A 57,671-nucleotide genomic window follows, 5' to 3' on the forward strand; every position below is an offset into this window, starting at 1 on the left:
GGGAAGAGGAGGTAGGATGAAGCGGCTTCCGGTCATCGCGGAAGCAGGGTCATCTTCCCCCGGCGCTGTCACGGTGGGATAAGCGTGCCGTTAAATCGGTGTAAATTTCCGAAATGGGGAGAGGGGAAGCGGGACGAAGCGTATTATTTGTCGTTTCAAAAGATAATTTTCGTTTTTTAGGAAAAGTAGAGGCTGTTCTTCGGTGTTTTCATACTCCGGATCTTCACACGGTTTCTATATCGCTTCACTTATGCTGAGTTCAAAAGTGGACCGATTAAAAACATAGCCGGATGAAGTCTATTGAGCGATGATTAGAGGTCACACTGTGTGATGAAAGAAGGATGTTACAAATTCCTCGTTTAAGGATTAATTCACCCCACCGATCACCGTGACGGCACGGGTCTGCTGCCCCGCATCGAACCAGCCCAACGGGACAAGCTGCCCGCTCTTGGAATCGATTTGATAGGCCGAGAGATTGTTGGAGTCCACATTGGCAATATAGACAAATTGCCCGGTGGGATCTACAGTGACCGAGCGCGGCCCCCACTGCTTCGTCCAGTCGGGGCTGGCGGCAATCGCCCCCAGGCCGGTGAGCGCCCCGCTTTTCGAATCGATGCGATACATCGAGACATCATTGCTGCCGGAATTGGCGGTATATGCATACCGGCCCATCGGATCTATGGCAATCGCGAAGGGCACGGTCCCGGCTGCAATCACCCCACTCTTCTTTAGCGATCCGGTACTGCCGTCGATCTGATACCACCAGACATCATTCGATCTTGAATTGGCGACATAGGCGAACTGCCCCGCCGGATCCACCGCCACGGAGTTGGCGCCCAAGCCGGCCGTGGCCTCCTCTACATGACTTAAGAGGCCGGTGGCCGGGTCGACCCGAAAGACCGAGATCGTATTACTGCTCGTATTCGCCACATAGACAAAGCGCCCGAGGGGATCGACGGTGATTGAGATGGAACTGGTTCCCGCTTCGATCTGTCCGATCGAAGAGAGGGTGCCGCTCACAGGATTGATTCGATAGATCCAGACCTGGGGCCGGGAGTCTTCATTGGCCACATAGACAAACTTACCGGCCGGATCCACGGCAACCGAGTAGGGCCCCATCCCGGTGTTGACCTCCCCCGTTGCGGTCAGCAACCCCGTCGCCGGATCGATCGTATACATCGAGACCGTGCTGGCCTGACTGGGAGATCCGAAATTCACCGCATAGAGGAATCGGCCGGAGGGATCGGCGGCAAGTCCATAGGGATGGTCGCCCGCGGGAGCCGATCCAAGCTTCGTTAAGACCCCTCGGTCCGAATCGATTCGAAAGACCGATACATCATTGCTGATCGAATTCACCGCATAGGCAAACCGGGGAAGAATGACTTTCGGTATCACCGTGACGGTGGCGGAGGCCGTTGCGCTGGGATCCACTGAGGAGGTGGCGACCACATGATAGGTCCCGGCCGCCGCCGGCGCCGTATAAGTGCCATCGGATTGAATCACTCCTCCGCTTGCCCCTTCCTGTATGCGCCATGTCACCTCCGACGCCGCACTTCCGGTGATCTGCGCGACAAAAAGCTGGCTCTCTGCTGGATGAAGGGTGATCTCAGCGGGAGAGACCGAGAGGGCGATTGCCGTATGAAGAGGCGGTGTCATAACAGTAATCTCGCTGCTGCCTGCGGTCGCATTACTCCCCGGATCGGTGGCGATCACATGGTAGATGCCCGGCTGGTTGGGGGCGGTATAAATCCCCTCTGAAGTGATCACCCCTCCCCGCTCACCTTCTTCAATGCTCCAGAGCAAGTGAAGGTGAGGATCTCCGGCCACCTCCGCTTGAAAGGCGGCGGTCCCTCCGATCGGCAGTTGCAGGTGATCGGGTGTCACGTGAATGGAGGTGGCAGGAGGCGCTGTTCCTGGCTCCGCGTGTGTGGGTGCCACCGGAAGGGCCGCCGGAAGGGCCGCCGGAGGGGGAGAGGGGCTGTGATCCCCGCCACAGGCGGAGATCCAACAGAGTAGCAGAATCAGAAATGAAAGCGACGGCCGGGGCCTCACGCGCGGGTGTGCTCCTGATAGAAACGCCTGTGTCTTTTCACTCGACGGCGCAGGCGTTTAAGAGAATTGCTAAGACCAAGAAAGTGACTGCTCGCCTGGTTTCTTCCCGGGAGGAAGGCTGGGGCCTGTAAAGAAGCCCCTCCAGGGATTTCTGCACAAAGGCGGTTTAAAGCTTGATACAAAAAAGAAGTCCTTGTCAAGCGAAATTTTAAATTTACCACTAAGGTGTGTGCAATAGCGGTATAGACCTCTCTCCTAAAGAGAGATTGATTAACTTTACATCCTGCCGGGATGCAGGCAAAGGAGAGGAATAAAAAAGGATTGACGCAAAGCAATCCGCGCGCATTAAATCAATTCCAGGCGCTTTTCACTTCCGTACTTTTCTGGAAATCGCATGCATGGAGGGTGTAGGGCGTATGCCCCGAACAGGAGGAGGCGGTTTGGACCGAGACCTCTCTCTTCCCCGACGCAGCCGATCTGGCCCCCTCGGTGTTTCCAGCATCGGGGAAGAGGAGGTAGGATGAAGCGGCTTCCGGTCATCGCGGAAGCAGGGTCATCTTCCCCCGGCGCTGTCACGGTGGGATAAGCGTGCCGTTAAATCGGTGTAAATTTCCGAAATGGGGCAGAGGAAGCGGGACGCGGCGTATTATGGGCGTATTATGAAGGAATGCCTTGAGACTTTGGAAGGGTTTCGTTCGTCGGGAGACCCTGGATCTCTTTTTTAATCCGTTCCATCTCCTCTCGGGAGATCCGTCGGGCCGGCACCCCGCCCCAGGTCTCCCCCTCGCCGACGCGCGATCCGGGGAGAAGAACCGAGTGCGCCAGGATCGTCGCGCCGGCGCCGACCGAGACATCTCCCATGACCGTCGCGTTGAGGCCGATGGTTGCCCTGTTGCCGATGAAGACCGGTGCGATGACCAGCTTTCCTCCGCCGCCGTAGTGGGCGAAGATCCGAACGCTCCCCCCGACCACGACATCGTCGCCGAGGGTCAACATCCGCGGATCGGAGATCAGGTCGGTGTTGATAAACGCCCGCTCGCCGATCGTCATCCCCATCGCCCTCAAAAACCCGATGCCGAGCGGGGTGAGGGTGACATATTTAAGGAAGGTATATCGGACGAGATAAAAGAGGCCGTTGTGGACAAACCAGGGGACGGCGGCGAGGGTAAAGTAGGTTCCTTTAAACGGCTTGATTCGCGTCGGTAGGAGCCAGTTATAAATCGGAATGACGACGAGGAGGGTCATCCCGGAGATGAAAAACGAGAAGCCGAGCCCGGTGCCGAGAAGCGGCCAGCGAAGCCAACCGGGAAAGGAAGCGCTCCAGGGGGCCCAATGGCTGAGAAACCAAAGGGCGGGGGAGAGCGCCAGGCCGATCGCGGTCGAGGCGATTGCATAAAGCAGGGTCAGCGCAATAAAATAGGCCGGATATCGAAATTGCCGAATAAACCGATCGATTCGGTTGCGCGGCGGCGGATTGCGGGATTCATCAAACATTATTCAGGCTCAAATCATTGCTCTCTTATTATCATACCATCATTGCTTCTCTTGTGCAGGTTGAGACCGGTCTCGCCCTCCCCTTGTATCGGGTTGACCTTTCCCGATACAGTAAAAGATTCAATCCGTCGGAGCGCTCACATTTAGGAGGAAGGGCAGCCTTTCGGGCAACCGATCGCGCCCATCTGGAAGCGTCATCTAAGCAAGAGGAGGAAGACCCATGGCCAGCGCGATAAAAGTAAATCGACAAAAAATCGCCTTCCTTTTGATATTCATCCCCCTGATCGGAATGTCGGTCGTCCACGCGGAGCAGACCCCACCCGCGCCGCTGGATCAGAAAAAGATCGAAGCGATTTTCGATCGTTCCGGGCAGATGAATCAGGAGGTGCTGAAGATCGGCTTTCCCCGCACCGACCTCCAGGTGACCCTCGACGGCATTCCGCTCCAACCGGCCTTGGCGCTCACCTCCTGGGCCGCTTTCAAACCGGTCGGAGTGGAAGCGATTGCCCTGGGCGATCTCGCCCTGAAAGAAGAAGAGGTGAAAGGGGTGGAATCGAAATTGAAAGAGCGGGGATTTGAAATCACCGCCTTTCACAATCATCTGGTCGGCGAGAAACCGAAGGTGATGTATCTTCACTTTCTGGGAAGGGGAAAGGCCGAACAGCTCGCCACAAACCTGAAAGAGGTCCTTCAGTTGACGAGCACCCCTCTGAAGCCGCCTCCGCCCACCGACAAAGGGTCTGCCGCCCCTGTAAGCGAAGAGGTGAAGAAACTGGATGCGACCCTCGGCCGTGAGGGAAAGGTGAAAGGGACCGTGATCCAGTATGGTTTTCCGCGCAAGGAGGCGATTAGGGTGAAGGGGGTGGAGATCCCGCCCTTTATGGGGCTGGCAACGGCCATCCATTTTCAGCTCGGGAAAGAGAAGGCGGCGACGACCGGCGATTTCGTCCTGATTGAAAAAGAGGTCAGCCCGGTGACGCAAGCGTTGCGGGAGGGGGGGATCGAGGTGACCGCCCTTCACAACCACCTTCTCGGCGAAGAGCCCCGGCTCTTCTTCATGCACTTCTGGGCGGTCGGTTCCTCGACAGCCTTGGCGGAGGGTTTAAAAAAGGCGCTGGCCCAGATGTCGCCCCAAGGGTAATCGATTTGAACAAATCGCGAGCAGAATGCGCGAAAGGAATGCGCGAACGGAATGAATGATGGGAAGATCGGTTGGAATGGAGGGGTAAGATGAAGTGGGTGACCCGTCGAGATATCCGGGTCAACCGGACCGCCACAGGCTGGCTCATCCACCGGTTCATCGATCCGGATGCGATGTTTCTCTTTGTGGAACCGGGCGAAGTGGAAGCGATTCAACAGCAACAGGGCGCCAAGGGGTTCGATGCCCCGGGTGCGCTTTATCCGCACCAAGATGCCCAGGGGCGCTGCTCTTTTGAGGCGTTGGTGGAGGAGTATTGCTCGGGTGATCCGATCTTGCGCGAACTTGCCCGCATCGTCCGCGGCGCCGACTTTCCCGAACAGAGCGATCTCACACCCGAATCGACCGGCCTGAGGGTGATCTCACAGGGGTTCCCATCGGTTGCAAAGAACGATCAAGAGATCCTGGGAAAGGCGATGTTCCTTTACGACGCCCTTTATGCCTCTTTAAAAATGCGACAAGAAGGGTAGACAGGGTTTCTGAATCATCCAAATTTTGGAGAGGGCCGTCGGTCCATCGATCCTACAGTCCGATCGGTTACCCGCCGGCCGTTTTCGGAAAGACCAAGACAAATCGCGACCCCTTTCCGATCTCGCTTTCTACGAACACCTTTCCGCCGTGGGCTTCCATGATATGTTTCACGATCGAGAGGCCCAGGCCGGTCCCGCCGAGCTCCCGAGAGCGGGTCCGGTCGACTCGATAGAAGCGCTCAAAGATCCGGTCGAGGTCTTCCCGGGGGATGCCGATTCCGGCATCTTGGACCTCGATCCAAATCGCATCGGTCCGCTCAGAGGCGCTCACGGTGATTTTTCCCCGCTCCGGCGTATATTTAATGGCATTGTCGAGGAGATTGATCAAGACGTGGCTCAGTTTTTCAGGGTCTGCCTGAATCGAGAGCTCCGGGGCGATTGAGACATCGAGTGTCTGCCCGCGCTTCTCTGAGAGCGGCTTTAGCAGAATCAGATTTCGTTGGACCGCCTCGCGGAGATTGATCGGCGCCGGACGGATTGGATCGAGTCCCGATTCAATCCGTGAGAGCTGCAGCAGGTCTCGGACGAGGTTGGCCATCCGGTCGGTATGCTTCTGGAGGATGGTGAGAAACTCTTTGGCTTCCTCCCGATTCTCCAGGCCGCCGTCGACTAACGTCTCCAGATATCCTTTGATCGCCGCCAGCGGCGTCCGCAGCTCATGCGAGACGTTGGCGACAAAATCTTTCCGCATTCGCTCCAGCCGTTTGATCTCGCTGATGTCGTGGAAGACCAACACCACCGAGGCGGGGGTCTGGTCGGTCACGGAAGCCTGAACATGAAGATGAGGACGCGGGGCGATTCCCAGCTGAAGTTCGCGGGAGAGCGGCTTTCCGCTCTGAATGACCTCCTCGATCAAGGTGTTGAGCGGATGATGCCGAAGCCGTTCATAGTGATACCGGCCGATCCAAGCATCCCCCGAGAGGGCAAATATTCGCTCGAATGAAGCATTGGTCAGGAGGATCCTCCCCCGGCTATCGAGAACCAAAACCCCTTCAAGCATTCCGGAGAGGAGCGCGAGGGTCTTGGCCCGATCGTCAGAGAGGTCCTGAATTTTCCGCTGCAGACCGTCCGCCATCTGGTTCAAGGCCTCTCCAAGCGCCTCCATTTCATCTTCCGACCGGATCCGAACGCGATGCCGGAAACTTCCTTGTGCGATCGATTGTGCCGCCTCGGCCATTTGTAAGAGGGGGGCGGTCAGCCGTTTGGAGAGAAAATAGCCGATAAAAATCGACCCGAGAAATACCGCTCCGAGGACGATCCATAAAACGCGGCGGATCTCTGCCATTTCAGAAAAAACGTCGGAGAGGGGGAACGCCAAATGAATAATGCCGATTAATTTGCCCTCGGCCTGAATCGGTTGGGCCAGATAAAAGAGCTCTGTCCCGGCGGTCTCGGAAAATCGAATCGCCGTCGCTGTGTGGCCGGCCAGCGCCGCCTCCACCTCCGGTTGATGTAAGGGATTCTCCTCCGTCCGCCGCGCCCCGCCGCGTTTGCTCGAGTCGCCGGCCACGCTCCCATCCGGCCGGATGACCGTGAGCTGGCTGGGGCGTGCCGGTCCGGGCAGATCGGTCACCCGGTCGATGATTTCAGGATCCTCCGAGAGGAGCGGCTGTACAAAGAGGGGGGCTGCCAGCGCCGCCTGCGCGGAGAGGTTCTGTTCAATTTGGCGCAGGGCATAGCGCTTGAATGACCAGAGCATCAGTCCGCCGACGAGGAGGATCAAGGCCATCGAGAGGAGCAGGGCGGCGGCGGTCCATTTCCAATGGATCGGCAAGGATCGCAGCGGCATTTTCTCCATGCCGCGCGGCGGATTTGTTTTCGAAAGAGGGTTCTTCATGAATCTGTGCATTGTATCACAGCACTTTCTCGAAATAAAAGTCACGCTCCTTCAATGCAGAGAAGGTGCGATTCCATATTGGGATGATCATTTGAGAGCGGCATCCCGTAGAATATTTAACCCTTTCGGAGAGGAACCCTAAACACTTTGGAGGATTGCACTCTTGGGAGGGAACGGCCTATCCTAAATGGAAGAAGATTCGAACGCTCCGAGCGCCTGTCGAAGGCCCCTGCTCAATCAGAGGGCGACTGAGCCAATGTAGATGGACCCGGTAGACATGATGCTTTTCAAAGACAGAGAAGAGGCTGGCCGCCGGTTGTCGGAGCGCCTTGCCCCTTTGCGGAAGGAAAACCCGGTGGTCTTCGCCCTCCCTCGGGGCGGGGTTCCGGTGGCTTATGAGGTCGCCCGCGCGTTGGGTGCGCCGATGGATGTGATGGTCGCGCGGAAGCTCGGCGCGCCGGGACGTCCGGAGTTCGGCATCGGTGCGATCGCCCCCGGCGGTATTCGGATCCTGAATCCGGAGGCGATCCGGATGCTCCACCTCTCAGAGCCCGAAATCGAGGCGATCATCGCACAAGAAGAGCGGGAGTTGGAGCGGCGGCTGCGCCGCTTCCGGGGGGGGCGATTCATCTCCGAAATTGAAGGGCGGACGGTCATCCTCGTCGATGACGGCCTGGCGACCGGCGTCACCGCTCAGGCGGCGATTCGGGCGCTGCGGCGGGCGCAGCCGCAGCGGATGATTTATGCCGCCCCCGTCTGCGCTTCGGAAACGGCTCAATCGCTCACCTCCGAAGCAGATGAGGTTGTCTGCCTTGAAATTCCGGGCTACTTCGGCGCCGTCAGTCTCTGGTACCGGAATTTCGACCAGACGTCGGACAGCGAGGTAATTGCTTTATTGGATCGGGCCCGCCGAGAGGCCGCGGTGCGCGGCGCGGGAAGAGGGATTGATCCGAAAGGGGAGGCGCGCCGGGTCGCGATCGCCATCGGCCCGATCTTGCTCGAGGGAGATCTCCGCATTCCTGCCGGAGCGAAAGGGTTGATCCTCTTTGCGCATGGGAGCGGGAGCAGCCGCTTCAATCCCCGGAATCTCCAGGTGGCCGATCACCTGTACCGGGCCGGTCTGGCCACCTTGCTCTTTGACCTTTTGACCGCCCGCGAGGAGCAGCTCGATCAGACCACCGCGGCGCTTCGGTTCAACATTGGTCTTCTTTCAGAACGGTTGGTCGGCGTCACCGACTGGGTTTCGGAAAATGAAGAAACGCGCATGCTTCGCGTCGGCTACTTCGGCGCCAGCACCGGCGCGGCGGCCGCTTTGATTTCAGCCGCCCGTCGACCCGATCGGATCGGCGCGATTGTCTCGCGGGGAGGCCGTCCCGACCTGGCCGGACCGGCGCTGGCCCAGGTCCGCGCCCCGACCCTTCTGATCGTCGGGGAAGAAGATCGGTTGGTGATCGATCTGAACCGAGACGCGCTGGCCCGGCTGAAAGTGGAAAAGGAGTTAAGGATCCTCCCGGGGGTCTCCCCGCTCTTTGAAGAGCCGGGCGCCTTAGAGCAGGTGGCGCAGTGGGCGGGCCGCTGGTTTGCCCGCCACCTGAGTGTGACCGGGAAAGCGCAGGCGGCATAAAGTGATCTCTCTGCGGAGCGCGGTGCCGATCGGACCCTTCCTCCAGGATGAAAAACGAAAAGGGATCCAAAACAGGCAGAGAAACCTCGTAATGAATCGGTGGACAATGTGAACTTTCAGACGTGATACAGGGAGGTGGCGCATGAATAGGGGATTAGGTCTCATTGGCAGTTTCGGCTTGGGTGCGGGGCTGGCCTATTTTTTTGACCCGGAAATGGGGGATCGCCGCCGCGCCGTCGTACGGGACAAACTCATTCAGAAAATCGATCAGACAACGGAGGAAATCGAGTCGACCCTCGGGGAGGTGCAAGACCGGGTGAAGGATCTGCTGGCTCAAGTCGACTCGCGCCTGCAGAATGTCGAGGTGGATGATCAGACCCTGCTGGAGCGGGTTCGGGCGAAGCTCAGAAGGGTGATTTCTCATCCCGACGCCATCGAGGTCCGGGTGGAGAATAAACGGGTCATTCTGACCGGGCCGATCTTGGCGGCGGAAATCGGCCCGCTCCTCTCGGCGGTCGCGCTGATCCGGGGGGTTGCCGACGTTGACAATCAGCTGCAATCGCATCAGACGGCGGAGAATGTCCCGGCGCTTCAGGGAGGGGAGGGCCGGTCGCTGCAGCTCGAATGGATGCAGGGGGACGGGTCGTCCACGGCAAGGATGCTGATGGGCGCCGCCGGGGTGATACTGGCACTGTACGGCATCCGGCGGGATGGGATTTTTCGGACGATCGCCGGCACCGCAGGAGTCGGCATCCTGACCCGAAGCATCACCAATAGGTCGGTCAGGGAGATCATCGAAGCCGGCTCGGGATTCCGCGCTGTGAATATCCAAAAAACGGTTTTTATTTCGGCCCCGGTCGAGAAAGTTTTTGAGTTCTGGGACCATTTTCAAAATTTTCCGAAGTTCATGTCGAATGTCCGCGAGGTTCATCTGAAAGAAGAAGGACGTTCGCATTGGGTGGTCGCCGGCCCCGGCGGGGTGTCGGTGGAGTGGGATGCCGTGATCACGGAGAGAATCCCGAACAGTCTGATCGCCTGGAAGACCGTTCCGGGCGCAACGGTGGCGCATACCGGCTCTGTCCGTTTTGAGCCGGCCTCCGGCGGCACCCGGGTCGAGATCCAGCTGTCTTACAATCCCCCGGCCGGGGTCCTCGGCCACGCGGTGGCATCCCTCTTCGGCGCCGATCCGAAAAGTGAGATGGATACAGATCTCGTTCGGATGAAAACGTTGATTGAAACGGGAGGCCGTCCCCAAGATGCGGCGGCTTGATCCACTCTCCGATCCTTTCCGATCCTCCGGTATGGAAGGCATTGAACCGCCCTGCTCGGAGGATCGGACGCCCGCCGGACCGCTTCGAAGAATAAGTGCCCTCTCCGGTTTAAACTTCCGACAGTCGGCTTCCCCTTCCCAGGCGTAGAACGAAAGAAACCCGACGCAGTCTTGTTTGTCCTAAAGCGAGGATGATAACATGAGGAGATTCATGTTGATTCGGTCTATCGCTGTAGAGGATGAGATGGAAGGGGAAAAATCAAGGGGACTGACGCATGGGGTCGAGCCGCTTGAAGCGACGTTGCGGGAGTCGCAGCGGTTTTTTCAATCGGCATTCGACGCCCTCTCCGCCCAGATTGCCATTCTGGATGACCGCGGCGCAGTGATCGCCGTCAACGCGGCGTGGCGCCACTTTTCGGAGGAGAACACGGTCAGGGGGCCGATCGGGGTCGGCGCAAACTACCTGGCCCTCTGCGAGGCCGCTGCGGGGGCCGGCTCCGAAGAGGCCCAAGCCCTTGCGGCGGGAATCCGGCGGGTCATGACCGGTGCTGATCCGGAGTTCACCTTGGAATATTCCTGTCCCCGCCCTGAACGCTTGAGTTGGTTTTTGGCGCGGGTCACCCGCTTTCCGGGGGGAGCGCCGGTTCGAGTCGTTGTGGCGCACGAAGAGATCACCGACCGGCGGGTGGCCGAGGAGGCGCATCAGCGGTTGGCGTCGATCGTAGAGTCGTCCAATGACGCGATCATCGGGATGACGCTCGAAGGAGCGATTGTCACCTGGAACCCAGGGGCAGAGCGGATGTACGGATATGCCGCCGATGAGATTCTCCAGGCGCCGGTATCGATCCTCATCCCGATGGACCATCCGGACCGGGCCGAGCAGATCCTCGATCGGATTCGACGCGGAGAGCGGATTGAACATTACGAGACGGTCCGGTTAAGAAAAGACGGCGCGCGGGTCGATGTCTCCGTCACCACCTCTCCAATCCGGGATACCGATGGCCGGATCGTCGGCGCCTCGAGCATCACGCGCGACATCACCCGCCGAAAGGCGGCGGAGCGGGAAATGCGGAAACTCTCCCGGGTGATCGAGCAAACCGATGACGTGGTCGTCATTACCGACCGAGAGGGTTTCATCGAATATGTCAATCCGGCATTCGAGCAAAAGACCGGCTACACGCGGGAAGAGGCGATCGGAAAGACCCCCCGTATCGTGAAGTCCGGGGAGCAGGGACGGGTCTTCTATCAGTTGCTTTGGGAGACGATTTTGCGCGGCGAGGTCTTCCGCGGCGAGTTCATCAATAAAAAGAAAGACGGCTCCCTTTATCACGAAGAGAAGACGATCACGCCGATTAAAAACCGCCGCGGCGAGATCACCCATTACGTCTCGACCGGAAAAGATATTACCGAGCGAAGACGAATGGAGGCGATCTTGGCCGAGAAAGAGCGGCTCGAGGCGATCCGAACCCTCTCTATGACTTACGCCCACAATATCTTCAATGCCATCACCCCGGTCAAAAGTTACGCGGAGATGATCTTGAAGAAGAGCGACACCGCCGATCCAAAGCGGAGATGGGCCGAGGCGATCGTCCACAGGATGGAAGAGGTGGTCCAGATCATCCGAAAGCTTGAAGAGGTCGACCGCTACAGCACCACCGAGCAGGGGGGGGTGAAGCGTTTCGACGTCGATTCATAGAGGGTGAAAGGGAGAAAAAGAGCGGTCCGAATAAATGGGGCAAAGGGGGCCGCGACGGAGCGGATGGACGATAAAGCGCTCCGCGCAGGGCTGTCACCAGGGGGGGAGCCGCTTCCCTTGGATCAACAATTGAGCCGCTTCCTGTGCGGGAAGGGGACGGCTGAAGAGATAACCTTGGATCTCGTCACACCCGACCGACCGGAGGAATGCCAATTGCGCTTCGGTTTCGACCCCCTCCGCCACCGCTTTGAGGTGGAGGCTGTGGGCCATCGCGACGACGGTCTGCGCGATCACCGCATCGTTGGTATCGGTAGTGAGGTTTCGAACGAAGAGCTGATCGACCTTCAGCTTGGCAATCGGGAAACGCTTCAGATAGCTCAGGGACGAATAGCCGGTTCCGAAGTCGTCGATCGAGAGCTGGATCCCCATCTCCGCCAAATCCCGCAGCATGTTGAAGATCCGGCGCTCCTTTCCCATCAAGACACTCTCGGTTAACTCCAACTCCAGCAGGTGCGGGTCGAAGCCTGTTTCCTGCAAAATGCGGTCGATGACCTCCACCAAATTATCTTTGTGAAATTGCCGTGCAGAGAGGTTGACGGCAATCCGCGTCGGCGGAAGCCCGGCATTCTGCCAGGCCTTTCCCTGGGCGCACGCGGCGTGCAGCACCCATTCGCCGATCGGGATGATCAGCCCGGTTTCCTCGGCCAGCGGGATGAAATCGGCCGGGGAGACGAGCCCGCTCTCCGGCCGCTGCCACCGGACGAGCGCTTCGAATCCGACAATGCCCCCCCGCTTGAGCTCGACCTGAGGCTGGTAGTGGAGGAGGAACTCCTCCCGCTCCAGCGCTTGGCGCAAATTACTTTCCAGGGAGAGCCGCTCGAGGGCTTTGACGTTCATGGTCGGCGAGAAGTAGCGGAGCGTGTTTCTCCCCTGTTCTTTCGCCCGATAGAGAGCGATATCGGCATGCCGCAGGAGGGTTTGGGCGTCAAACCCCGCCTGAGGATAGACGGCGACGCCGATGCTGGCGGTGATATAGAGGGTGCTCCCTTCGACGCGGAACGGATCTTTAAGAGAAGCGGCGATTCGATCGGCGACCTGCATCACAATCTCGTCCGAATCCAAATTGAGAAGCAAGATGGCGAATTCATCGCCCCCCATTCGGGCGACGGTGTCGCCCTCGCGGATGCATCCTGCGAAGCGACCGGCCGTCTGCCGGAGCAGCTCATCTCCGGCGGGATGACCCAGGGTGTCGTTGATCACTTTGAAGCGATCAAGGTCGATGAGAAGGATCGCAAGAATCTCCCCGCTGCGATGGGCTCGCGCGGTGGCGACGGCGAGGCGGTCTTCAAGCAGCAGGCGGTTGGGAAGGCTGGTGAGGGCGTCATGATAGGCCTGATGCTCAATCCGCTCCTCCGCCTTCTTCCGATCGATCGCCGCGGCCAAGATATTGGCGGTGGACTGGAGAAAGTGGACATCTTCCCCGGTAAAAACGCGCCGGTGTGTCGTGTGGGCTCCTAAGACGCCGTAAGGATAATCTTGCCCTGGAATGAGTACGCTCACCCCGCTGACGATATGATGCTCCGACAAGAGAGGAGAGACTTTGAATCGCGTCTCGGTCTGAACATCTTCCATCACCACCGGGCCGCTCGACTGAAGGGTGTAGGCTGCCTGGGAGCCTTTCCAGAGATCGAGTTTTCTCTGGCCGACCAGCCCCTCTCTCCAGCCGACCCCGGCGCGGAGCAGCAGGCCGCTTCCATCCGGCAGCGGCTCGAGCACCTTGCAGTAGTCGACCTCCAACATCTGAGCAATCGAGGCTGCCGCTTTCTCCATCAGTGTTTGAACCGGGGTGCCGGAGAGCGCCCGATGTCCCAACTCGGCCAAAACGGCTTGTCGGCGGGCGTGAAGTTGGAGCAATTCCTCGGCCTGTTTGCGGTCGGTAATGTCCATCAGTGCGCCGATCATTCGGATTGGATTTCCGTGACCGTCCCGGACGACATAGCCGCGGTCGAAAACCGTCGCATAGAGGCCATCGCCCCGCCGGAAGCGGTACTCATCCAACCAGAACTGCTCGCCGTGATCGACTGCGGCATGAAGGTCCGAGAGGACCCGCTCTTTATCTTCCGGATGGATCCGGTTTGTCCACGATTCCAATCCAGGTTCGATCTCTTCCGACTTATAACAAAAGAGCGGCTTGAAGCTCTCATTCCACCAAAGGGTGTTCGTGACCATATCCCAATCCCAGACGGCATCGTTGGTGGCACGGGTGGCCAGGTGGAAGCGCTCATCGCTCTTTCGAAGGGCCTCCTCCGCCTGTTTGCGGTCAGTGATGTCGTTTCCGAACGAGATGGTGGAGACAATCTTCCCATCGATCTCGACCTGGTTGTTCTGCCAAATGATATAGCGCTCTTCGCCGTTTTTGGTCAGGATTGGATTCTCAAAAGTCTTCGGGAGGCCGCCGGCCACCAGCCGGTTGAACTCCTCCCAAACGTACGGGTAACGATCTTTGGGGACCAAAAGCTCGAACCAATTTTTTCCTTTGAGCTCTGCGAGGGTATAGCCGGTGATCTTTTCGGCCGTCTGGTTAAAGATCTCGATGTTCCCATTGGGATCGAGGCTCAGGATCATGACATTGGCGGTTTGAATCAGGTTCTCGGAAAACTCCTTGGCATTTCGAAGGGCCTCTTCCGCCCGTTTGCGCTCAGTGATATCGCGGAGGATCGACAGATACCGTCCCGGCGCGATCCGGTTTGCGGAAAATTCCACACAGACCTTCCTCCCCTCTTTTCGAACCACGAGATATTCCCCCGACATCCGGCCGAGCCGCTTGAACGCTTCATCTTGTCTCCGGCCGAACTCCATTCCGTCGCCGGGGGTGATATCGGCCAGCGTCATTTTCAAAAGCTCGTCCCGGGTATAACCCAATAACTCTTCCGCCCGTCGGTTCGCGTCGAGGTAGTGGCCGCGCTCGTCTACGACGAGGAGGGCGTCGTTGGCGTTTTCGAAGAGCTCCTGATAGCGCTGCTCCGACTCGCGTAGCGCCTCTTCCGTCTTTTTCCGCTCGACGGCGTAGAAGAGGGCGTGGGCCAGCAGGTCGGAGGTCACTTTCCCCTTGATCAGATAATCTTGCGCCCCTTCTTTGATCGCTCCGAGGGCGGTCTCTTCATCGTTCAGTCCGGTCAGAACCACGATCGGATAGGCGGGCGCCTCGGTTCTGATTCTGATCAGCGAGTCGAGCCCCTGGGCATCGGGGAGGGAGAGATCGAGGAGGATGGCATCAATTCCCCCCTCGCTGAGACGCTTTAAGCCGTCGGCGAGGTCTTTCCTGCACTCCAGCCGGAGCGAGAGGTCCTTCGCATCGGCGAGGGTCAGCTCAATCAGACGCGCGTCTGCAGGATTGTCTTCAATCAGCAGGGTGGTTAACTTTTTCGCTTTCATTTCTCTCTTCCACTCCAGGGTGAGCTTAAGCGGTGGTTTCGTGTCGGTCGTTGGTGGCGATCTGCTTTGATAGTCATGAAGATGCCCGTGTACCCTCTCGTCACTCTTTCGGCAATCGGACCACCGTCAGCCAAAAATTCGCTGCCGTCTTTGCGCCGGGCCCAGAGTTCTCGGCCGGCAGCCATCGGCCGGGCCGACGCTTGAGCGAAGATGATCCCATTTGCGTTGCCGAGGGCGTCATGGAGCGCTTCTGTTCCCAGCCGTTCTTTCTCCAACCGATTGAGGAGGTCGGCCTGCTTGAAAAGGAAATAGAAGACAAGGGTCATGCTCCCGCCGCCGACGAGCCAGAGCGTGAAACGATCATCAAGGAGCGCCGTTTTGGGGCCGAGCCAGCTTAACCCACCGAGTAGGACGAGGAGGCCGACGCTGCACAGCAACGCGATCAGAATTGGATTCGAATCGGGCTTGGAGCGGCCGGTGAGAAATCGGTGCAAACGGGGCAACATCGTCATCGGGCGCCAATCTGGAAAAGGAGAAACGGGGGGAGCGGAACCGTTCGATGGAAGGCGGCTCGTCCCGACGGAATCGGTTCTTCAATGATCCGCATTGGAGAATCTGCTTCCAATGGAGCTTCCTTCTTTAATTTTGTGAAGAGTTTATTGTGGAGGGGACTTAGAGGGTAGGCCGGGATAAGCCCCGTTGGCAGTGAAAACACTACCATTTCTCCTGCTGTTGTCAACACTGTAGAGCATGTAAGTAATACTAGGGCGGTGTGAGAGAAGCGTTGATCAGAGAGGAAAGGTTTTATCGGTGAAGCGGCGGGCGGTTGTTCCTACGAGGAACGGATCATACAGGTCGCACGCCGCCACGGTGTTGCGTCATGAAAGGTTGCGGTCGATCCCTTCCGAGATCAGCTCGCTTAAAATCTCTTCGAGCCGTTCGGAGGAGAAGAAGAAGACTTTAGGAATATTTTGTTCGCGGATTTTGAGGGTGAGGGTGGTGCCCGGTTTCGTCTCTAGGGTCTCCGCCAGCAAGACCGCCTGCGCATTAATTTCGGTGTAGCCGACGCGAGAGGTGGCTTCGGCCCAGAGGACCTCGACCTTTCCCCGGATGACGCGATCGACCTCTCCGGGATCTTCTCCGGACCGGGCCAGCCGGGCGTTCCATCCCCGTCTTTGGAGTGCGGCCACCCAAATCTGGGCAACCCGCTCGCCGACAGGGGTATTCGATTGAAAAGTATCGACCTCCCCGAAGAGGTGTTTGCGCCGTCCGATCGCGGAAGGATCCTTCCGCAGATCCTCGAAGGGGTAGACGACCACTTTTTGGGAAGGGCTCTGTGCGGCGGGGGCGGTTCCTTCCGGATAAGAGAGGTTGATCGGAATCTGTTTTCCGGGTCCGGCGCAACCCAATAGGAGAAACATGAGAACAATCCAGAGCGGCCGCTTCATCTTTTTTCGGAGCATTCGTTTCCCTCTTTTATATCGATCAAATCTCTTTTTCGGAAGGTCCCTCAGCGGGATCGATTATAGACCGATCTCGATAATGCTTTTGACGATCAGATCATCGCTTGCTTTGGTCAATCCGAAGGCGACGCCGAAATTCCAATCGACCTGAGGGAGCACCCGCCAGCTGATCGCCGGTACAATATAATGCTGCTGCTGATCTCTCGATTTGAGGTTCGTCACCTCTCCCATGTTGCCATAGAACTCGATTCCCGGCTCCAGGGTGGCGGTCCATCGCGCATAGAAGCTGGCGGCATATTCGAATTCCAGCCCCTCTTCCACATCGGGACCGCTTAAGGTCTTCTCCAGCTTCGGATTGAGCCGCAATACGGTCGGGCCGATCTGCTTCTCGAGGATGATCCTCGCCTCGAGCTTCTCATTCGGCTCCCCGGTGAGACCGGCGCTGGGGAAGTAGTATTCCAGATAGATTGCCGGGTTGAAGAATCGCTCGCCCCGTTCAAAGAAGCGATAGCGGGCGACCACCGCACGCCACTGCACATATTTGAGCCCCTCGCCCGAAGGCTGCTCGAAATCGAGGTATCCTGCGATCGCCCAGCGGTCGGTGATGCCGTATTCGACCTCCATTGTATGGTTCCAGAGCCCTTCGCGATCGACGTTCTTTCCAAAGAAAGGCATCTTCAGATCGGAGGCGGCGATGTAGTCGGTCCAGTAAACGAGCTCCACTTCTCCGGCATCCGGTCCTTGATAGCCGTAGACTTTTAGATGATTCGCTTCCGCGGTGGAGCTCAGGAAAGAGAGGGTGAGCGCAAACAGGACAACGGCGACGGCACTCTTTGGCATTGGGTCTCCTCATGGTTGGACCGCATTAATCGACTGAACGATATAAAAGGTTCGATTTAGACGAATTTTTTCGGCGGGGCGCCGATCGCAAAAGGACCTTCCGAACGATCCGAGATGAATCCTGCGAGCCGAAAATGGATGTGCGGAACGGGGGCCTTCGCTCGTTTCTCGGCAAGGGTGGGGCAGTCCACGGCACGTCAAAGCCGCCCCCTCCAAAGAGGCTGCGTTTCTGATCGGTCCCGAGAGGGGAGGAAGGTCTGCTCGAAGAGGGCGATCGCCTTGGCAATCGTCTCATCGGTCGGCGGTCCTTTTGGGTCGCAACCGCTCGCGGGCAGACTCTGCCCCCGGGTTTTTCTTCGGTGAGCGTCTCATTCCAGGCAGGTTTATGATGCAGCCTTTTGCTCGTTGTTTCGTTTTCGACCCGATTTCGGGCGGGCGGCCGGGCTCGGGTTTACAGAAGAGGGAGCCTGTGTCCCAGTCGCGGCGTCCGCTTCCGGTTTTTGCTCGGTGCTGATGATCCGCTCTGCCTCCAGCCAATCTTCCAGATGATATCCATGATCTCCCCCCCTCTGTTGGAAGAGTTCATAAGCCTTCTCGGCAATTCGTTGTTCAAGCGATGTCTCTTCCATCGGTCTCTCCATCGGCTCCGCATTGGAAAGAGAAAGCCCTTCATTTTTCTTTGTATTCTCTTTTTTCATCGATTCCTCCTTCTGCGATCACCCACGTTCCGGTGGGTGGTAATAATAATCTTTGTCTCTTCAATCCTTCCCAAGGGGGGTTTGGGTCGGACCGATCGGATTCACCCTGAACTAATGAATAAGCATATAACAAATGAGCATCAAGGGTAAAGAGTCTTTCTACGATTTATGAACGAAGGGGATCGGTCCAAATTGTCTGCGGATTAGTTTGGAAAGCCAAGCTTAACGGTGACACGGCTGTTTTTGATTTGGGGGAGAAAGGTGTTGTTAATGTAGGAGTCGGACGTAATCTCGACGGTTTGAAGCGGCTCGATCATCTTATTTGCGACATTGCTTGCCAGCGGGACATTGTCTGCGCTTAAGAGATCGTAGTAGACGAAGATTCTTCGTCGGGCATTGGAATGGTTGCGGACCGTGGCGCTCCAGAAGAATTTCGTCTTGCCGATCTTCTCCCAAACGACATCCGGCCGCCAGTGGTGTTCCAGCACCTCGACGTCGATTGGAGCAGGCGGAGCGGACGACGCTTCCTGAAGCGGCGCGGCCATCATGATGAGTGCCGCTGCCATCAAAAAGTAAGGGGAAAAGCGTCTGCTTATTTGCATCGGCCTGCTCTCTTCGTTTTTAACGATAACGCGGTTGAACCGCGCCGCTATTGACTCTCTTCGGGATTCCCCATTCCGAAGGGGAGCTTCTTTTCCGTCTGGTGGGCCAATGCGCGGTAGAGGTCGTGAAACTGCTCGGTGGTGAGGGCGGGGTCGGTTAATCGGGCGAGCGCGTCCGGCCCGATTGAAATCCAGGTCAGCTCGGAGGTGTCGGTCGTTCCAATTTTAATCCAGTAGTGAGGCATGATGTCTTGAATGATCAAGCGATCGATTTTGCCGTTGTATCGGACCGCTTCCCGGATGGCAAGGCGGGCCTTTTCTGCGGAGACGCACCGGCCGATTCCGATGTTTTTGGGGGGATCTAAAAAGGGAAAGAATTTAATTCGGACCTTCAGCGATTCGTCGGCTGTGGTAAAAGATTGCTTCACCTCTTCGGCCCGGTCCTTCCATTTTTTCGCCAGGAGGATTTCGACGGTCGTCGGTTTGTCCCGGTTTTCCTGCGCGGCGCAATCATAAGGGGGGGCTGCAGAAAAGGAGGGGGTCTGCGTCAGGAAAAAAATAAGGAGCGACCCGATTCCACTAAAGACGAACGGTCGGCGAGCGCGTTTCACTGGGGGCTCTCTTTCTGTGTTGTCTTGCCGGCCGCCCGTTTCTCAGAGGCCAAACGATCTAAATATTTGCGCGCTTGGGTATTTTTCGGATCGAGTTCGAGGGTTCGCTGAAAGGACTCCATCGCCATTGCGATCAACTGCTGTCGCTCCTCCGGGTCATCGAGATTGGCCGCCAGCAGCACCTGGGCCTCACCGAGGGAGAAGAAAACCTGCGGCGAGCTCTGCCGCACCTGGGAGAGCATCGTATACTCTCGAACGGCATCAAGGTAGCGCTCCCCCAGAAAATAGACCCGCGCCAGTTTTTCCCGCGCCGCCGATTCATTCGGATCGTCCTCGACCAGCTTTTGCCACTGCTTCACCGCTTTTCCGATCTCCCCCTTCTTTTCGTAAATAACCCCCAAATTGTAGCGGGTTTCCGTCAGAGAAGGATCGATCGCAAGCGCCGTTTCATATTCCTTTTGCGCCTGGTCGAAGCGCTTGCGGCGGTAATGGATATTTCCCATGCCGGCATGGACGCCGGCGATCTTGGGAGATAATTTATTCGCTTGTGTGTAGGCCTCTAACGCTTCTTTCTCTTTCCCCAGGCGAAGCGAGATATGTCCCAATGAAACAAACCCATGCTCATCTTGGGGCGCCAGACGGGTGGTTTCACGGAATTCCTTCACCGCCTCTTCCAAGTCTTGTGTTTCGATATAAAACCGGCCGAGCCAGTAGTGCACCGCCGCATTCGTCGGATGCTGCCTCGCGAGCTCTTTGTAATGCTGAATCCCCTGCAGCCCCCGGCGCAGGGCGATATAGGTCATATAAAGGGCTTGATGGTATTTATGATTATCAATATTGAGGGTCACCGCCTGGGTAAAGCGCTCGAGGGCTTCATTGTATCGATGCTGTTTGTTCAGATCGATCCCCTCTTCAAAATACGATTTGGCGCGATCGTCTGCGCGGTCATCTGAAGGGGAAGCGAGCAATAAGCCGGGGAGGTAAATGAGGAAGAGAGCGGCGGCAAGAATCGTCCGCAAAGATAATATCGACTTCACGCTAAAAAAACTCCTTTGGATAAAGATGCCGCATTTTATCACCCAAGATCAGAAAAGACAACAGAGGAGGTATTCTTGGCAAATCGGTGTGGCTGCAGCGGCGTTAACCTAGGAAGGGGTGATTAAGCCGGTGAATTGCAATCGCCTGAATCAGCTCTCTTCAACTCTTTCAACGAGAAAGACACCGTGTAGAAATATAGAAACAAGTACAAAATTCTTGACATGTGAAGACAATTTCACTAGGATAATTCCGTTTATTTTATTAAAATGGTTCCATTTAATCATGATCGAAAGTAATCGACGTCTGTGAGCGAATCAAACCGTCCAGAAGCATCCCCCTCGGCCGCCCTGACAGGCGAAGCCGGCCCGACCGGCGGCATCGATCGGGAGACCCTTTCGGAACCGTCGACCCTTTCCCCCGACCCTGAGGGGGCTTGGGCATCGGGAGACGAGGGACACGCAGAGAGCCCACCGGAGGTGGTCGAGCAGATTCGCGCTTATCCGATCTTCGATCGAGACGGCAACGCGGCCCGGATCGTCCGGCCGCAGGAACTCGCCGCCGCTCTTTCGTCCGTTGCGCCGAGTGCATCCCCTTCCACAAAAAAACAGATTGAAGACGAGGGGTGCTCCTTTCATGGAATGATCGGAAGGAGCAAGAAAATCCGGACTGTTTTTGAGACCATCCGGGTGGTCTCCCCCAGCAATGCCACGATTCTGATTTATGGGGAGAGCGGCACCGGCAAGGAGCTCGTCGCCAAGGCGATTCATCAAGCGAGCCCCCGGTGCGACCGCCCTTTCATTGCCATCGACTGCGGCTCGCTCCCCGAGACCCTTCTCGAAAGCGAGCTCTTCGGCCATGTCAAAGGGGCGTTCACCGGCGCGATCCAGAACAAAAAAGGGCTCTTCGAGGAGGCGGAAGGGGGAACCCTCTTCCTCGATGAGATCGGCGACGCCAGCCTCGTCTTTCAATCAAAATTGCTTCGGGTGTTGCAAGAGGGAGAAGCCCGGCCGGTGGGAGGGACGCGGAGCCTCAAGGTAAACGTTCGGGTCGTCGCCGCCACAAATAAGCCGCTCAGGGAGGCGATCGCTCAGAAAAACTTCCGAGAAGATCTCTATTATCGATTGGCGGTGATGCCGCTGGTGCTTCCGCCGCTTCGAGAGCGGACCGACGACATCCCGCTGCTGGCGCGCCACTTCGTCGAGAAATATGCCGCCCTCAACGACCGAGGACCGATGCGGCTGACCGAAGAGGCGCTCGATTTCCTGGTCCGCTCTCCCTGGCGTGGCAATGTGCGCGAGTTGGAGAACGTGATTGAGCGAAGCGTCCTTGTCTCTCAAAGTCTTAATATTTTTCCAGCCGCCTTCCTGATCGACGAGGGGGCCGATCTCTCCGGCGATTCTCCTTTTGCCCCCTCCGGCGGTAAAATGGAGGAGGCGCTTGCGAGGGTGGAGCGGGAAAAAATTATCGAGGCGCTTCGAAAGCATGACGGCAATAAAGCGCTTTCGGCCCGCTCCCTCGGCATCTCCCGCGCCAGCCTTTACAACAAGCTCAAGCAGTATCAGATCGATCCTCGGTTCTAATTCTCCCATCCAAGATTAAGACTTCTCCTCAGACGATCTGAATAGACTCACCTCTTTTCAATTCTGTTTTTCTACCCGGATCTCGATCGATTGCTGCGACCGTCTGCTGACAGGTTCGGCGCCTTTAATCTGACCTCAGTTAAGGCATCTGTCTATAATTTAGACATTTTTTCGAGGGTCGCCCTCGCACTCTCTTCTGGCATTTCTGTAAAAAATGGGAAGATTTTACACTTTTCGTTCAACTTGCCCGCTGGCATCCCATTTGCTTCATTGCCCAGACGCCATTCTTTTTACACGGTAAATGCGGATTTATTTTCCAGTCCGCCGAATAATAGCTAAATCAATATGTAAAAGGTCGTTGATCGTAGTTGATGAAGGAGCGGCCGATGCTTCAGACGAGGGGCGCGGCGCAACGCTTCATATGCAATGAGATTTTTAAACCGTTGTCGACATCAAATCAGTCATCAGTGATGAGGAGAAGGTTAATGGAGAGGTCAACAAGCCGCTTCCTGGGGGGAGTTTTTGCGTTTTTAGCGCTTTTCATGGTTTTATCAACCGAGACCCGCGTGCTCGGCGCAGAAGAGGCGCACCCGCACGAACATGATATGCAGCAGATGAGAATGCCTGAGCGTGGACCGGGGAGTCCCGTTCCGGCCGGCGCCGTCCGGCAAGATGCCGGCTCGGAGATGTTCAATAAACTGACCGAGCGGCTGGACCACGAGATCACCCAGGCGGGTGGGCAGCTCGGCGGATTCACCTCCGCGTCACAGGCCCATGCCAAGTCGCAGGGGATTCCGCTTCAGATCAGCAATGAAGAATCGGTGAACCAGGGGGGGCGCTGCCCCAACAACGTACCGGTGAAGACGTTTGATATCTCCGCCATCAATGCGGAGATCACGATCAGCCGGTTTATGGATTTCTATCCCGGCTACCTCTACGTTCTGACCGAAGATGTTGAAAAGGTCCGGGCCGAGGAGAAGAAGAACAAAGCGGCCCGGGAGAGCAAAGAGCCCTTCCCTGCGTCGGCGGTGTCTACCGGGCTGCAGGGCGATCAGATCCAACCGCTCGTCGTCCGGGCCAATGCCGGCGACTGCGTTCGGATCACGCTGCGCAACAAGACTGAAAACGATGAACCGGTCAGCCTCCATATCCACGGCTCCAGCATGATTGTGAAGGCAACCGGCCAGGCGGCGACGATGTCGAACAAAGATTCTCTGGTCGCGCCCGGCAAGAGCCAGGAGTTTGAATGGTATATTCCGGGCGATCAGCCCGACAGCTCGCATCATTTCCATAGCCACGCCGTCCGCGATCAGTGGTCGCTCGGCATGTTCGGCGCGCTGGTGGTCGAGCCCCGCGGCTCCCGCTATCTGAGCCCCTGGACCGGCAAAGAGATGAAGAGCGGCTGGATGGCGATGATTGAAGATCCGAACGGCCCCGACTTCCGGGAATTCGCCATCTTCTACCATGAAATCGGCGACGAGGTCTTCCGGATTCTCGACCGCAACGGCGAAATGCTTCCGCAGCGAGACGCCTTCACCGATACTTACCGTCCCGGCGGCCGGGCCCTGAATCTTCGAAGCGAGCCGCATGGAACCCGTTTGGCGATGCAGGACAAAGCGCACGGGGTGCACGATGAATCGATGGGATACGGTTCCTATACCTTCGGCGACCCTGCCACCACCGTTCCCCGCTCTTATCTCGGCGATCCGACCAAATACCGGATGATGGGGGGCTCCGAAGTGATTCACTCCCATCACCTCCACGGCGGCAGCGACCGCTGGCCCCGCTCTCCCGGCGCCGTCACCAAGGCCGAATTCAACTTCGCGGCCACCTCCAGCGGGACCGGCCCGGTGAAGTTTCCGCCGGTTCGGACCAGCTCGGAGCGGCTCGATGTGCAAGCGATCGGCGCCGCCGAATCGTATGATCAGGTGATCGAGTGCGGCTCCGGCGGCTGTGCCTATGGGGCGGGCGATTACACCTTCCACTGCCACATTCCCCAGCACTACGTCACCGGCATGTGGGGTTTTTGGCGGGTTTATAATACCCTCCAGGCGTCCGGCGCTCAGGACGATATCATGCCGCCGCTGGCCGAGCTTCCAGATCGCAAAGGGAAGATGAAACCGGCGGTCGATTCCTCCAAACTTGTCGGCACCACCGTCGATTGGTTCGGCGGACAGAAGTTCAAGATCACCGCCGACAAAACCGATTGGAAGGCGAATCCGCCGGAAGTCTCGGTGAAGGAGTGGGTCGATATGCTTCTTCCCGCCCAGGGAAAACCGGGTGGAACCGATGACGAGCACAAGCAGATCGTCGCAATGGACGCAACCGTCCTCGATTGGAGCTGGCAGGGGAATACTGCCCTATCCGAGCCGGAAACGACCCAGGCCTGGGTGAACTATAAGAGTCCTATTCCGGGCAAGCGGTTTCCAATCCGGTTTGATCCGGCCACCGGAAAGCTCTCGATCCCCTATCTCAGACCCCACATGGGGAAACGGGTTCCTTTCTCGCCGGAGCACAACCCGGCACCGTTCTTTGAGCCGATCCGCCGGATCGCGTCTGAGACCGAACCGGCGACTCCCGGAGAGCAAGGGCCCTGGAGCCTCTGTCCTGGAAGGGCGCCCCGGAAGTACTACACGATCAACGGCATTACCCTTCCGATCACACTGAAGAAGGCGACCAAGAAGACGCCGGCGATCGTCGATCCCGACGGGCTCCTCTTTGTCCTGGAGGAAGAAGAGGCCGACGTTCGAAAGAACGACGATCGGAAAGTGCCGTTGGCGATTCGTGCCAACGTCTACGACTGCGTCGATGTCATCTACAAAAGCAAGATGAGAGATGACGATCGAAGCGTCCATTCCAACAAGACCAACATCCATCCCCATTTCTTTCAGTTCGACATCACCGCGTCGGACGGGGTGATCATCGGCTTCAACTATGAGCAGTCGGTCCGGCCCTTCACCATCCTCAAGGCGGAAGACAAAACAAAGCCGCACGAAGGACTGCCGGTTCCTCAGAACACCACCCTGACGAAAGAGGGGAAGAAAGGCGACACCTCGATTGAGATCGCCTCCAACGTTCGCAACATCGATGTCCATGGGGGGAAGTTCGATGCCCCGATGTTCCAACCGGGAATCACGATCGGCCTCTCGCTCGATGGGGTCGGCGAATTTGAAGCAGTGAAGATCAAGGAGATTAAGGGGAACACGGTCGTTCTGTCAGAGCCTCTGAAAGGAAATCACAAGAAGGGGGCGATCGCCAGCCCTGAGTTCGTCCGCTACCGCTGGTATCCGGATGTCGATCTCGGCCTGGTCTTCTGGCATGACCATGTCTTCGGCCTCGATGGCTGGGGCCATGGGCTCTTCGGCTCGACGATCGTCGAGCCGGCCGGGTCGACCTATCATGATCCGGTGACCGGCAAGGAGATCCGCAGCGGCATTGTCGCCGACATCCACACGACCGATCCGGTGTCGACCCAAGTTTCGGGAAGTTTCCGGGAAGTGGTCATGCAGATCATGGATTCCAATCCGAGAGCCGCCGAGTTGATCACGGCCGATAACCCGATGGTGGGACGTCCTTCCGTCGACGGGACACCGTCGGCGAAATATCCGGAGCGGCTGAACAAGTCGGCGATGACCTTCCTCAACGGAGGGGAAGCGACGACCGGTGGTGGATATGGGTTGCGGGTGGAGCCGCTTTCGGTGCGGCTGGCCAACAATCCCGATCCTTCGCAACTCTTCTCCAGCAAGATCCATGGTGATCCGGAAACGCCGATGATGAGGGCATATCTGGGAGATCCGATGGTTTTCCGCATCATCCAAGGGTCGACGAATGAAGCGCACACCTGGCATGTCAGCGGCCATTATTTCCCGATGGAGCGCTTCAACGGAGACGCATTGCCACGCAACACCTTCCACATCGCCATCGCCGAGCGGCTTGATATGGTGATTCCGGCAGCCGGCGGACCGCAGAAAATGGCGGGAGACTACCTCTACTACTCCGGACGGGCATCTCATTTTTCCGGAGGGGCCTGGGGGATGATCCGGGTATTGGACAAGGCCGATAAGACCCTTCAACCATTGCCGTCACGGGAGGAAATCCCCGCCTCGGCGAAGGACCTCTGTCCTGCAGATGCTCCGGTGAAGAACTTCAGCGTGTCGGCCATCGACTATGCGATGCGTTTTAACCCGGGAATGCCTGAGGTCATGGAAGTCGACTTGGGCCGAAAGGTTTCTACGGCCAATGAATCGGGCAAGGTCTATGTCCTCGATGACGAGGTCACCAAGGTGAAGAGCGGCGGGCTCAAGCCGATGCCGCTGACGCTGCGGGTCAACGTCGGGGATTGCATCAAGATCAAGCTGACCAACCGGATGGCCAAAGAGCGGGCCGGGCTGCATGCCGACATGCTCGCTTTTGATCCGAAAGATTCATACGGGGCGAATGTCGGGAACAACCCCGGAGATCAGACGGTCGCCCCCGGCCAAAGCAGAACCTACACCTACTATGCCCACCCGGAATATGGTGAGAACGCCGCCATTATTCAGGATTGGGGGAATGTCGTTGACAATCCGCGGAACGGACTGTATGGCGCCATCCTCATCGGGCCGAGGGGGTCGAAGTATCGCGATCCCATCTCCGGTGAAGATATCACGCTGAAGAACTCCTGGCAGGCTGATGTGATCGTTGACCGGACCGTTCCGGGGAACGAGAACAAAATCAATTACCGGGAATTCTCTCTGATGTTCCAGGATGAAGACAACCTGATGGGGACCAGTTTCATGCCCTACGCCCAAAAGGTGGCGGGACTCACCGGGGTCAACTATCGATCGGAGCCGAAAGACTGGTACCTAGAGAACGGCTGCGAGGTGGGGATGATCTTCCGCTGCGTTTCCGACAACAAGAGCGGTCCGACCACGCCGACGCTGCAGGCCCATGCCGGAGATCCGGTGATGCTTCATGTTTTCGGCGGCTTTAACGAGCAGGTCGGTGTTTTTGCCCTGGACGGTCATGAGTGGGCGGTCGATCGTTTCAGAGGAGCGCATCTCCACAGCTCTTTTGAATTCGGCGGAACCTCCTATCTTCGTATCGATCTTCGAGGGGGAGCCGGTGGACCGCATCAGTTGCCGGGCGATTACGTTTACATGAATCACCGGGCGGCGTATACCGATGCGGGGCAATTCGGCTTCCTTCGGGTGCTGCCGAAGGGGGACAAGAGAATTATCGCCTTGTCTCCCACCGATCCTGGATTCCGATTTGCGGATCAAGGAGAGGCTCGGCCTGTGGCGATGGAGCAGGCAGTCAAGTAAGCGAAAGTGAAGATCAACAAAAGGCAAGACAGTAGAGAGGGACCTGAAGGTCCCTCTCTCTTTTTCAACACCCGCGCGGCTGATTTATTTGCTGCGATCGGGTCTGGCGCCGGTTTATTTTTGACCGGCGCCAGAGATCCTAGGTATGTTAGAATAAAACGTTGCCCGACTTGGAGGCTGTGCAAATGATCTGGAAGACCGATCTCGGCAGGGAGAAGCGTCAGAGAAAAAGGGGGAGATCCCGTCTTGCTGCATCCCTTTTTGTCCCATTCCTAATGGCAATCCTGCTTTTTGAGGTCTTGCCGGAGCCGGGGGGCGGGGTCGGTTTTGCCGCCAAAAAAAATCCGGGCGATGCGGTCAAGTGGATTTACTCTACCGGAAACACGATCTTCTCCCGGCCGGCCATCGGCTCGGATGAATCGGTTTACATCAGCTCGTCGGACACCTACCTGTATGCGCTTGATACACTCGGAAAATTACGGTGGCGTCAGAAGATCGGACCGCTGAAACATGTCAGCCTCAACAAATCGACGCCGAATGTCGGCCCCGACGGAACGATCTATGTCGGATCGATCGACGGACACCTCTATGCCGTCACCGCTGCGGGGGAGATCAAGTGGCGTTATAACGTCGGCAGAGAAGTGCAGTCGTCGCCGACCCTTGGTCCGGACGGGACGATCTATTTCGGATCGGAAGATGGAAATCTCTATGCGCTCGATCCGGCAGGGAAATTGAAATGGCGCTATTCAGTTGGTAATCCGGTCCACTCCGATCCTTCTGTCGGGAAAGACGGGACCGTTTATCTCGGCGCCGACGATGGTTTCCTCTATGCTTTCCAGCCGGACGGAAAGGTGCGGTGGCGCTTCAAGGCCGACAGCAGCGTCTCCTCCCCCGCGGTGGGGCTGGATGGAATGATCTATGTCGGATCGACCGGAGGGTATTTCTACAGCATCTCGAAGGAAGGGAAGGAGCGCTGGCGATATCAAACGACCCAACCGGTCTCGGCGGCTCCCGCCATCGGCTCGGATGGGGTGATCTACATCGGATCGTATGACGGTCCCCTTTATGCGTTGGAGCCGACCGGTGCGCTCCGGTGGCAATCTCAAGTCCACAGCGTCGCCACTGCCGGTCCGAGCATCGGCCCGGATGGGATGGTCTTCATCGGATCGAACGACGGATTTCTTTATGCGTTCAGCCCGGAAGGAAAACCGGTCTGGCAGTTCCGCCCGGGACACGCCGCTTCTTCGGTTGCGGCGTTCGGAAAAGATGGAACGGTCTATGTCGGCTCCCACGACGGCGATCTCTATGCACTGATGACGGCTCAGAAAAAACTCCTCTTCTGACCCGATGTCATTCCCGCTCGATATTAAAAATGAGCGCCTCTTTAATAATCAAATAATCGAGAACTTCCCCGCTTCGTTAAAGTAAAGACTCTCTTTCGCTTATCTGCCAATCAGCATCCTAAAAGTCTCTGGATCTCCATTAAACATATGAACTAGGTGTGCTAGCTTAATAAATAAGCTATCCCCTCGTGGTCGTTTGGTAGGGATCTCTATCCGAGTTTGTTGGGAGAGGTGTATAAATTGTAAACAGATGTAAAAAAGTCTTGACACTTAGTAGTGTAAGTGCTAGATTCACGTCAAATTTTGCCGGGATTTTTCACTTTTCGGCAGGATGCCATTCCAGAAATCCAGCTCCGGACCATTAAAATAATTAGTGCCGCGTAGGTGTCTCAGATTGATCTTGAAGCATTCTTTAAATTCTTTTCAGAAAACCGGTTCATACAAAAAACAAGGGGATAAGGAGATCTCTCATGACAATTGCTAGAAGAAGCATTTTAACGTTGCTCTTCGCTCTCTTGCTTGTTTTCGCAAGAAGGGAAGGGGTCTTCGCCGGCGGGGACCATGTTCACCCCGAAGGTGCAGACGCTCAGCCGACCTCCTCAGATTGGGAGGCGAAGTTTAAGGCCCAGATCGCCCGGGAAGATAAAATGGAAGGCCGCGAGGGGCATGCCGATAAAGTCGACGCGGCAATGAATAGACTGATGCAGGAGATCTCCAAGGGGACCGACCAGCATGCAGGTCACAGCGGCGGAGGGCCTTTCGGCGACATGGCAACGATGCAGCAGATGGACCGCAGCTTCTTCCTCGGGCCGGCCGCCAATACCGAGAGTGTGATGGGCGGAGGCCACTGCCCCAAGAATGCACAGGTGAAAGAATATAACATCTCTGCCATCAACGTCGAGATCACGCTGAACCAGTGGCAAGATTATCACCCCGGTTATATGTATGTTCTCAATGAAAACCTCGACAAGGTCCGCGAGGAGGAGAAAAAGAATAAAGAGGCCCGCTCCAAGGAAGGATACGATGCAGGCGCCGTCACCACCGGTCTTCAGACCGATATGATTCAGCCGCTGAACATCCGGGGCAATCAGGGCGACTGTATCGTCTTTACCCTCACCAATAAAACCGATGGAGATGATGTCAGCCTTCATATCCACGGCTCCAGCACCATCGTGAAAGCCTCCGGCCAGGCGGCCACCATTTCGAACCCGGAATCCACCGTCAAGCCGGGAAAGAGCCAAACCTTCGAGTGGTACATCCGGCCCGATGAGCAGGAAGGGGCCCATACCTTCCACAGCCACGTCGGCCGTGAGCAGGCGAGCCTCGGAATGATCGGGACCTTCGTCGTCGAGCCGAGCGGTTCCCGCTACCTCGATCCAATCAGCGGCAAGGAGAGCAAGAGCGGCTGGCAGATGATGATCGTTGCCGACAAAGGGGCCCATCCTTCTTCAAAGGATTTCAGAGAGTTCATCCTCATCTATCACGAAATCGGTGACGAGTCGTTCCGACCTTTGAATCGAAACGGAGAGATGATCCCGCAGCGCGATCCGAACACCGACTCGTATCGTCCTTCGGCGCGCGCGATGAACTATCGGAGCGAGCCGTTCGGCGTCAACAACTTAGCGCTGCAAGAGAAATATTTCCATCATGAAGACGAATCGCTTGGATACAGCTCGTATACCTTCGGAGATGCCCCGACGACGATCCCTCGGTCATATATGGGCGACCCGGCCAAATTCCGCCTGGTCCATGGCGGCGGCGAGGTTTTCCACTCGCACCATCCCCACGGCGGGACCATCCGCTGGCTCCGTCAGCCGAAGGCCGACGGAAAGGGAGAGTTTCTGATGACCGCGGCTGAAAACGGCCCGGTGAAATATCCGGAAGTCCGCACCACCTCCGACCGCGTCGACGTTCAAGTCATCGGACCGTCCGAGGTGCTCGATCTTCAAACCGAGTGCGGCTCGGGTCTCTGCCAGCAGCTTGCCGGAGATTTTCTCTTCCACTGCCATGTGGCCCATCACTATGTCGCCGGCATGTGGGGATATTGGAGGGTCTACAACACCTTGCAAACCGGCAACTACCCGATGGCGAGCACCGATATCATGCCGCCGTTGCAAGAGCTTCCCGATCGGAAAGGGCGGATCAAGCCGGCCGTCACCTCCGACAAGCTCGTCGGAAAGACAATGGATTGGTTTGATAAGAAATTTAACATCACCGCCGACAAGTCCGACTGGAGCAAGCCGATTCCAGATGTTTCGATCAAAGATTGGGTCACGATGATGACCCCTCCCTCCGGTCAGCCGGGTCATACCGAGGACGAGGCAAAGCAGATCGCCGCGTATGACGCGACGGTCTGGGACTGGGCTTGGGAAGGGAACAAGGCATTGGGAGAGCCCGAAGTCAGCGGCAAATTCCCCTGGCCGAAGTATAAATCACCGATGCCGGGGAAACGGCCGCCGATCCTCTTCGATGAGAAGACCGGAAAGGTCGCCTTCCCCCTCTTCAAACCGCATTTCGGCAAGCGTGTTCCGTTCGCCCGTCATCATGGACCGGCCCCTTGGTTGGAGCCGATCCATATGGACAAAGAGAGCGGCGCGTTGGCAACCGAGCCGGGAGGCAAGGGAGCGCCTGGAATGGAGACCAATCAGCCGGCCAAGCCGGGTGAGCAGGGCCGTTGGAGCCTCTGTCCGGAGAATGCCGGACGGAAGCAGTACACGATCCACTTCATTCAGACCCCGATCCAATTAAGCAAAGGGCTGGGGAAGGAGAAGCCGGTCATTGATCCGAACGGCTTGATCTATGTCTTGAAGGAAGAAGAAGAGGAAGTCCGGAAAGATCCGGCAAGTCCAAAGACGATCCCTCTGGTTTACCGGGGGAGTGTCTATGACTGCGTTGATGTTATCTTGAAGAGCGAGTGGGAGGACAACGACACCACCAACTTCCAGATGTCGAAGATCAACATCCATATCCACTTCATCCAATTCGACAACCAAGCCTCCGACGGCGTGATCACCGGATTCTCCTACGAACAGTCGGTCCGGCCGTTCACCCAGATGGATAAGAAAAAGCACAAAGGTCTTCCGACCCCGATGAACGCCATCCTGGTCGAAGACGCCAAGGCAGGGTCGAACACCATCAAGATCAAAATGGCCGAGGGGGCGACCCCTTACCATGTCAACACCGATCTGATGGTCGGGATGGAGGAGGTGAAGAGCTCCGAGATCATGTGGATCAAGGATATCAAGGGGGATATCATCACCTTTACTGAGCCGTTCCGGTTCGACCACAAGAAAAACGAGATCACCTCGGTCGAATATGTTCGGGAGCGGTATTGGCTCGATGCCGACGTGGGGACGGTCTTCTGGCATGACCATGCCTTCGGGGCGACGACCTGGCCGCACGGCGGGGTCGGGGCACTGATCGTCGAGCCGGCCGGCTCCACCTATCACGATCCGACGACCGGCAAGCCGATCCGAAGCGGACCGCTGGCCGATATACACTCCACCGAGCCGATCGGCTATGGGGTCAACGGCAGCTTCCGCGAACTCGTGGTGATGCCGCACGACACCGTGCCGACCACCGCGCAGGTGGTCACCGAGGGGAATCCGCCGGGCCAGTCGCTTCAGGTTGCCATCGACGCCGGTCAGACCCTCTCCTTCCAGATGCCGTATGATCTGGACAAGGTGGCCGTCCCGATGATCAACGGCGGGACCCACACCACCGGCAGCGGTTTGAACTTCCGGGCCGAGTCGGTGGCGCGGCGGCTGAAGCACAATCCGGATCCGACCTTGATCTTCTCGAGCAAGGCGCATCAAGATCCGAGCACCGTGCTGCTGAGGGCCTACCTGGGAGACACGGTTGTCTTCCGGTTGCTCCATACACTCATGAACGAGACCCATGTTTGGCATGTGGCCGGTCATGCATTCCGGACCGAGCGATATGCCGAGTTCTCCGATTTCAGAAACGCCCACCATGTCGGGATCGCAGAGCGGTATGATCTCGTCACCAAGGCGGGAGGACCGCAGCAGATGGCCGGAGATTATCTCCATTACAACGGCCGTGCCTCGCATCTCTCCGAGGGGAGCTGGGGAATTCTCCGGGTGCTCGACAAAGAGACCCCTGACTTGAAGAAACTTCCGGGTCGGGATGAGGTCCCCGCATCGGCCAAGTCGCTCTGCCCGGCCGATGCACCGGTGAAAACTTTCAACGTCGTCGCCACGGATCGCGCTCTGAAATTTAATGCAAAGGCGCCCGACATGATCGACGTCGATTTCGATCGCAAGCTTCAGGTGGCGAATCCTTCCGGCAAAATCTTCATGCTCGAAGGGGAGAAATCGAAGGTGGCCAATGACGGCGCACAGCCGATGCCGTTGACGCTCCATGTAAACGTCGGCGATTGCGTCAAGGTCAATCTAAAGAATGAAATGAAGGCGAGCAAGGCGTCGTTCTCCGCCGACATGCTGGCGTTTGACCCGAAAGATTCTCACGGGGTGAACGTCGGCAACAACGCGGGGGACCAGACCGTCGCCCCCGGCAAGAGCCGCACCTATACCTTCTATGCTCATCCGCAATATGGAGAGACGGCAGCGCTGGTGTGGGATTGGGGGAATTTCATCAACAACGTTCGTGACGGTCTCTTCGGCGCCATCATCGTCGGCCCGAGAGGATCGAAGTACCGCGATCCGATCACCGGGGATGATGTTACCATGAAGAACGCCTGGCAGGCCGATGTGATCGTTGACCGGTCGCTTCCGGAGAATGTGAGTCGCTCCGACTTCCGGGATGCCTCGCTCTTCTTCCAGGATGAGGACAACATCATCGGGACCTCGTTTATGCCCTATATCCAGCAGATCGGCGGCTTAACCGGCGTCAACTACCGGAACGAGCCGTGGATGTTCCGCGAAGAGCAGGGTTGCGAGCCTGGGAATATGTTTACCGCTTGCGTGGCGGCGGAGTCGGGAGGATTGGCCACGCCGATCATCCAGGCCCATGCCGGGGATCCGGTCCGCGTCCATGTCTTCGGCGCATTCAGCGAGCAGAACCAGATCTTCAGCATCGAAGGGCACGAGTGGCCGTTCAAACCGAACATGGTCGGTGCCGATATGTTGAGCAGCCTTCAGTTCGGCGGCTCGGAATACCTCGACGTCTACCTCAAGGAGGGTGCGGGCGGTCCGTTCCACATCCCCGGCGACTACGTCTGGCAGAATCACCGGATGCCATTCGCAGCGGCCGGTCAGTGGGGCTATCTCCGCGTGCTGCCGGCGGGGGATCGAAAGATCCTTCCGTTGAACAGCGGCGGACCGACCGGAAAGACCGCGTCGAACTCGGACGGGCAGACCCCTGCTCCGGTTGCTCAAGAAGGGGGAATCGGACCGGTTTCGATGCTCAAGTAATGTTGTTTCTGCATCAATCTTGACGGTCGGGGCAGGGGGGGAGCATCCCTCTGCCCCGATTGTCTATTGAAAGGAGTTGGCCATGAGGAGAGCATTGTTCATTCCAATCACAGGACTCCTCTTAATGGGATGGATCCTCTCCAGCGGAAGGGTGATCGCCGCAGGATATGAGGAGGCCGAGGTCTCCCACGGGGGGACGGTCACGGGGAAAATAACATTGAAAGGGGAGATCCCGGAGCCCCGTGTCTTTCCGCTGGTCCTCTATCCCTTCGGACCGTTCTGTAAAAAAATCTCCGATGGAGAGGGGAATGTTCGCCTGAAGGAATTCATCGTTGGGAAAGAGGGTGGATTGGGCGATGCGGTCGTTGCCATTGTCGATGTAAAGAAGGGAAAACCATTCAAGCCGATCAAGAGCAATTTCGTTGCGGTCGACTGTATGTTTCATCCTGCAGAGGTTCCCGACAACGAGCAGTTTTCGGTCGAAGATGGAAAGGTCCATCATGAGCATCCGAACGTGACCGTCCTTGAAAATCATCAGCCGATCTCGATGCTCAATAAAGATCCGGTGATCCACAATATTCAGGTCTTTCAGAATGAAAAGGGGAATATTATTTTGAACGTGCCCCTTCCCGTTTCAACGGAGCCCCACGGAGGGATGCTCAATTTCGCCTCCGGAAAGCGAATCTCCCAAATGATCTGCGGGATGCATGAATTCATGCAGAGTTGGGGATTCGTCGTTGATAACCCGTATTACACCAAGACCAAAAAGGGGGGAGAGTTTATGATTGATCAGCTTCCGCCCGGCACCTATCAAATCATTGCGTGGCATCCGCATTTCAAAATCGTTCGAAAGGAAATCACCGTTCCACCCGATGGGAATGTCACCATCAATTTTGAATTCAATTCAAGTGACGTTCAGCGGCCGATCTATGAGACGCAGAAAGACCGCCGGATCAGCCCCGCCACCCCCCATAACCATATGCTCGAAGAGGGGGAAGATCGGATTATCATTGATTAAGAATAAAGAAACACCTACGTTCAGCCGGGAGGGAATGATGCGTCGCAGGGAGAAGCAGATCACGTTTTTGGCAGGGATATTCTTATTGTTGGTTTTGAATCTACAGACGGTTTTTGCCTATGAGGAGTCGCCCGTCGTCTCCGGCGGGACCTTTTCAGGCAAGATTACTTTAAAGGGAACCCCGCCCCCTCCCCGCATCTTTCACCTCATCTTCTCCCCGAATCCCAAGTTTTGCGGGACCGTCTCCGACGGCAAAGGGAATCGATTGCTGAAGGAGTTCTGGGTCGCCCCGGACGGCAGCTTCCAAAACGTGGTGATCTCGATCGTCGGCGTGGAAAAGGGAAAGCCGTTTCATTATAGACCGGAGCTGACGATCGAGAATTGCCGCGTCGGTCCCTTTGTGACTCCGGTCCGAAACTATCAACCGATCTCACTCATCAACAAAGATTCCATTGCGCATGACATCCAAGCGTATACCCTTCAAAATAACTATACCTTTGCGATGTTCAACAAGCCGCTCACCCCGGAGACGATTGCCACGAAGGAGGTTCGCCTTCGGAAAGGGCATTATATTTTCCGGACGCAGTGCGGGGTGCACGATTTCATGCAGTCATGGGGGTTGGCCGTCGGAAATCCCTATTTTGCCGTGAGCGCGGCGGATGGAAGCTTTAAGATCTCCGACATCCCCCCCGGCACCTATCACGTCATTGCGTGGCACCCTTATCTTCCGATGCAGGTGGAGGAAATCACGGTGGCGGAAAACGGAAAAATCGAAACCAATTTCCAATTCGACGCATCGAAGGTAGATATTCCCTACTATGCGCAGCAGCGCAGCTATCGCCTTGAGACGGCGCTCCTCCCGGAGCAAGGGGTCTTCCCGACGGTGGAGCTCCAGGAGTAGTCGTCAGTCGGTATACTTCGGCAGACGGGTATCTTCTCCGGTGAGACGCCGATAAAGGTTGTGAAAGGCTTCGGTGTCGAGGGAGGGATCTGAGAGTTTCTCAAGGTCTTGGGGGGTGATCGGGATCTCCGATTTCTCATCAAAAGCGGAAGAGCCGATGACGATGTGATCCGGAAAGAACCGGTACTCCGGCAGAATCGTTTTGATATCCCGGTTATAAGTTCTGGCCAGCTTAATCGCCAACCGCGCAACGGAGGCGGGAATATTTTTTCCAATGGCGATGTTCTGAGGAGGGTTTCCCAGTTTAAAGAACTGAGGCCGGATCCGGGTGATTTTAACTGCTTCCAATTCACGCTTGATCTGATCGAGATCGCTCTTTCGCTCTGCTGCGAGAAACAGCTCCACCAAAATTTTCCGATTGGTCTCTAGTTCCGCCGAGGCAACAGAGGGGGGGACGTGACCGCTCTCCTTTTCAGCAGCATAGATCGGCTGCCCGTTCCGTAAGACAACCAACATAAAAATAAAAACCAGCTCTAACAGACATTTTCGATTGATCATCCGGTCCCTCAAATAATGTATAATTAATAATAGAGATGAGGCGAATCTCGCAGTGGCGGGATTATAACAAAATTACCCCCCTTTGAAAAGGATCTCTCATGCATCGCATCGTAAAAGAGGATCTGGTCCGTCTGACAAAGCAGGTGATTCTCCCAATCGCCTTCTTTTTATTTCTCCTCTACCCATCAGCCGACCCCGTTTTGGCCGAGGGCCATCCGAAAGAGCTGCCGCTGCTGGTGACCCTAAACGATCTGCAATCGGAGCCATCTCAATACGACGGCCATCGAATTGTGGTAACCGGCCGGGTTCGATCAATTGAGGTGCAGCAGGGGCGTCGTGGAGGCGACTATGTGATGCTGGTCTTAGAGGATGACAACGCGGCGGGCGCATCATCGCAATTTTCGATCCGAGTCGTCAGCTTAACCCTCCCTGCGGTGCAAAGGGGCCATCAGGCACTGGTTCAAGGGACTTATCATGTCGAAGGAAGACAGGCGGGGCGTCCGTTTGAAAATTTCATCGATGCCGAGGTGATTCTCAAAGAAAAGATGTAATAGAATCGGTTTTAAATTCCTCTTTAGACCTCCTCACCCGCCGCCTTTCTGTCCAGTCGGCGGGTTCATTTCTCGAGGGCCATCCGGTCCGCAGCGTTTCAAGCGCGCTTCTGAGCCTTTAATGTCCGCTCTTTTCTATTTTTCTAATAAATGATTTTGCATTTGGGTAGAGCGCGTCTTAGTTTCGCCGGAGCATCGCGACTGAGCGGGGTGTCTCTGACATCGAGCTCTTGGAGGGAAGTCATTTCTTGAAGATAGATCAACGCGGCTTCGGTCACCCCGGTGCCGGCGAGGTAAAGCCATTTTAGCTGAGGCAACTCCCGCAGGTGGACCAAGCCGCCGTCGCTGACCCGGGTTCCTCCTGCATAGATCCACTCGAGCGTCCGGATCTCTTTGAGATGCGCCAGTCCCGCATCGGTTATTCCGGTGGCGGCCAGCGCAATCCGTTGCAATGCGGGAAGGGTCCGGAGCGCCGCAAGCCCCGGATCGCCGACCTGCGTATATCCGAGAAAGAGCCCTTGAAGCGCCCTGTTTCCGTTAAGGAGGGCCATCCCTTTGTCTCCGACCTGCGTTCCTCCGAGAGAAAGCCGGCGCAGTCCGGCCATATAACGAAAGTGAACCAGGCCGGAAGAGGTAATTCGGGTCATTCCAAGGTCAATCTCTTGGATTGAGGTCAATTCCTCCAGGTGTTCCAAGCCCGTATTGTCGATCGGTGTTTCCCAGAGTCCGAGCTCGGAGAGAGCGGAGAGTTCCTGCAGGTGGCTCAGCCCGCGGCTGCTGGTCGCCGTGTTCTTCAGCTCCAGCTCTGTCAAGCCGGTGAGCCCCCTTATATTTGAGAGATCACTGTCGGTGATCTTCGTATATTCGAGCCGAAGGCTCTGCAGATCCCCCGGCTGCAGTGCGAGTAAAGGGGAGAGGTCGACCGCCGTCTGGTCCCCCACGGAGACCTTTAACCGGACCTCCTTCTCCGACAGAATGACGATTTCGCCGCGCGCCGGACCGAGCTCCTTCCAAGCCCCCTCCGAGCGGTCATTTAACGCTCGGCTAAAAAGGGTGCCGATGGGCCGATCGGTCGGAAAGCGGAGAACGCGTCTGTTCTGAAGGAGTGAATCGATCTCCCGGGTGGTTCGAGGAGGAGGGGGGGGCGACTCCCCCGGGCTCTGTTCCGCCGTCCAGCCCATCAACGACTCCGGCCCTTGTTGATCGTCACCGCCGCTGCTATTCGCAGGACCCAATGCATCATTATCCCTGTTTATTTTAATTGAAAGAGGCGCGATGGCGAGCTTGCCTTCCCTCACCGCCGGCATCGTATCGGTTTGCTCTCGCGGGACCTGTATCGAATGGTCTAGAAACGATACTAAAATAAGGGTGAAACATCAAGAGGAATTCTCAAATCTGAACGAACGAAAATGCTGGAAAGGCGAAGAGGGGATCCGAGATCTCTTCGATCAGGATCCCCTCTCGATTGCTTGGATCGCCACTCCACGATTAACCTCTGTGGGCATCCATGACGCGGTTCTGCTCGTCGATTTCGAGTGTGACTTTGGTCCCCTTCTCAACGCCGTTTAATTTGCCGAGCGCCGAGCCCTTGATTTCGAACGATTGAGACTGGTCGTCATCTGTTTTAACGGTGACCTTCTTTTGGATCGGATCAAAGAGTTCGACTGTGCCGACGATAGAGTGATGGTCCCCCTGTGCGGCGCCGCCCTTTCCTTCCGAATCGGTTCCAGCGTCGCCTCTGTTCGCCATTGCGCCCTCTTTGTGGATGTCGGCAATCGCGTTTCCCTCGTCCAACTCGAGGGTGACCCGATCTCCGGGTTGAATCGATTTCAGTCCTTCTTTTTGGGCATCTTTATAACCGAAGTTACGGACCGTTCCTTCCTCGGTTTTTAGAAAGATCATCCCACTCTCGATTCGATCGACTTGGCCGGTTATTTTTCGATGCAGATTTTGGTCGGCCGGAGGGGTCAGTTTCGGCCCTCCGTCGAGGAGATCCCCTGCATTCACGGTGCACGCCATCGACAGTACAAAAGAGGCTATATAAAGTATTTTCCGATCCATCGCCATGCTCCTTTTTAAATTTGGTTATCTTCGGAGCCCCCCCTCCCATCCGTCGAAACTTTCTTCTCTTAGCCTTGATGAACATCCATGACGCGGTTTTGCTCGTCGATTTCGAGGGTGACTTTGGTTCCTTTCGAGACGCCATTTAATTTGTTAACAATCGGCATCTTAATTTCGAAAGATTGAGATTGACCATCCTCGGTCTTCACCGTCACCTTCCTCTGAATCGGATCGAAAAGCTCGACCGTTCCGGTCACCGAATGATGGTCCGCGTGGGTCGATCCCCCTTTCCCCTCCGGGCTGATTGTCCCTTGTGTGTCCCCCTTTGCCGTTGCGTCTCCTTTATGAATATCCGAGATCAAGTTCCCTTCGTCCAACTCCAGGGTGATCCGATCTCCCGGTTTCAGCGATTGAATCCCTTCTTTCTTTGCATCCGTGACGCCGAAGCTGCGGATCGTCCCCTCGTCTGTTTTCACCGAAATCATTCCCTTATCATCGATCCGGTCCACCACCCCTTTTACGGTCCGATGGGGTATTTGGTTCGTCAGCGGAAGATCGAGTTTGTTCCCTCCCTCCGCGAAATCGCCCGCATGCGCTGGCAAGGCGAGACAAAAGAGGAAGAAAGAGACTAGATAGCCTATCTTTGCTCGACTCATGGCCGTGCTCCTTATATATAAGAGACTCGTTGATCCCTGGAGCCCCCCTCTCCAATGTGTTGTGATCCCTCTGTTCAAAATGACACAACACCGGGAAAAGTGTTTATACTCTCCTCATTTTTAGTATAGCCAATTCGGGTGACCGACAACAAGGGAGCGGTCCCGTTCAACAGCAAGCAAGCGCCGCCTCTTATTGACACCCCTCCACCCATTTGTTATTCTAACCGCCATGAAACTCTCCAAAGAGCGGGTGGCTTCCATCTCGAAGGTCCTCACAGAGACTCTTCTTAAAGAAGGTCTCATTTCTTACTCTCCTAAAAAAGAGCTTCTGGTCGGAAAAATAGAATCGGTGATTCTGGACAATCTCCAGGCGGAAGACCGTTTGAACGCCGAGGTCCGAGAGATGCTCAAGAGTTACTAGAAGGAGATGGAGAAGGGCCAGGTCGATTATCAGAAGATGTTTCAAATGATTAAGAAACAGCTGGTCAAGGAACGAAACCTCATTCTTTAGGGCGCCATGGTTTTGAGCGATGATCGAATAAGTCACCTCTCCCACCTGATTCAGCAGTCGCTGGAAAAAGATCCTTCCGTCGAACGCAAGGGGGATAGAGAAGCGATCCTCCGGCAGATCAAGCGTGTCCTCATCTCGGAACTCAAGCTCGATGAACAGATCGACGGAGTGGTTCGGCAGCGGCTCTCTTCTTATTCGAGGAAAATCGTGGAGGGGAGCCCGGAATGGGATATTCTCTATCAGAAAACATTCAACGAAGAGATGAAAAAGAGGAGGGTGTAATTGTTTAGGCGCGGAATCGCCGTTGTTTTACTGCTCGGTTTACTCCTCTCGGCGGGTCTGGCCGAATCTGCTGATGAAAAGGATGCCCTCAATCGAAGCCGCATTCTTCGTGAGCACCATCACCTGATGCATCAAATGCTGATGGTCATGAAAGATCAGGCCCAGCTGACCGAAAAACTCCTCGCGGCGAAGCCGTCGGCATCAGAAAAAAAAGCGATCCGGAAAAAGTTGGCCGACATCTACGGCGAGATCGACGGGATGATCCAGAAGCACGAGGCGCTGATGAAGAGCTTCGAAGAGATGATCCAAAAACGGGAGATCCCCGAGAAGCCGGCGGAGGGAGCTCCTTAATAATGATGCGGTGGACCCTCCTCGGCTCCGGCACCTCGACCGGCGTTCCTGCGATCGGCTGCCGCTGTGCCGTCTGCCGCTCCAGCCACCCCCGAAACAAACGGACCCGCTCTTCCCTTTCGATCCGCTATCAAGGTCGGTCGATTATCATCGACACCGGCGTCGATCTCCGTCAGCAGGTCCTCCGCGAGGAGATCGACCGGGTTGACGCCGTCCTCTTCACCCATGCCCATGCCGACCATATCTACGGCCTCGATGAGATTCGAATGTACAATTTGATCCAAAAAGCGGTCATCCCCTGTTATGGATCGGCCGAAACGCTTCAACGCGTCCAGCGGGCCTTCTCCTATATCTTTTCGAATAAACCTTCGGAAGGGACCAAGCCGCAGATGACCGCCTTCGCCATCGAAGGGCCCTTTAGCCTGTTCGGTCTGCCGGTTCAGCCGATTTCACTGCTGCATGGCTCCATGGAAGTCCTCGGCTACCGCTTCGGGCCGGCAGCCTATCTCACCGACTGCAATCAGATCCCGGCGCACTCTCTGGAAAAGTTGAAGGATCTCGATCTGCTGATTATCAGCGCCGTCGGCTATCAACCGCATGCAACCCATTTCAATATCGGGGAGGCGCTCGAGATCGTCCGTCTTCTCCAACCGCGGCGGGCCTTTCTCACCCATCTCTCCCATCATTTCGATTACGAATCGGTATCGACCTCCCTCCCGGCCGGGGTCGGGTTGGCCTATGACGGGCTTCAATTGGAGATTCCTCTCGCCGTGGAAGAAAAGACCTTGTCGGCACCGCCGCCGGCCGGGGCCTACCGCTAAGCGCTCTTTGGTTTTCAAAGAGGCTATGTTATACTCAGGAGCGAGGAGCATGTCTGACGCCAATAAGAGAATAGGGCCCGGAAAAAATATCCTTATTGCGCAGCTTCTGCTCGGCCTCTTGATCTATGTGGTCTTCAGCGTTTATCCGACCGAGCCTAAAACCGCACTGGTCATCATCTACATCCTGCTCCTCGGCATTTTCTATTTTTCCTGGAGGGGATTGAAGGGACTGTGGAAGTAGATGTTCGCTCAAAGAAGGGGCACCATCATGAATTTCAAGAGGAGGAATCGCTCCATCCTCACGAGCACAGCTGCGGTCTCGATTTAGGCCATCCTCACGACACCCCGATTCAACCGATTGCTTTTTCCTCTTTTTTTGGCTCCGAAGAACGAAGAAGACTTCTGGCGGCGATTCTCCTCACCGGCGGCGTGATGATCATCGAAGCGGTCGGAGGGGTCCTGACCAACAGCTTGGCCCTCCTCTCCGACGCCGGCCATATGCTGACCCATCTTCTTGCGCTTGCCATCAGCTTCTTGGCGATGGTTTTTTCGGTCCGTCCGCCGACCTCGAAGAAGTCGTTTGGTTTTTATCGGCTTGAGATCTTGGCGGCGCTTCTGAATAGTTTTCTCCTCTTCCTGGTGACCGTCTGGATTTTCTACGAGGCATATCAGCGCTTTTATCAGCCGGTTCCGATTGCCACCACCGAGATGATCTGGATTGCCTTGCTCGGTTTGGCGACGAACCTGATCACCGCCTGGTTACTCATCGGGGCGACCCGTCGGAGCCTGAATGTCCGGTCGGCCTATCTCCACATGATCGGCGATACCCTTTCCTCCGTCGGTGTGGTGGCGGCGGCCGGGGCGATCTATCTGACGCAGTGGTGGTTCCTCGATCCGCTCATGGGGGTGTTCCTCTCGCTCTTTATCCTCTATTGGGCCTATCGATTGATGATCGACTCAATCGACATCCTCTTGGAGGCCACCCCGAAGGAGATCGATCCGATCCGGGTGGTGGCGGCGGTGAAGGTGATTGAAGAGGTGCGGGATGTGCACGATGTCCATGTCTGGACCCTCACTTCCGGAATGTATGCGCTGTCGGCGCACGTAGCGGTCGCCGATATGCCGCTGAAAGAAGCGACGCACCTATTGAAGAAGATCAACTTTCTCCTCTGCCAGGAGTTTAAAATCGGCCATGCCGCCATTCAACTCGAGCTGGACGAGGTGTCCCTCCGGTTGTCCAAGTAAAATCGGTTTCTGAAGAGGCGGCTCGAAAAGAGAGGCTCGCATGTCCGACAGCACAAATCGGGAATGGCTTGGCGAACTCGACCATCGGGAGTATCGGCTGGCGCTCGCGCAGTTTGAGCGGGCTGCGGCGCGCCTTCGGCTCGATCCCAACCCGGCCGAGCGATTGAAAAGCCCCCAGCGGATGTTGACCGTCAGCATCCCCATCCGCCGCGATGACGGGCATGTCGAGGTCTTTCGTGGCTATCGGGTGCAGCACGACTCGGCGCTCGGACCGTGCAAGGGGGGCATTCGCTATCATCCCTCCGTGACGCTCGGCGAGACCGCGGCGCTGGCGATGCGGATGACCTGGAAATGCGCGCTCGCCGGCCTACCTTATGGGGGTGCGAAAGGCGGGGTGCGGTGCGATCCGAAGCGCCTCTCGCGAAACGAGCTGCAGCGACTGACCCGGCGATACACCGCCGAAATTTTTCCGATCATCGGGCCGGACCAGGATATCCCGGCCCCCGACGTCGGCACCAACGAGCAGATCATGGCGTGGATCATGGATACCTACAGCCAGCAGGTCGGCTATGCGGTGCCGGGGATCGTCACCGGCAAGCCGATCAGCATCGGCGGCTCCCTTGGGCGGGAGGAGGCGACCGGCCGCGGCCTCTTCGTGGTGATCTTGGAGGCGATGCGCCATCTGAACCTTCCGATATTAGGAAGCACGGCGATCGTGCAGGGCTTCGGAAATGTCGGGAGCCACGCGGCGCGGATCTTATCGGCCTACGGCATCCGGGTGGTCGGGATCTCCGATTCGACGGGGGCGGTCTACAACCCAAGCGGCCTCGATATCTCCCGGCTGCTGGCCCACAAGCGGCAGACCCAAAGCGTGGTCGGCTTTCCGGGGGCGGAGGCCCTCTCCCCCGAGGCGCTCTTGGAGCAGCCATGCACGGTGTTGGTGCCGGCCGCTTTGACAGGGGCGATCCATATTAAAAATGCCGGACGCCTTCAGTGCAAAATCGTTGCGGAGGGGGCGAACGGTCCGACGGAGCTGGAGGCCGATGTCCTCCTCAACGACCGGGGGATCTTCATGATTCCCGATATCTTGGCGAATGCCGGCGGGGTGATCGTCTCCTACTTCGAGTGGGTGCAGGATCTTCAGAACTACTTCTGGAACGAGAAGGAGATCCAAAATCGGCTGGCTGAAATTATGACCGACGCGTTCCAGCGGGTGCTCTCGAAATCGCTCTCTGAAAAGGTCGACATGCGGCTGGCGGCGATGATGACCGGTATCGAGAAGATCGTCCGCGCTCACCTGGCGCGCGGACTTTTTCCATAAAGGGAGAAAACTTCTCCAATCAGGAAGGGACAAGATGAATCTATTTGAACAGATGGGTATGGAAGGGCATGAACAGGTTCTCTTCTGCGCGGATCAAGCCTCCGGCCTTCAAGCGATCGTGGCCGTTCACAGCACGCGTCTGGGACCGGCGCTCGGCGGCTGCCGGATGTGGCCTTATCCCAATTTCGATGCCGCCTTGACCGACGTGCTCCGGCTCTCGAAGGCGATGACCTACAAGGCGGCGATGGCCGACCTTCCGCTCGGCGGTGGAAAGAGCGTCATTTGGGGCGATCCCAAAAAGGATAAGACGGAGGAAAAACTCATTGCCTTCGCGAAGCAGGTCGCCTCGCTCGGAGGAAGATACATCGTGGCCGAAGATGTCGGAATCGGGCTCTCCGACATCGAGCGGATCCACCGGATCATGCCGCATGCCGCCGGCCTTCCGGAAGAACAGGGAGGAAGCGGCGACCCCTCCCCGGCGACGGCGTATGGGGTTTTCTGCGGTATGCGCGCCGCGCTCGAAGAGCGCTTCGGCGACGGCTCTTTTCAAGGGCGAAAGGTGGCCATCCAGGGGATCGGAAAGGTCGGCTATGCCCTTGCCCTCCTGCTGCACCAGGCCGGGGCGAAGCTCGCCGTCTGCGACATGGACCCGGAGCGGGTCATGATGATCTGCAAGGTGACCGGCGCGGACCCTTTTCTGGGACACGAGATTTATCGAGTCGACTGTGATATCTTCTCCCCCTGCGCGCTCGGCGGTTTTATGAATGAGCGGACGATCCCGCGGCTCTCTTGCGCGATCGTCGCCGGGGCGGCGAACAATCAGCTGGAGAATGCCAAGGCGGCGGTGTTGCTGAGGGACCACAATATTCTTTACACCCCCGACTATGTTCTCAATGCCGGCGGCCTGATCAATATTGCCGAAGAGCTGAAGGGCTATTCCAAAGAGCAGGCTTACAAAAAGATCGAGGGGATTTATAACCGTTTAAAAGAGGTGTTTGCCTTTGCCAAGAAAGAATCTCTCCTCCCGTCGGAAGCGGCCGACCGGCTCGCTGAAGCGAGGCTCGGGAGAAGGAGTGGTTGAGAGGCTGGCCGGGCCGAGACCGCTCTGGAAGGCGATTTCGGCGGCGCTCCTCTCCTTGCTCTTTGCGGGGCTCGGCCATCTCATTCTCGCAGAGTATGGCCGGGGGGCGCTGCTGCTGAGCGCTGGGATCGCCGTCTACAGCCTGACCGCTTATTGGCCGCCGGCAACGGCGCTCAATATCGTCCTTTTCATCTTCGCCGCCTTTGATGCCTTTTCGATCGGGCGAAGAGGGTTTGGAATCGTTTAAAGGGGACCCTCCGAAATCTGGGAGAAGTCCGAAGGGGTGTCAGTCGAACGAGGAGGTCCGTATGCAGGCGATGCCCGATAAGAAGGAGAGTCCTCCTTCGGCGACCGACCGGGATATGGAAGCCAAGGTGGAAGGAGTGAAGCCGGCTGAAGGGCCGGTCGGACCCAAGCCGGTCTGGCGGCCGATCTTGGCCGCCTTGCTTTCATTGGTTTTTGCCGGACTCGGGCATCTCTTTTTGAGACAGTATCTGCGGGGGGTGCTCTTTATTTTCTTTGCACTCTCTTTATTGGGGATTTCCGATTATTCTCCCCGCGCCATGATGTTGAACATTATCCTCTTTGTCTTCTCCGCCTTTGATGCTTTTTCATTTGCGAAGAGAGGTTTTGGGGTCATCTGAGACACAACGGTCATTGAATGAAAGCGGCGAGCGCCGAAGTTGGAAAGGAATGTTAAAATAAGCGTATGGCAAGCAAGACAAACAAGATGAATCAGGTCAGAGAAGAAAAATGGTGGGCGGGTCTCAATCAGCCGGACGCCGCTGCGCCCGATATCACGATCATCGGGTTTCCCTATGACGGCGCCGTCTGCTACCGGAAGGGGGCGGCGGAGGGGCCCGATCGAATTCGCCGGATCTCGAGCGAAATTCCGCCGGTGCTGGAAACGGGAGAGATCTTGAAAGAGCTTGTCATTCGAGACGACGGCAACCTTCCGTTCGAAAACGATTTCGTCGCCGCCTTTCCACAGATTGAGGAAGCGGTGGAGGCGCGGGCGGCCCGGTCGTTCGTGTTGACCCTGGGAGGAGACCACTCCGTTGTGATCCCGGTCCATCGCGCCTTCAGCCGGCGGGCGACCGAGAAGATCGGTCTCGTTTTCGTCGATGCGCATACCGACCTCTCCGATGTCTTCGACGGCTCTCCCTATTCGCATGCCTGCCCGCTGCGCCGGACGATGGAGACGGAGCGGTTTGATCCGAAGGTGACGGTGTTGGTCGGCACCCGTTGTTATGAACGGGCCGGGCTGCAGTTTATTCAGGAAAACGGGATGAAGATGTACCCCGCCTACGAGGTGGCCGAGCGGGGGATCGGGGTGATCGCAGACGAGATCCTTAAGCGCTTCGCCGATCTCGAAAATGTCTACCTCTCGATCGACATCGACGCGCTCGATCCCGCCTTTGCGCCCGGCACCGGCATTCCCGATGCGGGGGGGCTCAGCACGCGCGATGTCATTACATTGATCCGACGGCTTCATCCGCTCCCGGTCGTCGGGGCCGATCTGGTGGAGGTCGCTCCACCGCTTGATCTCTCCGACATCACCAGCTTTGCGGCGCTTCGGATCATCACCGAGCTCTTCGGTCTGGTTTATCGGAGAAAGGGACAGAACAGGCGATTTACCCTGAAATAACCGGTGAGCAACCGGCGGCCGGAAGAGGTTTTCGATGAAGAAGAAAAATAAAACCAAGACACCTTCCCTCAAAGGAATTCCCCCGGGACCGAACTCTCAAAAATGGGTGGAGCGGGACAAGGCGGTGATCTCACCTTCCTACACCCGCGCTTATCCGCTGGTCGTCGCGTCGGGGAAGGGGAGCACGATTACCGATGTCGACGGAAACCGCTTCCTCGATTTCACCTCCGGCATCGCCGTGACCGCCACCGGCCATTGCCACCCAAAGGTGGTCAAGGCGATCATTGAACAGGCGAAGCGGCTGATCCACATGTCGGGAACCGACTTCTATTACTCCTCCGAAGTGCTCCTGGCGGAGAAGCTCAATCAGCTCGCGCCGGGCCGGGAGCGGAAGAAGGTCTTTTTCACCAACTCCGGAACGGAATCGACCGAGGCGGCGATGAAGCTCGCCCGCCATCAGACCCGCCGGCCTTACTACCTCGCTTTCTTGGGGGGATTTCATGGAAGAAGCATGGGGGCGCTCTCCCTCACGGCAAGCAAGGTGGTTCATCGGGCCGGTTTCGCCCCGCTGATCCCCGGGGTGATCCATGCGCCCTATCCAAATCCGTACCGTCCGCCGGCCGGCATTCCGGCCGAGGAGTGCGACCGCTATGCGCTGAGCTGGATTCGAGACGTCGCCTTCCGTCACCTCGCCGCCCCGGAAGAGGTCTCGGCGATCTTCGTCGAGCCGATCCAGGGAGAAGGGGGGTACATCGTCCCGCCGAAGCGATTTTTGACCGAGCTCTCCGATCTCGCCCGCGAGTTCGGGATCTTGGTCGCCGTCGATGAAATTCAGACCGGATTCGGACGGACCGGGAAGATGTTCGCCTCGGAGCATTTCAATCTGGTTCCCGACATCATGACCCTGGCGAAGGGGCTCGCGTCGGGGATGCCGCTGGGGGCGATGATCGCCCGCGAAGCGCTGATGCGCTGGGCGCCGGGGGCGCACGCGAATACCTTCGGCGGCAATCCGATCGCCTGCGAGGCGGCGCTGGCGACGATCGACCTGCTGGAGAACGGTCTCACTCAAAATGCGGAGAAGATCGGAAATCATATCCTCTCCCGGCTCCGTGCGATGCAGAAGAGCCATCGCCTGATCGGAGATGTTCGGGGTTTCGGCCTGATGATCGGAATCGAGTTGGTCCGCGACCGCGAGACCAAAGAGATGGCGATTCCGGAGCGGAACAAAATCATCCAGCGCTGCTTTGAAAAAGGGCTCCTGATCTTGGGCTGCGGCCAGAACGTCATCCGCTTCATGCCGCCGCTGGTGATCAAACGTCCGGAGGCGGAGCGAGCGCTCGCGATTTTCGAAGAGGTGCTCGCCGAGGTGGAAGGGGAGCGAACGCCGCGCTGATGCCGCTTGCCATCCGTCGCTGGGAAAAGCCGGGCGAGCCGGCTCAAAAAGTCGCCCTCGAAAAAGAATTAAAGGCCCAAGGCTATCAACCGGAGTTTTGGGTCGACAAGCCGGGCACCCGATATGCCAACCGGAAATATCCAGCAGAAACCGTTCTTTGGATTTTGCGCGGTGAAGTCACCCTCAACGTCGGTATGGAGAGCGAGACCCTCCATGACGGCGACCGAATCATCCTCCCTTCCCAAACCTCCCATACGCTCCAGGTATTGGGAGACAAGCCGCTTCTTTGGTTGATCGCCCAAAAAAAGAAAAGGAAATAACTCAGACCGCTTCCTCCTTAATTTGGCGCTGCTAGGTGGACTTGCCTGGAAAGGGCTATTTATACCTGGAGTATTGCGTTTACTGCTTTTTTATGATCTACTCATCCTGCCCATCGTTTTAAAACGATTATTCTATCTCACTTATCCCGCCGATATGGCATAGCGAATCTCACGATGAAATGGGTCAATCAACATGCCCTCGAGAGGCGTTTCTGCGTTCTATCGCAGCAGAACGTCCTTCTCTTGGAATGAGTTTGTCCGGAACCGGCTCGTATAAGTGCCAGGTATAAATCAAGGAGGGAGAGAAAGACCGTGAAGTCAGTCTGGAAGGTCACGCTATTCCTATCGATCCTGTTCGCCTTCACCACACCTGCCTGGGCGAGCTCATTTTCCGGCGCGGCACGTATCGTCGGAAAAGATCATTCCGGCGATGCGCCGCTATATAAGCAAATCAGGTGGGGAGGAGGGGATTCAAGGTCGGGTGGGGGAAACTTCGGCGGGGGCGGCGGATATGGCTCAGGGGGAGGGAGTGGATCGGGTTCCAATCCGCTCGGCTCCATCAACCGGCTCCGTTACTGGAACCGGATCGCCATCGACACCAGCGGGATCGATCATACCCCGGGGGTGCCGGGGGAGGGCCGCGTCTTTGGAGAGCAGTTGGGACCGACACGCGCGAGCCGGGCGATGGCGATCGTCCACATCGCCATTTTCGACGCCGTGAATGCGATTGCCGGCGGCTATGAAAGCTACACCGGCCTTCCCTCGGTCTTCTCGACGACCTCGATGGATGCGGCCATCGCAGCGGCCGCGCACGATACGCTCGTTGCCCTCTTCCCGGCGCAACGGCAACGGCTCGACGATCTATTTACTGAAGACCTCGCTCAAATCAACGTGGACGACCGCCCAAAGTCCAACGGGATCGACCTGGGACAGCGGGCGGCCGCGGCCATTTTGGCGCTGAGGGCCGGCGACGGCTCGCAGTATCCCGAACCGCATATCGGTGTCGACTTCTTCCCAAGCGACGCGCCGGGGAAATGGCGCCAAGATCCGATCAGCCGAAACGACCTCGCGCTCGGCGCTTTTTGGGGGGGGGTGAGACCGTTCGTCCTCAGCGCGGGGAATCAGTTCCGGGTGCCGCCGCCCCCCGCTTTGACGAGCCCGGCCTATACCGCTGCGTACGACGAGGTCAAGCAGCTGGGGGGAGATGGGTTTGTCACCCCGACGATCCGAACCCCGGAGCAGACGATCATCGGAATCTATTGGGCCTATGATGGAACCCCGAGCCTCTGCGCCCCTCCGCGGCTCTATAACCAGATCACGGTCCAAATCGCCGACCAGATGGGATCGGATATCGTCGAGCTGGCGCGACTGTTGGCCCTGGTGAATGTGGCGCTGGCCGACGCCGGCATCGCGATCTGGGAGTCGAAATATTTCTATCAATTTTGGCGCCCGGTGACCGGAATCCGTGAGTCGGACCCCGGAACCGGTCCCACCGGTGCGGGCGATGGTAATCCGGATACCGAGGGGGATGTGAACTTTACCCCGCTCGGCGCGCCGGCGAGCAATCTGACCGCGCCCGACTTTACCCCCCCTTTCCCGGCCTATCCTTCTGGGCATGCCGGGTTCGGCGGCGCGCTCTTCCAGATCCTTCGTAATTTCTACCGCACCGATGCAATCTCCTTTACGTTTGTCTCGGATGAGTTAAATGGGGTGACGCGGGACAATAATGGACAGGTCCGCCCGCTGATCCCGCGAAGCTTCTCGTCGCTCTCCCAAGCGGAGGAGGAGAATGGCCAGAGCCGGATCTATCTCGGCATCCATTGGGCGTTCGACAAAACGGAGGGGATCGGGCAGGGCCGCCAGATTGCAAATTATGTTTTTCAGAACGCATTTGTGCCGCTGCGTGATACGACACCCGGCGGGGGTTGGGGGCGGTAATTATGCAGTTGGTTTCCCGGCTCCCTCGGTTGGACCCACAATGCTGCACCCTGTAAGGTTACCCGGTTCTTTTTAGATTTTCTCAAAATATTTTTTGGAAGACGGATCCCCTTTTGTTAAACGGAGCCGTAGTTTACAGGTAGTCACTGTATCAGTTCGTGGGGTAAAACCCCACGAACTGAGGAAGTAGGGTTTGGGGAAACGCCCCGCGTCCCAAATAACCTGTTTTCATTTAAAAAATAATGTGTAAAATACGTTTTTGGTCGTCACGGTTTTGGGCATAAAGAAATGAATGTCGAAGTAGATCGTCTTCCGGAAGTGGCTCCGCTCAGAAAACCGGCTCTGCAAATTCCACAACGCTTTTTTTCCCTCGATGCGGTCCGAGGTCTCGCCGCGCTCTCGGTGATCTTCTGGCATTGGCAACATTTCTTCTACCATGGCATCGAGGCGGCGGAGTACGACAGAACCGCCCAGCCGTTCTATCCGCTCTTTTTTGTCTTTTACAATAAAGGGTGGATTGCGGTCGATTTCTTTTTCTCTTTGTCCGGATTTATTTTCTTCTGGCTATATTCTGAGCGGGTCGCCGCGCGCGACATCAGCGGCCGCAACTTCGCGCTCCTTCGTTTCTCCAGACTCTACCCGTTGCACCTGCTGGCGCTGGGGGTGGTGCTCGTCGGCCAATCGGTCATCTATCATCGAACCGGTCAGTTTTTTGTCTATCCTTTTAATGACGTTTATCATTTTATTCTGAATCTTCTCTTTGCCTCCAGTTGGGGGTTTGAGCGGGGTTTTTCATTCAACGCTCCCACATCGTCGGTTTCGATTGAGATCCTCATCTATGCGCTCTTCTTCATCCTCTGTTTAAAAGGGGGAGCGCGTCCCTGGATGCTGGCGCCGCTTGTCCTGGCAGGGCTGATCCTCCTTCGATTCCAGCCGCTTCTGGGCCGGGGTCTCTTTTCATTCTTCTTGGGCGGTCTGGTTTTTTATACATATGCGGCGATGGTCAAAGCGGGTTGGGTTGAAAGGTGGGTCGGGCCGTTTGCCTGGGTCATGATTGCCGGCTGGGTCGTTGCCCTGTTGGAGGGGCGATTTGATCTGATTCCTCTCGGCCGGAAAAGCGCCGCCTTGGCGATTACCGGCGTGTTATTTCCGATGACGATCTTGGCGCTCGCGCTGATTGAGACGAAGCGGGGACATCTCGGGGAGCGACTCTCTCCCCTCGGCGACATCAGCTACTCGCTCTATCTCCTTCATTTTCCATTGCAGTTAACTTTTATGATTGCAATCGGATCGATCGGATGGAGCCCCTCTTTCTTCTATACGAAGACATCGATGCTCGTGTTTTTTACGATACTGATTGGACTCTGCACCTTGAGCTACCGATTCCTCGAACGGCCGGCACAACGGATTTTAAGAGATAAATTTATGGCATAGCCCCAGACGCAGGACAAAGCCCAGACTTGGACCTTCTCAGGGCCGATTTCCTCGCGCCATCCGATGGGTGCCGGGGAGGCGGCCTCTTTATTTTGATGAACGGGTTTCGGAGGGCCAACACCTCCGAGGAGTCTCATGCCTTCAATTGGTCTCATACTTGCAAAAAGTATCAGGGTCGGAACCTGAAAAATCAGATCCTGATAAACAATGAGGAGGTAATGCGATGCGCTATTTCAAAAAGTTGATCTTGGCAACAGTTGTGCTTTCTCTCGTGGCCTCCTTCAGCGCCTGTCAAAAAGGGCCGGCGGAAAAAGCGGGCGAGAAGGTCGATAAAGCGGCCGAAAAAACGAAGGATGAAGTGAAGGATGTGACCCATTAAGAACAGATTCATCAGCAAGCTCCCAGATAGAAAACTTCTGCAGATTGGATGCAAAAAGTAGCGGTGAGGGGCGGGCCTGTCTGCCCCTCACCATCATCTGAAATAAGGATCTGAGGATCATTCTTTTCTCCATACGCTTCTGGTTTTTTGTATGAACATCTCCAGAGCTGTTTGTGTTGTAGGGCGTTATAGACAGCAGCTACAGGCGAGTCAATTCGTTAGTAAAGGTGCCCGGAGTCGGCACCTGCGGCGGTTGTTTTAACCTCCTCTGGGTCGTATATTCCCTTCATCCTCAGAGCGACAGAGCATCCCCTCCCGACGGCCTCCTTTTCTCGGCGGTATTTTTCCGATCCCAGTAGAAGGAAATTCTGAAGGCCGATCTGCTCGAATTCGGGTAGACTTTACCAGATGAAGAAAATTACCAAAGACGACGACGATAAATTGATCGTTGAGGTCTCTTCACGATGGGTGAAGGGGGTCGGCTTCGGGGCGCTCTTCTTTCTCGGCTTTCCCCTGATACGCTTCTTTTTCCATCAACCGCTCGGAAAAGAGCGTCTCATCGGATTTATCGGTGCAGCGATCACCTGCGGCGTGATCTATCTTGGATCTTATGAAGAAAGCCTTTTTACATTTCATTCAGGAGCACGCTTCCTGACCTGGAAGAGAAAGCGCTCCCTTTTGGAGAAGGAAGGGACACTCCCTTTTGACCGGATCACACAGGTGATCTTGCAATCTCCCATCGGGAACAGCAGATATTATCCAAAAGCGCGGGTGACCCTGTTGACCCGCGAAACAGAACTTCCCCTTTCAATTGCGTATGAACAGGATGAAATGAATCAGGTGATCGCGGAGCGGATTCGCTGCCGCCTCGGCCTCTCCGTGGAGCGCCTGGTACCGGACGCTGTTCAATCACTGATTGACCGGGGTCTTGACCTCGATGCCGTCCGGCTTCTTCGGGAAAAAGAGGGACTTTCGTTGATGGAAGCGAAAAACAAAGTTGTGCGACTGAAGGCCCGGGAGAAAAGGTAATGATGGGAATTTGAATTTAGAAAAGGAGGGGACTCTTCTAGATCGATGATGCGAAAGTTGGCGCGTTCCTTTTACGACCGTGACACCGTTGTGGTTGCCAAGGAGCTGCTCGGAAAATATCTTGTCCATCGATCCGACGGGGTGGAGCGGATCGGGCAGATCGTAGAAGTCGAGGCTTATCTTGGAACGCACGATCTGGCCGCGCACTCTTCAAAAGGGCTGACGGAGCGGACGAAAATCATGTTTGGCCCGCCCGGACATGCTTATGTTTACATGATCTATGGCCTCTATTACTGCATGAATGTCGTCACGGAGCGCGAAGGACATGCCTCCGCCGTGCTGTTGCGGGCAATCGCGCCGATAAAAAACATCGTCGGGCGAACCCAAGGGCCTGGGCTTCTCTGCCGGGCGATGCAGATCGACAAACGGCTCAACGGACACGATCTGGAGAGCGACGATTTTTACATTGCTGCGGTGCCGGAGGAGGCGCCGCCGGCGGTCGTTAAACGGCCGCGGGTCGGCGTCGATTATGCACGGCACTGGGCGAGACGATTATTGCGGTTCTACATCAAGGGGAATCGGTTTATTTCAAAGCCTTAATCTCTCTTCATTGCCCAAGCCCCTTGTTTATTAAAAGACGCTGTAAATGAATCTGATTTACGGCGTTTTTATTTTAGGTGAATTGTGATACAAAGATGCTTCTTGAGTTGTTCTGTCTGTACAGGTCCGATTTGAAATAGAAGGGTATGTATTCGATGAGAAAGAGATTACTCTGTTTTTTCACCCTCTTTATTTTATTCGGCGGAACGCGCTTCAATGCCGGCGCGGCAGAGTGGACTCCGTTTGTCGAGGATCATGCATTCAGGCATGCTTATGATAAGCAGAGCATCGTTCATACGCCGAAGGGAATTGTTCGCGTTGCGATCAAAGTCGACCCCAAAGGAAAGGAGGGGCGCGACTTTTTGCTAGAGGTTAGAAAGAAAATCGGCCTCACTCTGGAGGGGTATGATCATTATGGGTTCAGTCTCACAGTGATGGAGATCGACTGCGCAAACCATCAAAAGCGGATTTTGGAGAGCAACGATTTTAATCAAAAAGGGGAGCTTCTCGACAGTGTCTCCTCCCCGAATCCAAAGTGGGCCCCGATCGCGACCGACTCCATCCATGGCCTCTACCAAAAGGTATTCTGCAAGCGTTAAAAAGCCCTCGCTCACTTCGGCCTCTCCGTTCATCCTCAATAAACGTCCCGGTCTCCGTCGCTCAGGGGGTCTAGGATATCGGGTGACCTCTAATTAAATTGAAATTTTGATCCGGACGAAAAAATTTGCAAATAAGGGGAGGAGAAGTTCCATCGGTCCGCTGTTAAGGCGTCGACGGCACGTCATCCTCGCTACCCTTCCGGGCACTAAAATTGCGTAGTAGTATGAGAGCCAGGCAACGTATCCGGTTTGGGTTGCGGATGCGTTTTTTAGCGCAGACGAGGAGGAAAAAATGAACGCAATTGATTTATTGAAAGAAGATCACGAAAAAGTAACTGAATTATTTGAAAAGCTGGAGCCGACGACCGAGCGGGCCGTCAAAAAGCGGGAAGAGCTTTTTGAGAAGCTCAGGAATGAATTAGAAATCCACGCGCAGATTGAGGAAGAGATTTTTTATCCCGCGCTGAAGGAATCGGATGAAACACGCGATATTGTTCTTGAGAGTTATGAAGAGCATAAGATCGTCAAACAGCTTTTAGAAGAGATGGATACCTTGGGTAAAGAGAGCGAAGAATGGACGGCGAAGCTCACCGTTTTAAATGAAAATGTCGAGCATCACGTCGAGGAAGAAGAGGGAGAGATGTTCAAAAGCGCGCGAAAAGTATTGAGCAAAGAGCAGCTCGAAGATCTCGGCGCTCAGATGGAAGCCCAAAAGGAGAAACTCGGAAAAGCCGCCTAGTCGTTCGATGGATCTGCCTGACCTCTGTCAGGGGGTGGATCTCTCGCCCCCTGACCCCTCCCGCGATTGATCACTCTCCGAGCATCTCCCCAATCGGTTTGAGCCCCTCGATCCGATCGCAAATGGCCTTGGCGGCCATGAGGATCGGGATCCCGAGAAGCAATCCCCAGACGCCCCAGATCCAACCCCAAAATAAGATCGCGACGAAGGTCCAGACGGTATTAATCTGACCCGCCTTACTGGTCATTAACGGCGTGATCAGCAGTCCTTCCAAGCTCTTGATCAGGATAGCGATGCCGGCAATCAGAAGCGCCATGGTAATCGTTCCGAATTGGAGATAGCCGACCAGCGCCGTTCCCCCGATGATCACGATCCCGCCAAGGAATGGAATCGATTTGAGAATGCCGGCGACCAATCCCCACATGCCGGCGTTCTCCAGCCCGATCCACCGAAAGGCGATCCAGATTGCCAACGTCACAAAAACCGTCGTGTAGAGCTGCACCAGCAAGAAGCGTTTGATCTGCATATTGACTTCATCGAGGATTTCGACGGTGATTCGCTTCTTCGCAAGGGAGGGTCCTGCGATCTTCACGAGCTTCCTTCTGAAAACGTCTCCCGAGACCAGGAGAAAATAGACCAAGAAAAGAATCATCAACGCTTGAAGTGCGGCGCCGAAGACCCCGACCGTTCCGACCCAAAGATAATCGTGTAGGTTCAACGCCGGTTTCGCCGCTTGCACCTTTGCAGGCTGTTTTGGCTGGCCCCCGTTGGTCGCCTCCGCCGCCGTTTTCTCCAGCTCCGTGGCGGCTTTCTGAACCTTGCTGAGTGTTCCGTCCGGATCGCCTTGGTTGTCATGCAGCGATTGCCTAAGCTTCTGTGCCGCCTCCGGCAGCTGTTCTAGGATCGCATCCCCTTGGCGACCGAGAGAGTAGAACATCGAGCCGGTCGCGGCGACCAGCAGCAGGAGAACCATCGCCGCCCCGATCGTTCGCGGGATTTTGCGGGCTTCCATCCAGGTGACAAGGGGATCGAGCACATAGCTGATAAAGAGCGCCAGGACGAGTGGAATGAGCACTTGGCGTGCCCATTGAAGGGTGAAGAGGGCAGCAAGAAGGGCAATGAAATTGAGGGGGAAATTGCGGACGTTGACGGCTCGAGAGACGACCGCCGGTTCGGGCGGAGAACCGGCGGCTGCGAAAGACTCAGGAGTGGTTTTACCGGCCGAAGGTTTAATTTTTAGCTGCGCCCTTCCCATATAGCATCAAAAGAATCAGGCGATCCGTATGAGTCGTCGCGGTCGTCAAAGTCGTGTCTGGAGTCTTTGGCCCACCGGCGATAGCGTTTAAAGTGCCGATTCTCTTCTTCATCTTCATAGAAAATGTGCTCTTCCATGGTCTCTCCCTCTTAGACGCGTGTTAAATAATGATTGGATCGGTTCGATCGATGTTCCCCAGTTTAAACGACGGCTATTTCTATAGGCAAAACGAATGCCAACCGGAAAATACACTGATATGAGGATGTCTCTTTTAAATCGGCTTTTAGAGGGGCCGTTCGTCTGAAAAAAAATGCAGCTTTCGTGCATCATCACTCTTCTTTTTATGTTCTTACATTCGCTGTGCGACGGTCCTAGTCCCTGCTACGACGGGTGGTCTTCCAGTTCCAACTTGCTTGGACGAGGTGATTGCCCGCCGCATCCTGGATTCCGGAGGTTAAGATCGCGGTATAGGTGGTATCCCTCTTGACCCCGAAAAGAACGAGCCGCGCCGTGCGGCTGGCGGCATCGTAAGTCATCTCGCTGATCGGTACGGCCTTCCCTCCGGAGAGAACCATGAAGTGTCCTTGCAGCGTCTCGGGTTTGATCGGCTCGCTAAACTGCGCGGTGACCGCACTTCCAAGAGCGACGTTGTTGCCGACGGGGAAGTTCTGGATCACTGTCGGTTGCGTATGATCGGGGGCGAGGCCGGTGGTAAAGGACCACTGAACGTCAATCCCGAGGGGCGTTCCGTTTAAATCGGCGACCTCTTTTCGGACGATAACGCGGTAGGTTGTCTTCGGTTGAAGCAGACCGGTCGGATCAAGGGTCGCCGTCCGCGAACTCGCATCGTAACTGACTGAGGCGGCGATTTCTTTCCCGTCCGGAGCCAGGAGGCTGAATCTACCCTGCAGGCTTTGCGGATTGATCTCTTTGCTGAAGGTCGCTTTGACTGAGGTGTTTAAAGCGAGATTCG

General features: G+C 56.5%; 50 protein-coding genes (1 of these 50 running past the window's edge). 33 read left to right on the forward strand and 17 right to left on the reverse strand.

All coding sequences use genetic code 11. The features are described 5' to 3' along the window. Positions 1 to 366: 366 nt before the first annotated feature. Both HY282_00005 and HY282_00010 read right to left on the reverse strand, forming a co-directional pair. A complete protein-coding gene (locus HY282_00005) occupies positions 367 to 2,052 on the reverse strand; it encodes a beta-propeller fold lactonase family protein (GenBank protein ID MBI3802130.1) in 1,686 nt (561 codons plus the stop codon). A 657-nt stretch (positions 2,053 to 2,709) separates the two neighbouring features. Further along, on the reverse strand, positions 2,710 to 3,546 hold the full coding sequence (locus HY282_00010) for a hypothetical protein (GenBank protein ID MBI3802131.1): 837 nt from the start codon (positions 3,544 to 3,546) through the stop codon (positions 2,710 to 2,712). Between the two features lie 220 nt (positions 3,547 to 3,766). On the opposite strand from HY282_00010, the gene HY282_00015 reads away from it, so the two are divergent. Both HY282_00015 and HY282_00020 read left to right on the forward strand, forming a co-directional pair. Then, on the forward strand, positions 3,767 to 4,687 hold the full coding sequence (locus HY282_00015; protein ID MBI3802132.1) for a DUF1259 domain-containing protein: 921 nt from the start codon (positions 3,767 to 3,769) through the stop codon (positions 4,685 to 4,687). An 89-nt stretch (positions 4,688 to 4,776) separates the two neighbouring features. After that, positions 4,777 to 5,214, forward strand: a complete 438-nt coding sequence (locus tag HY282_00020; GenBank protein MBI3802133.1) for a chromate resistance protein — start codon at positions 4,777 to 4,779, stop codon at positions 5,212 to 5,214. A gap of 67 nt (positions 5,215 to 5,281) precedes the next feature. Here the strand turns inward: HY282_00020 and HY282_00025 are convergent, their stop codons facing one another. Further along, positions 5,282 to 7,063 carry a HAMP domain-containing protein gene (locus tag HY282_00025; protein MBI3802134.1) on the reverse strand — a complete coding sequence of 594 codons (1,782 nt, stop codon included), beginning with the start codon at positions 7,061 to 7,063 and terminating at the stop codon, positions 5,282 to 5,284. Between the two features lie 328 nt (positions 7,064 to 7,391). Here HY282_00025 and HY282_00030 point away from each other — a divergent pair, with 328 nt between their 5' ends. The 3 genes from HY282_00030 to HY282_00040 all read left to right on the forward strand — a co-directional run bounded on the left by HY282_00030 (position 7,392) and on the right by HY282_00040 (position 11,701). Next, on the forward strand, positions 7,392 to 8,735 hold the full coding sequence (locus HY282_00030) for a phosphoribosyltransferase (GenBank protein MBI3802135.1): 1,344 nt from the start codon (positions 7,392 to 7,394) through the stop codon (positions 8,733 to 8,735). A gap of 142 nt (positions 8,736 to 8,877) precedes the next feature. After that, entirely contained in the window at positions 8,878 to 10,005 is a 1,128-nt protein-coding gene (locus HY282_00035; protein ID MBI3802136.1) for an SRPBCC family protein, read from the forward strand. A gap of 211 nt (positions 10,006 to 10,216) precedes the next feature. Beyond that, on the forward strand, positions 10,217 to 11,701 hold the full coding sequence (locus HY282_00040; protein MBI3802137.1) for a PAS domain S-box protein: 1,485 nt from the start codon (positions 10,217 to 10,219) through the stop codon (positions 11,699 to 11,701). A 93-nt stretch (positions 11,702 to 11,794) separates the two neighbouring features. Here HY282_00040 and HY282_00045 read toward each other — a convergent pair whose 3' ends face one another. The 8 genes from HY282_00045 to HY282_00080 form a co-directional block, all read right to left on the reverse strand. Next, positions 11,795 to 15,136 carry an EAL domain-containing protein gene (locus HY282_00045; GenBank protein ID MBI3802138.1) on the reverse strand — a complete coding sequence of 1,114 codons (3,342 nt, stop codon included), beginning with the start codon at positions 15,134 to 15,136 and terminating at the stop codon, positions 11,795 to 11,797. Then, entirely contained in the window at positions 15,133 to 15,642 is a 510-nt protein-coding gene (locus HY282_00050; GenBank protein ID MBI3802139.1) for a hypothetical protein, read from the reverse strand. Before HY282_00050 ends, HY282_00045 begins: the two co-directional genes overlap by 4 nt. A gap of 372 nt (positions 15,643 to 16,014) precedes the next feature. Next, a complete protein-coding gene (locus tag HY282_00055; GenBank protein ID MBI3802140.1) occupies positions 16,015 to 16,599 on the reverse strand; it encodes a hypothetical protein in 585 nt (194 codons plus the stop codon). A 60-nt stretch (positions 16,600 to 16,659) separates the two neighbouring features. Beyond that, positions 16,660 to 17,439, reverse strand: a complete 780-nt coding sequence (locus HY282_00060) for a hypothetical protein (protein ID MBI3802141.1) — start codon at positions 17,437 to 17,439, stop codon at positions 16,660 to 16,662. 383 nt (positions 17,440 to 17,822) lie between these two features. Then, positions 17,823 to 18,137 carry a DUF2934 domain-containing protein gene (locus HY282_00065; protein MBI3802142.1) on the reverse strand — a complete coding sequence of 105 codons (315 nt, stop codon included), beginning with the start codon at positions 18,135 to 18,137 and terminating at the stop codon, positions 17,823 to 17,825. 203 nt (positions 18,138 to 18,340) lie between these two features. After that, positions 18,341 to 18,739 carry a hypothetical protein gene (locus HY282_00070; GenBank protein MBI3802143.1) on the reverse strand — a complete coding sequence of 133 codons (399 nt, stop codon included), beginning with the start codon at positions 18,737 to 18,739 and terminating at the stop codon, positions 18,341 to 18,343. A gap of 47 nt (positions 18,740 to 18,786) precedes the next feature. Then, positions 18,787 to 19,350, reverse strand: coding sequence for a hypothetical protein (locus HY282_00075; protein ID MBI3802144.1), 564 nt, complete (start codon positions 19,348 to 19,350; stop codon positions 18,787 to 18,789). Further along, positions 19,347 to 20,387 carry a tetratricopeptide repeat protein gene (locus tag HY282_00080; GenBank protein MBI3802145.1) on the reverse strand — a complete coding sequence of 347 codons (1,041 nt, stop codon included), beginning with the start codon at positions 20,385 to 20,387 and terminating at the stop codon, positions 19,347 to 19,349. Before HY282_00080 ends, HY282_00075 begins: the two co-directional genes overlap by 4 nt. Before the next feature lie 306 nt (positions 20,388 to 20,693). On the opposite strand from HY282_00080, the gene HY282_00085 reads away from it, so the two are divergent. The 6 genes from HY282_00085 to HY282_00110 all read left to right on the forward strand — a co-directional run bounded on the left by HY282_00085 (position 20,694) and on the right by HY282_00110 (position 35,926). Then, positions 20,694 to 21,968: a sigma 54-interacting transcriptional regulator gene (locus HY282_00085; GenBank protein ID MBI3802146.1), complete on the forward strand. Its 1,275-nt coding sequence runs from the start codon at positions 20,694 to 20,696 to the stop codon at positions 21,966 to 21,968. A gap of 485 nt (positions 21,969 to 22,453) precedes the next feature. After that, complete coding sequence (locus HY282_00090) at positions 22,454 to 27,271, forward strand: multicopper oxidase domain-containing protein (protein ID MBI3802147.1); 4,818 nt, start codon at positions 22,454 to 22,456, stop codon at positions 27,269 to 27,271. A 185-nt stretch (positions 27,272 to 27,456) separates the two neighbouring features. Continuing rightward, on the forward strand, positions 27,457 to 28,614 hold the full coding sequence (locus HY282_00095; GenBank protein MBI3802148.1) for a PQQ-like beta-propeller repeat protein: 1,158 nt from the start codon (positions 27,457 to 27,459) through the stop codon (positions 28,612 to 28,614). A gap of 470 nt (positions 28,615 to 29,084) precedes the next feature. After that, the gene (locus HY282_00100) at positions 29,085 to 34,007 is read left to right on the forward strand and encodes a multicopper oxidase domain-containing protein (GenBank protein ID MBI3802149.1); all 4,923 of its coding nucleotides are present in this window, start codon (positions 29,085 to 29,087) and stop codon (positions 34,005 to 34,007) included. 82 nt (positions 34,008 to 34,089) lie between these two features. Further along, on the forward strand, positions 34,090 to 35,025 hold the full coding sequence (locus tag HY282_00105; protein MBI3802150.1) for a carboxypeptidase regulatory-like domain-containing protein: 936 nt from the start codon (positions 34,090 to 34,092) through the stop codon (positions 35,023 to 35,025). 34 nt (positions 35,026 to 35,059) lie between these two features. Continuing rightward, the gene (locus HY282_00110) at positions 35,060 to 35,926 is read left to right on the forward strand and encodes a carboxypeptidase regulatory-like domain-containing protein (protein ID MBI3802151.1); all 867 of its coding nucleotides are present in this window, start codon (positions 35,060 to 35,062) and stop codon (positions 35,924 to 35,926) included. A 3-nt stretch (positions 35,927 to 35,929) separates the two neighbouring features. Here the strand turns inward: HY282_00110 and HY282_00115 are convergent, their stop codons facing one another. After that, positions 35,930 to 36,484, reverse strand: coding sequence for a hypothetical protein (locus HY282_00115; GenBank protein ID MBI3802152.1), 555 nt, complete (start codon positions 36,482 to 36,484; stop codon positions 35,930 to 35,932). A 98-nt stretch (positions 36,485 to 36,582) separates the two neighbouring features. Between HY282_00115 and HY282_00120 the strand changes: the two genes are divergently transcribed. Beyond that, on the forward strand, positions 36,583 to 37,035 hold the full coding sequence (locus HY282_00120) for a hypothetical protein (GenBank protein ID MBI3802153.1): 453 nt from the start codon (positions 36,583 to 36,585) through the stop codon (positions 37,033 to 37,035). Positions 37,036 to 37,178: 143 nt separating this feature from the next. Here the strand turns inward: HY282_00120 and HY282_00125 are convergent, their stop codons facing one another. The 3 genes from HY282_00125 to HY282_00135 all read right to left on the reverse strand — a co-directional run bounded on the left by HY282_00125 (position 37,179) and on the right by HY282_00135 (position 39,752). Continuing rightward, positions 37,179 to 38,270 carry a hypothetical protein gene (locus HY282_00125; protein MBI3802154.1) on the reverse strand — a complete coding sequence of 364 codons (1,092 nt, stop codon included), beginning with the start codon at positions 38,268 to 38,270 and terminating at the stop codon, positions 37,179 to 37,181. A gap of 253 nt (positions 38,271 to 38,523) precedes the next feature. Further along, complete coding sequence (locus HY282_00130; GenBank protein ID MBI3802155.1) at positions 38,524 to 39,096, reverse strand: hypothetical protein; 573 nt, start codon at positions 39,094 to 39,096, stop codon at positions 38,524 to 38,526. Between the two features lie 68 nt (positions 39,097 to 39,164). Continuing rightward, positions 39,165 to 39,752 carry a hypothetical protein gene (locus HY282_00135; GenBank protein ID MBI3802156.1) on the reverse strand — a complete coding sequence of 196 codons (588 nt, stop codon included), beginning with the start codon at positions 39,750 to 39,752 and terminating at the stop codon, positions 39,165 to 39,167. Positions 39,753 to 39,981: 229 nt separating this feature from the next. On the opposite strand from HY282_00135, the gene HY282_00140 reads away from it, so the two are divergent. The 21 genes from HY282_00140 to HY282_00240 all read left to right on the forward strand — a co-directional run bounded on the left by HY282_00140 (position 39,982) and on the right by HY282_00240 (position 55,443). Next, positions 39,982 to 40,173 carry a DUF507 family protein gene (locus HY282_00140; protein ID MBI3802157.1) on the forward strand — a complete coding sequence of 64 codons (192 nt, stop codon included), beginning with the start codon at positions 39,982 to 39,984 and terminating at the stop codon, positions 40,171 to 40,173. 6 nt (positions 40,174 to 40,179) lie between these two features. Beyond that, a complete protein-coding gene (locus HY282_00145) occupies positions 40,180 to 40,263 on the forward strand; it encodes a DUF507 family protein (GenBank protein ID MBI3802158.1) in 84 nt (27 codons plus the stop codon). 12 nt (positions 40,264 to 40,275) lie between these two features. Next, on the forward strand, positions 40,276 to 40,545 hold the full coding sequence (locus tag HY282_00150) for a DUF507 family protein (GenBank protein MBI3802159.1): 270 nt from the start codon (positions 40,276 to 40,278) through the stop codon (positions 40,543 to 40,545). Then, on the forward strand, positions 40,546 to 40,896 hold the full coding sequence (locus HY282_00155; GenBank protein ID MBI3802160.1) for a hypothetical protein: 351 nt from the start codon (positions 40,546 to 40,548) through the stop codon (positions 40,894 to 40,896). It abuts the gene before it with no gap. Positions 40,897 to 40,901: 5 nt separating this feature from the next. Continuing rightward, positions 40,902 to 41,717 (forward strand): MBL fold metallo-hydrolase, encoded by an 816-nt coding sequence (locus tag HY282_00160; GenBank protein MBI3802161.1) that lies wholly within the window; start codon positions 40,902 to 40,904, stop codon positions 41,715 to 41,717. A 49-nt stretch (positions 41,718 to 41,766) separates the two neighbouring features. Beyond that, complete coding sequence (locus tag HY282_00165) at positions 41,767 to 41,958, forward strand: hypothetical protein (GenBank protein ID MBI3802162.1); 192 nt, start codon at positions 41,767 to 41,769, stop codon at positions 41,956 to 41,958. 191 nt (positions 41,959 to 42,149) lie between these two features. Next, positions 42,150 to 42,962: a cation transporter gene (locus HY282_00170; GenBank protein ID MBI3802163.1), complete on the forward strand. Its 813-nt coding sequence runs from the start codon at positions 42,150 to 42,152 to the stop codon at positions 42,960 to 42,962. Positions 42,963 to 43,002: 40 nt separating this feature from the next. Continuing rightward, positions 43,003 to 44,283 (forward strand): Glu/Leu/Phe/Val dehydrogenase, encoded by a 1,281-nt coding sequence (locus HY282_00175; protein MBI3802164.1) that lies wholly within the window; start codon positions 43,003 to 43,005, stop codon positions 44,281 to 44,283. Positions 44,284 to 44,317: 34 nt separating this feature from the next. Beyond that, positions 44,318 to 45,364, forward strand: a complete 1,047-nt coding sequence (locus HY282_00180; protein ID MBI3802165.1) for a Glu/Leu/Phe/Val dehydrogenase — start codon at positions 44,318 to 44,320, stop codon at positions 45,362 to 45,364. Beyond that, on the forward strand, positions 45,357 to 45,611 hold the full coding sequence (locus tag HY282_00185) for a hypothetical protein (protein ID MBI3802166.1): 255 nt from the start codon (positions 45,357 to 45,359) through the stop codon (positions 45,609 to 45,611). Before HY282_00180 ends, HY282_00185 begins: the two co-directional genes overlap by 8 nt. 61 nt (positions 45,612 to 45,672) lie before the next feature. Beyond that, entirely contained in the window at positions 45,673 to 46,008 is a 336-nt protein-coding gene (locus HY282_00190; protein ID MBI3802167.1) for a hypothetical protein, read from the forward strand. Positions 46,009 to 46,094: 86 nt separating this feature from the next. Then, positions 46,095 to 47,012 (forward strand): agmatinase, encoded by a 918-nt coding sequence (gene speB, locus HY282_00195; GenBank protein MBI3802168.1) that lies wholly within the window; start codon positions 46,095 to 46,097, stop codon positions 47,010 to 47,012. A 34-nt stretch (positions 47,013 to 47,046) separates the two neighbouring features. Beyond that, positions 47,047 to 48,405, forward strand: a complete 1,359-nt coding sequence (locus HY282_00200; GenBank protein MBI3802169.1) for an acetyl ornithine aminotransferase family protein — start codon at positions 47,047 to 47,049, stop codon at positions 48,403 to 48,405. Continuing rightward, positions 48,405 to 48,725 (forward strand): cupin domain-containing protein, encoded by a 321-nt coding sequence (locus HY282_00205; protein MBI3802170.1) that lies wholly within the window; start codon positions 48,405 to 48,407, stop codon positions 48,723 to 48,725. The genes HY282_00200 and HY282_00205 overlap by 1 nt, the downstream gene beginning before the upstream one ends. Positions 48,726 to 49,037: 312 nt before the next feature. Continuing rightward, positions 49,038 to 50,663: a phosphatase PAP2 family protein gene (locus tag HY282_00210; GenBank protein ID MBI3802171.1), complete on the forward strand. Its 1,626-nt coding sequence runs from the start codon at positions 49,038 to 49,040 to the stop codon at positions 50,661 to 50,663. Between the two features lie 288 nt (positions 50,664 to 50,951). Further along, on the forward strand, positions 50,952 to 52,097 hold the full coding sequence (locus HY282_00215) for an acyltransferase (protein ID MBI3802172.1): 1,146 nt from the start codon (positions 50,952 to 50,954) through the stop codon (positions 52,095 to 52,097). 223 nt (positions 52,098 to 52,320) lie between these two features. Beyond that, positions 52,321 to 52,476, forward strand: a complete 156-nt coding sequence (locus tag HY282_00220) for a transport-associated protein (GenBank protein ID MBI3802173.1) — start codon at positions 52,321 to 52,323, stop codon at positions 52,474 to 52,476. A 408-nt stretch (positions 52,477 to 52,884) separates the two neighbouring features. Beyond that, on the forward strand, positions 52,885 to 53,505 hold the full coding sequence (locus HY282_00225; GenBank protein MBI3802174.1) for a hypothetical protein: 621 nt from the start codon (positions 52,885 to 52,887) through the stop codon (positions 53,503 to 53,505). A 48-nt stretch (positions 53,506 to 53,553) separates the two neighbouring features. Further along, positions 53,554 to 54,105 carry a DNA-3-methyladenine glycosylase gene (locus HY282_00230; GenBank protein MBI3802175.1) on the forward strand — a complete coding sequence of 184 codons (552 nt, stop codon included), beginning with the start codon at positions 53,554 to 53,556 and terminating at the stop codon, positions 54,103 to 54,105. 155 nt (positions 54,106 to 54,260) lie between these two features. Further along, positions 54,261 to 54,704, forward strand: coding sequence for a hypothetical protein (locus tag HY282_00235; protein MBI3802176.1), 444 nt, complete (start codon positions 54,261 to 54,263; stop codon positions 54,702 to 54,704). 292 nt (positions 54,705 to 54,996) lie between these two features. Continuing rightward, the gene (locus tag HY282_00240) at positions 54,997 to 55,443 is read left to right on the forward strand and encodes a hemerythrin domain-containing protein (GenBank protein MBI3802177.1); all 447 of its coding nucleotides are present in this window, start codon (positions 54,997 to 54,999) and stop codon (positions 55,441 to 55,443) included. 70 nt (positions 55,444 to 55,513) lie between these two features. On the opposite strand, the gene HY282_00245 is transcribed toward HY282_00240, so the two are convergent. Continuing rightward, positions 55,514 to 56,698, reverse strand: a complete 1,185-nt coding sequence (locus HY282_00245) for an AI-2E family transporter (GenBank protein ID MBI3802178.1) — start codon at positions 56,696 to 56,698, stop codon at positions 55,514 to 55,516. 371 nt (positions 56,699 to 57,069) lie between these two features. After that, positions 57,070 to 57,671 carry the final stretch of an Ig-like domain-containing protein gene (locus tag HY282_00250; protein MBI3802179.1) on the reverse strand. It continues 850 nt past the right edge of the window, so the window shows 602 of its 1,452 coding nt (coding positions 851-1,452); the start codon falls outside the window, past its right edge; the stop codon is at positions 57,070 to 57,072.

The sequence above is a fragment of the Candidatus Manganitrophaceae bacterium genome, from assembly GCA_016200325.1.
Lineage (GTDB): Bacteria > Nitrospirota > Nitrospiria > SBBL01 > Manganitrophaceae > Manganitrophus.

What these genes read in the sequence shown, in the direction of transcription:
- HY282_00105 (MBI3802150.1), top strand. Translation starts at nt 34,090, where the DNA reads ATGAGGAGAGCATTGTTCATTCCAATCACAGGACTCCTCTTAATGGGA.
- HY282_00025 (MBI3802134.1), bottom strand. Translation starts at nt 7,063, where the DNA reads ATGCCGCTGCGATCCTTGCCGATCCATTGGAAATGGACCGCCGCCGCC.
- HY282_00045 (MBI3802138.1), bottom strand. Translation starts at nt 15,136, where the DNA reads ATGAAAGCGAAAAAGTTAACCACCCTGCTGATTGAAGACAATCCTGCA.
- HY282_00165 (MBI3802162.1), top strand. Translation starts at nt 41,767, where the DNA reads ATGTCTGACGCCAATAAGAGAATAGGGCCCGGAAAAAATATCCTTATT.
- HY282_00215 (MBI3802172.1), top strand. Translation starts at nt 50,952, where the DNA reads ATGAATGTCGAAGTAGATCGTCTTCCGGAAGTGGCTCCGCTCAGAAAA.
- HY282_00225 (MBI3802174.1), top strand. Translation starts at nt 52,885, where the DNA reads ATGAAGAAAATTACCAAAGACGACGACGATAAATTGATCGTTGAGGTC.
- HY282_00245 (MBI3802178.1), bottom strand. Translation starts at nt 56,698, where the DNA reads ATGGGAAGGGCGCAGCTAAAAATTAAACCTTCGGCCGGTAAAACCACT.
- HY282_00140 (MBI3802157.1), top strand. Translation starts at nt 39,982, where the DNA reads ATGAAACTCTCCAAAGAGCGGGTGGCTTCCATCTCGAAGGTCCTCACA.
- HY282_00095 (MBI3802148.1), top strand. Translation starts at nt 27,457, where the DNA reads ATGATCTGGAAGACCGATCTCGGCAGGGAGAAGCGTCAGAGAAAAAGG.
- HY282_00170 (MBI3802163.1), top strand. Translation starts at nt 42,150, where the DNA reads ATGATCATCGAAGCGGTCGGAGGGGTCCTGACCAACAGCTTGGCCCTC.
- HY282_00145 (MBI3802158.1), top strand. Translation starts at nt 40,180, where the DNA reads ATGGAGAAGGGCCAGGTCGATTATCAGAAGATGTTTCAAATGATTAAG.
- HY282_00100 (MBI3802149.1), top strand. Translation starts at nt 29,085, where the DNA reads ATGACAATTGCTAGAAGAAGCATTTTAACGTTGCTCTTCGCTCTCTTG.
- HY282_00110 (MBI3802151.1), top strand. Translation starts at nt 35,060, where the DNA reads ATGATGCGTCGCAGGGAGAAGCAGATCACGTTTTTGGCAGGGATATTC.
- HY282_00135 (MBI3802156.1), bottom strand. Translation starts at nt 39,752, where the DNA reads ATGAGTCGAGCAAAGATAGGCTATCTAGTCTCTTTCTTCCTCTTTTGT.
- HY282_00160 (MBI3802161.1), top strand. Translation starts at nt 40,902, where the DNA reads ATGCGGTGGACCCTCCTCGGCTCCGGCACCTCGACCGGCGTTCCTGCG.
- HY282_00130 (MBI3802155.1), bottom strand. Translation starts at nt 39,096, where the DNA reads ATGGATCGGAAAATACTTTATATAGCCTCTTTTGTACTGTCGATGGCG.
- speB (MBI3802168.1), top strand. Translation starts at nt 46,095, where the DNA reads ATGAATCAGGTCAGAGAAGAAAAATGGTGGGCGGGTCTCAATCAGCCG.
- HY282_00030 (MBI3802135.1), top strand. Translation starts at nt 7,392, where the DNA reads ATGCTTTTCAAAGACAGAGAAGAGGCTGGCCGCCGGTTGTCGGAGCGC.
- HY282_00115 (MBI3802152.1), bottom strand. Translation starts at nt 36,484, where the DNA reads ATGATCAATCGAAAATGTCTGTTAGAGCTGGTTTTTATTTTTATGTTG.
- HY282_00055 (MBI3802140.1), bottom strand. Translation starts at nt 16,599, where the DNA reads ATGCTCCGAAAAAAGATGAAGCGGCCGCTCTGGATTGTTCTCATGTTT.
- HY282_00180 (MBI3802165.1), top strand. Translation starts at nt 44,318, where the DNA reads ATGAATCTATTTGAACAGATGGGTATGGAAGGGCATGAACAGGTTCTC.
- HY282_00200 (MBI3802169.1), top strand. Translation starts at nt 47,047, where the DNA reads ATGAAGAAGAAAAATAAAACCAAGACACCTTCCCTCAAAGGAATTCCC.
- HY282_00090 (MBI3802147.1), top strand. Translation starts at nt 22,454, where the DNA reads ATGGAGAGGTCAACAAGCCGCTTCCTGGGGGGAGTTTTTGCGTTTTTA.
- HY282_00220 (MBI3802173.1), top strand. Translation starts at nt 52,321, where the DNA reads ATGCGCTATTTCAAAAAGTTGATCTTGGCAACAGTTGTGCTTTCTCTC.
- HY282_00035 (MBI3802136.1), top strand. Translation starts at nt 8,878, where the DNA reads ATGAATAGGGGATTAGGTCTCATTGGCAGTTTCGGCTTGGGTGCGGGG.
- HY282_00020 (MBI3802133.1), top strand. Translation starts at nt 4,777, where the DNA reads ATGAAGTGGGTGACCCGTCGAGATATCCGGGTCAACCGGACCGCCACA.
- HY282_00235 (MBI3802176.1), top strand. Translation starts at nt 54,261, where the DNA reads ATGAGAAAGAGATTACTCTGTTTTTTCACCCTCTTTATTTTATTCGGC.
- HY282_00070 (MBI3802143.1), bottom strand. Translation starts at nt 18,739, where the DNA reads ATGCAAATAAGCAGACGCTTTTCCCCTTACTTTTTGATGGCAGCGGCA.
- HY282_00240 (MBI3802177.1), top strand. Translation starts at nt 54,997, where the DNA reads ATGAACGCAATTGATTTATTGAAAGAAGATCACGAAAAAGTAACTGAA.
- HY282_00205 (MBI3802170.1), top strand. Translation starts at nt 48,405, where the DNA reads ATGCCGCTTGCCATCCGTCGCTGGGAAAAGCCGGGCGAGCCGGCTCAA.
- HY282_00230 (MBI3802175.1), top strand. Translation starts at nt 53,554, where the DNA reads ATGCGAAAGTTGGCGCGTTCCTTTTACGACCGTGACACCGTTGTGGTT.
- HY282_00015 (MBI3802132.1), top strand. Translation starts at nt 3,767, where the DNA reads ATGGCCAGCGCGATAAAAGTAAATCGACAAAAAATCGCCTTCCTTTTG.
- HY282_00120 (MBI3802153.1), top strand. Translation starts at nt 36,583, where the DNA reads ATGCATCGCATCGTAAAAGAGGATCTGGTCCGTCTGACAAAGCAGGTG.
- HY282_00060 (MBI3802141.1), bottom strand. Translation starts at nt 17,439, where the DNA reads ATGCCAAAGAGTGCCGTCGCCGTTGTCCTGTTTGCGCTCACCCTCTCT.
- HY282_00040 (MBI3802137.1), top strand. Translation starts at nt 10,217, where the DNA reads ATGTTGATTCGGTCTATCGCTGTAGAGGATGAGATGGAAGGGGAAAAA.
- HY282_00050 (MBI3802139.1), bottom strand. Translation starts at nt 15,642, where the DNA reads ATGTTGCCCCGTTTGCACCGATTTCTCACCGGCCGCTCCAAGCCCGAT.
- HY282_00175 (MBI3802164.1), top strand. Translation starts at nt 43,003, where the DNA reads ATGTCCGACAGCACAAATCGGGAATGGCTTGGCGAACTCGACCATCGG.
- HY282_00190 (MBI3802167.1), top strand. Translation starts at nt 45,673, where the DNA reads ATGCAGGCGATGCCCGATAAGAAGGAGAGTCCTCCTTCGGCGACCGAC.
- HY282_00010 (MBI3802131.1), bottom strand. Translation starts at nt 3,546, where the DNA reads ATGTTTGATGAATCCCGCAATCCGCCGCCGCGCAACCGAATCGATCGG.
- HY282_00065 (MBI3802142.1), bottom strand. Translation starts at nt 18,137, where the DNA reads ATGAAAAAAGAGAATACAAAGAAAAATGAAGGGCTTTCTCTTTCCAAT.